General features: G+C 59.4%; 51 protein-coding genes, 4 pseudogenes and 1 riboswitch (2 of these 56 cut by a window edge). Of the genes and pseudogenes, 35 read left to right on the top strand and 20 right to left on the bottom strand.

Annotated elements, in window-relative coordinates; all coding sequences use genetic code 11:
* A protein-coding gene (locus AC0ZZU_RS18870; RefSeq protein ID WP_476342707.1) for a 1-acyl-sn-glycerol-3-phosphate acyltransferase crosses the window boundary here: on the bottom strand, positions 1–151 show its beginning. The gene continues 1,007 nt to the left of window position 1, outside the view; the window shows 151 of its 1,158 coding nt (coding positions 1–151); the start codon lies at positions 149–151; its stop codon lies off the left edge, out of view.
* A 121-nt stretch (positions 152–272) separates the two neighbouring features.
* Between AC0ZZU_RS18870 and AC0ZZU_RS18865 the strand changes: the two genes are divergently transcribed.
* From AC0ZZU_RS18865 to AC0ZZU_RS18850, 4 genes are all read left to right on the top strand, one after another.
* Positions 273–455, top strand: a complete 183-nt coding sequence (locus tag AC0ZZU_RS18865; RefSeq protein WP_158460409.1) for a CPXCG motif-containing cysteine-rich protein — start codon at positions 273–275, stop codon at positions 453–455.
* Positions 455–715, top strand: coding sequence for a putative signal transducing protein (locus AC0ZZU_RS18860; RefSeq protein WP_476342706.1), 261 nt, complete (start codon positions 455–457; stop codon positions 713–715). The genes AC0ZZU_RS18865 and AC0ZZU_RS18860 overlap by 1 nt, the downstream gene beginning before the upstream one ends.
* 27 nt (positions 716–742) lie before the next feature.
* Positions 743–1,363, top strand: a complete 621-nt coding sequence (locus AC0ZZU_RS18855; protein ID WP_476342705.1) for an SOS response-associated peptidase — start codon at positions 743–745, stop codon at positions 1,361–1,363.
* 92 nt (positions 1,364–1,455) lie between these two features.
* Positions 1,456–2,271, top strand: a complete 816-nt coding sequence (locus tag AC0ZZU_RS18850; RefSeq protein ID WP_476342704.1) for a M48 family metallopeptidase — start codon at positions 1,456–1,458, stop codon at positions 2,269–2,271.
* Between the two features lie 50 nt (positions 2,272–2,321).
* On the opposite strand, the gene AC0ZZU_RS18845 is transcribed toward AC0ZZU_RS18850, so the two are convergent.
* The 3 genes from AC0ZZU_RS18845 to AC0ZZU_RS18835 all read right to left on the bottom strand — a co-directional run bounded on the left by AC0ZZU_RS18845 (position 2,322) and on the right by AC0ZZU_RS18835 (position 5,170).
* Positions 2,322–2,909 (bottom strand): TMEM165/GDT1 family protein, encoded by a 588-nt coding sequence (locus AC0ZZU_RS18845; RefSeq protein WP_476342703.1) that lies wholly within the window; start codon positions 2,907–2,909, stop codon positions 2,322–2,324.
* Positions 2,910–2,997: 88 nt separating this feature from the next.
* A riboswitch (yybP-ykoY riboswitch) is annotated at positions 2,998–3,119 on the bottom strand.
* A gap of 38 nt (positions 3,120–3,157) precedes the next feature.
* Entirely contained in the window at positions 3,158–4,156 is a 999-nt protein-coding gene (locus AC0ZZU_RS18840) for a methyltransferase (protein ID WP_476342702.1), read from the bottom strand.
* 48 nt (positions 4,157–4,204) lie between these two features.
* Complete coding sequence (locus AC0ZZU_RS18835) at positions 4,205–5,170, bottom strand: 2-hydroxyacid dehydrogenase (RefSeq protein WP_476342701.1); 966 nt, start codon at positions 5,168–5,170, stop codon at positions 4,205–4,207.
* 212 nt (positions 5,171–5,382) lie between these two features.
* Here AC0ZZU_RS18835 and AC0ZZU_RS18830 point away from each other — a divergent pair, with 212 nt between their 5' ends.
* The 7 genes from AC0ZZU_RS18830 to AC0ZZU_RS18800 all read left to right on the top strand — a co-directional run bounded on the left by AC0ZZU_RS18830 (position 5,383) and on the right by AC0ZZU_RS18800 (position 16,839).
* Positions 5,383–7,065: a fatty acid--CoA ligase gene (locus AC0ZZU_RS18830; protein WP_476342700.1), complete on the top strand. Its 1,683-nt coding sequence runs from the start codon at positions 5,383–5,385 to the stop codon at positions 7,063–7,065.
* 321 nt (positions 7,066–7,386) lie between these two features.
* A complete protein-coding gene (locus tag AC0ZZU_RS18825; RefSeq protein ID WP_476342699.1) occupies positions 7,387–9,273 on the top strand; it encodes a DUF1302 domain-containing protein in 1,887 nt (628 codons plus the stop codon).
* 23 nt (positions 9,274–9,296) lie between these two features.
* Positions 9,297–10,661, top strand: a complete 1,365-nt coding sequence (locus AC0ZZU_RS18820) for a DUF1329 domain-containing protein (RefSeq protein ID WP_476342698.1) — start codon at positions 9,297–9,299, stop codon at positions 10,659–10,661.
* Positions 10,662–10,905: 244 nt separating this feature from the next.
* A complete protein-coding gene (locus AC0ZZU_RS18815) occupies positions 10,906–13,626 on the top strand; it encodes a winged helix-turn-helix domain-containing protein (protein WP_476342697.1) in 2,721 nt (906 codons plus the stop codon).
* A gap of 115 nt (positions 13,627–13,741) precedes the next feature.
* The gene (locus AC0ZZU_RS18810) at positions 13,742–15,349 is read left to right on the top strand and encodes a response regulator (RefSeq protein WP_476342840.1); all 1,608 of its coding nucleotides are present in this window, start codon (positions 13,742–13,744) and stop codon (positions 15,347–15,349) included.
* Positions 15,346–16,038, top strand: a complete 693-nt coding sequence (locus AC0ZZU_RS18805; RefSeq protein ID WP_476342696.1) for a sensor histidine kinase — start codon at positions 15,346–15,348, stop codon at positions 16,036–16,038. Before AC0ZZU_RS18810 ends, AC0ZZU_RS18805 begins: the two co-directional genes overlap by 4 nt.
* 108 nt (positions 16,039–16,146) lie before the next feature.
* Positions 16,147–16,839, top strand: a complete 693-nt coding sequence (locus AC0ZZU_RS18800; protein ID WP_476342694.1) for a YiaD family glycine zipper/OmpA-like lipoprotein — start codon at positions 16,147–16,149, stop codon at positions 16,837–16,839.
* A 58-nt stretch (positions 16,840–16,897) separates the two neighbouring features.
* Here AC0ZZU_RS18800 and pta read toward each other — a convergent pair whose 3' ends face one another.
* Positions 16,898–18,982 carry a phosphate acetyltransferase gene (gene pta, locus AC0ZZU_RS18795; RefSeq protein ID WP_476342693.1) on the bottom strand — a complete coding sequence of 695 codons (2,085 nt, stop codon included), beginning with the start codon at positions 18,980–18,982 and terminating at the stop codon, positions 16,898–16,900.
* 33 nt (positions 18,983–19,015) lie between these two features.
* Complete coding sequence (locus AC0ZZU_RS18790; protein WP_476342691.1) at positions 19,016–19,309, bottom strand: DUF3565 domain-containing protein; 294 nt, start codon at positions 19,307–19,309, stop codon at positions 19,016–19,018.
* On the opposite strand from AC0ZZU_RS18790, the gene AC0ZZU_RS18785 reads away from it, so the two are divergent.
* Positions 19,308–19,793 carry an FKBP-type peptidyl-prolyl cis-trans isomerase gene (locus tag AC0ZZU_RS18785; protein WP_158460394.1) on the top strand — a complete coding sequence of 162 codons (486 nt, stop codon included), beginning with the start codon at positions 19,308–19,310 and terminating at the stop codon, positions 19,791–19,793. The two genes, AC0ZZU_RS18790 and AC0ZZU_RS18785, sit on opposite strands and share 2 nt — an antisense overlap.
* A gap of 146 nt (positions 19,794–19,939) precedes the next feature.
* Positions 19,940–20,422 (top strand): glutathione peroxidase, encoded by a 483-nt coding sequence (locus AC0ZZU_RS18780; protein ID WP_476342690.1) that lies wholly within the window; start codon positions 19,940–19,942, stop codon positions 20,420–20,422.
* Here the strand turns inward: AC0ZZU_RS18780 and AC0ZZU_RS18775 are convergent.
* Positions 20,412–21,569 (bottom strand): annotated as a pseudogene (locus AC0ZZU_RS18775) (glycosyltransferase family 4 protein); the annotation flags it as partial. The gene AC0ZZU_RS18780 and the pseudogene AC0ZZU_RS18775 overlap by 11 nt on opposite strands.
* 164 nt (positions 21,570–21,733) lie before the next feature.
* Between AC0ZZU_RS18775 and AC0ZZU_RS18770 the strand changes: the two are divergent.
* Together AC0ZZU_RS18770 and AC0ZZU_RS18765 are read left to right on the top strand one after the other, a co-directional pair.
* Positions 21,734–22,510 (top strand): annotated as a pseudogene (locus AC0ZZU_RS18770) (PAS domain-containing protein); the annotation flags it as partial.
* A 159-nt stretch (positions 22,511–22,669) separates the two neighbouring features.
* Positions 22,670–23,050: pseudogene (locus AC0ZZU_RS18765) on the top strand (methyl-accepting chemotaxis protein); the annotation flags it as partial.
* Positions 23,051–23,089: 39 nt separating this feature from the next.
* On the opposite strand, the gene AC0ZZU_RS18760 reads toward AC0ZZU_RS18765, so the two are convergent.
* From AC0ZZU_RS18760 to AC0ZZU_RS18750, 3 genes and pseudogenes are all read right to left on the bottom strand, one after another.
* A complete protein-coding gene (locus AC0ZZU_RS18760; protein WP_476342688.1) occupies positions 23,090–23,473 on the bottom strand; it encodes a hypothetical protein in 384 nt (127 codons plus the stop codon).
* A gap of 90 nt (positions 23,474–23,563) precedes the next feature.
* Positions 23,564–23,758: pseudogene (locus AC0ZZU_RS18755) on the bottom strand (EI24 domain-containing protein); the annotation flags it as partial.
* Positions 23,759–24,647: 889 nt separating this feature from the next.
* Positions 24,648–24,869 carry a hypothetical protein gene (locus tag AC0ZZU_RS18750; RefSeq protein ID WP_196126699.1) on the bottom strand — a complete coding sequence of 74 codons (222 nt, stop codon included), beginning with the start codon at positions 24,867–24,869 and terminating at the stop codon, positions 24,648–24,650.
* A 282-nt stretch (positions 24,870–25,151) separates the two neighbouring features.
* On the opposite strand from AC0ZZU_RS18750, the gene AC0ZZU_RS18745 reads away from it, so the two are divergent.
* The 6 genes from AC0ZZU_RS18745 (at position 25,152) to AC0ZZU_RS18720 (ending at position 31,182) form a co-directional block, all read left to right on the top strand.
* The gene (locus AC0ZZU_RS18745; RefSeq protein WP_476342686.1) at positions 25,152–25,961 is read left to right on the top strand and encodes a hypothetical protein; all 810 of its coding nucleotides are present in this window, start codon (positions 25,152–25,154) and stop codon (positions 25,959–25,961) included.
* Positions 25,962–26,566: 605 nt separating this feature from the next.
* Positions 26,567–26,818, top strand: a complete 252-nt coding sequence (locus AC0ZZU_RS18740; RefSeq protein WP_476342685.1) for a hypothetical protein — start codon at positions 26,567–26,569, stop codon at positions 26,816–26,818.
* Positions 26,819–26,941: 123 nt separating this feature from the next.
* Entirely contained in the window at positions 26,942–28,015 is a 1,074-nt protein-coding gene (locus AC0ZZU_RS18735; protein ID WP_476342683.1) for a reverse transcriptase family protein, read from the top strand.
* A gap of 462 nt (positions 28,016–28,477) precedes the next feature.
* A complete protein-coding gene (locus AC0ZZU_RS18730; RefSeq protein ID WP_476342682.1) occupies positions 28,478–29,560 on the top strand; it encodes a type I restriction endonuclease in 1,083 nt (360 codons plus the stop codon).
* 119 nt (positions 29,561–29,679) lie between these two features.
* Positions 29,680–30,327: a DUF2971 domain-containing protein gene (locus tag AC0ZZU_RS18725; protein WP_476342680.1), complete on the top strand. Its 648-nt coding sequence runs from the start codon at positions 29,680–29,682 to the stop codon at positions 30,325–30,327.
* 42 nt (positions 30,328–30,369) lie between these two features.
* Positions 30,370–31,182 (top strand): DUF2971 domain-containing protein, encoded by an 813-nt coding sequence (locus AC0ZZU_RS18720; RefSeq protein ID WP_476342678.1) that lies wholly within the window; start codon positions 30,370–30,372, stop codon positions 31,180–31,182.
* Between the two features lie 733 nt (positions 31,183–31,915).
* Here AC0ZZU_RS18720 and AC0ZZU_RS18715 read toward each other — a convergent pair.
* A complete protein-coding gene (locus tag AC0ZZU_RS18715; protein ID WP_476342677.1) occupies positions 31,916–32,626 on the bottom strand; it encodes a recombinase family protein in 711 nt (236 codons plus the stop codon).
* A 526-nt stretch (positions 32,627–33,152) separates the two neighbouring features.
* The gene (locus AC0ZZU_RS18710) at positions 33,153–33,530 is read right to left on the bottom strand and encodes a GNAT family N-acetyltransferase (RefSeq protein ID WP_476342838.1); all 378 of its coding nucleotides are present in this window, start codon (positions 33,528–33,530) and stop codon (positions 33,153–33,155) included.
* Between the two features lie 231 nt (positions 33,531–33,761).
* On the opposite strand from AC0ZZU_RS18710, the gene AC0ZZU_RS18705 reads away from it, so the two are divergent.
* Genes AC0ZZU_RS18705 through AC0ZZU_RS18675 form a run of 7 tightly spaced genes read left to right on the top strand, consistent with a single transcriptional unit; the run spans position 33,762 to position 38,821 of the window.
* Entirely contained in the window at positions 33,762–34,118 is a 357-nt protein-coding gene (locus tag AC0ZZU_RS18705) for a metalloregulator ArsR/SmtB family transcription factor (protein ID WP_105642017.1), read from the top strand.
* Between the two features lie 29 nt (positions 34,119–34,147).
* Complete coding sequence (locus AC0ZZU_RS18700; RefSeq protein ID WP_476342675.1) at positions 34,148–35,431, top strand: arsenic transporter; 1,284 nt, start codon at positions 34,148–34,150, stop codon at positions 35,429–35,431.
* Between the two features lie 14 nt (positions 35,432–35,445).
* On the top strand, positions 35,446–35,916 hold the full coding sequence (locus tag AC0ZZU_RS18695) for an arsenate reductase ArsC (protein WP_027917259.1): 471 nt from the start codon (positions 35,446–35,448) through the stop codon (positions 35,914–35,916).
* A 23-nt stretch (positions 35,917–35,939) separates the two neighbouring features.
* Positions 35,940–36,653 (top strand): arsenical resistance protein ArsH, encoded by a 714-nt coding sequence (gene arsH / locus AC0ZZU_RS18690; RefSeq protein ID WP_476342673.1) that lies wholly within the window; start codon positions 35,940–35,942, stop codon positions 36,651–36,653.
* A 27-nt stretch (positions 36,654–36,680) separates the two neighbouring features.
* Positions 36,681–37,160, top strand: coding sequence for a cyclin-dependent kinase inhibitor 3 family protein (locus tag AC0ZZU_RS18685; protein ID WP_476342836.1), 480 nt, complete (start codon positions 36,681–36,683; stop codon positions 37,158–37,160).
* A 25-nt stretch (positions 37,161–37,185) separates the two neighbouring features.
* Positions 37,186–38,268 (top strand): ArsO family NAD(P)H-dependent flavin-containing monooxygenase, encoded by a 1,083-nt coding sequence (locus AC0ZZU_RS18680; RefSeq protein ID WP_476342672.1) that lies wholly within the window; start codon positions 37,186–37,188, stop codon positions 38,266–38,268.
* Complete coding sequence (locus AC0ZZU_RS18675) at positions 38,261–38,821, top strand: arsinothricin resistance N-acetyltransferase ArsN1 family B (RefSeq protein WP_476342671.1); 561 nt, start codon at positions 38,261–38,263, stop codon at positions 38,819–38,821. The genes AC0ZZU_RS18680 and AC0ZZU_RS18675 overlap by 8 nt, the downstream gene beginning before the upstream one ends.
* Positions 38,822–38,945: 124 nt before the next feature.
* On the opposite strand, the gene AC0ZZU_RS18670 is transcribed toward AC0ZZU_RS18675, so the two are convergent.
* A complete protein-coding gene (locus AC0ZZU_RS18670; protein WP_084212844.1) occupies positions 38,946–39,176 on the bottom strand; it encodes a helix-turn-helix domain-containing protein in 231 nt (76 codons plus the stop codon).
* 96 nt (positions 39,177–39,272) lie between these two features.
* Between AC0ZZU_RS18670 and AC0ZZU_RS18665 the strand changes: the two genes are divergently transcribed.
* Entirely contained in the window at positions 39,273–39,617 is a 345-nt protein-coding gene (locus AC0ZZU_RS18665) for a hypothetical protein (RefSeq protein ID WP_476342669.1), read from the top strand.
* A gap of 1,658 nt (positions 39,618–41,275) precedes the next feature.
* Here the strand turns inward: AC0ZZU_RS18665 and AC0ZZU_RS18660 are convergent.
* The 4 genes from AC0ZZU_RS18660 to cysZ form a co-directional block, all read right to left on the bottom strand.
* Positions 41,276–41,890 carry an ATP-dependent Clp protease proteolytic subunit gene (locus AC0ZZU_RS18660; protein WP_476342667.1) on the bottom strand — a complete coding sequence of 205 codons (615 nt, stop codon included), beginning with the start codon at positions 41,888–41,890 and terminating at the stop codon, positions 41,276–41,278.
* Between the two features lie 333 nt (positions 41,891–42,223).
* Positions 42,224–42,961, bottom strand: coding sequence for a phage antirepressor KilAC domain-containing protein (locus tag AC0ZZU_RS18655; RefSeq protein ID WP_476342665.1), 738 nt, complete (start codon positions 42,959–42,961; stop codon positions 42,224–42,226).
* Positions 42,962–43,841: 880 nt separating this feature from the next.
* Positions 43,842–45,131, bottom strand: a complete 1,290-nt coding sequence (locus AC0ZZU_RS18650) for a DUF6538 domain-containing protein (protein ID WP_476342663.1) — start codon at positions 45,129–45,131, stop codon at positions 43,842–43,844.
* Positions 45,132–45,182: 51 nt separating this feature from the next.
* On the bottom strand, positions 45,183–45,950 hold the full coding sequence (gene cysZ, locus AC0ZZU_RS18645; RefSeq protein ID WP_476342661.1) for a sulfate transporter CysZ: 768 nt from the start codon (positions 45,948–45,950) through the stop codon (positions 45,183–45,185).
* A 267-nt stretch (positions 45,951–46,217) separates the two neighbouring features.
* Here cysZ and AC0ZZU_RS18640 point away from each other — a divergent pair, with 267 nt between their 5' ends.
* Both AC0ZZU_RS18640 and trxB read left to right on the top strand, forming a co-directional pair.
* Entirely contained in the window at positions 46,218–46,817 is a 600-nt protein-coding gene (locus AC0ZZU_RS18640; protein ID WP_158460390.1) for a peroxiredoxin, read from the top strand.
* An 81-nt stretch (positions 46,818–46,898) separates the two neighbouring features.
* Entirely contained in the window at positions 46,899–47,861 is a 963-nt protein-coding gene (gene trxB / locus AC0ZZU_RS18635; protein ID WP_476342659.1) for a thioredoxin-disulfide reductase, read from the top strand.
* A 63-nt stretch (positions 47,862–47,924) separates the two neighbouring features.
* On the opposite strand, the gene nadC is transcribed toward trxB, so the two are convergent.
* Positions 47,925–48,773: a carboxylating nicotinate-nucleotide diphosphorylase gene (nadC, locus tag AC0ZZU_RS18630; protein WP_476342658.1), complete on the bottom strand. Its 849-nt coding sequence runs from the start codon at positions 48,771–48,773 to the stop codon at positions 47,925–47,927.
* A 242-nt stretch (positions 48,774–49,015) separates the two neighbouring features.
* On the opposite strand from nadC, the gene AC0ZZU_RS18625 reads away from it, so the two are divergent.
* From AC0ZZU_RS18625 to ampE, 3 genes are all read left to right on the top strand, one after another.
* On the top strand, positions 49,016–51,187 hold the full coding sequence (locus AC0ZZU_RS18625) for a DUF1631 domain-containing protein (RefSeq protein WP_476342657.1): 2,172 nt from the start codon (positions 49,016–49,018) through the stop codon (positions 51,185–51,187).
* Between the two features lie 79 nt (positions 51,188–51,266).
* The gene (gene ampD / locus AC0ZZU_RS18620; RefSeq protein WP_476342655.1) at positions 51,267–51,833 is read left to right on the top strand and encodes a 1,6-anhydro-N-acetylmuramyl-L-alanine amidase AmpD; all 567 of its coding nucleotides are present in this window, start codon (positions 51,267–51,269) and stop codon (positions 51,831–51,833) included.
* Positions 51,830–52,660, top strand: a complete 831-nt coding sequence (gene ampE, locus AC0ZZU_RS18615) for a regulatory signaling modulator protein AmpE (protein ID WP_476342654.1) — start codon at positions 51,830–51,832, stop codon at positions 52,658–52,660. Before ampD ends, ampE begins: the two co-directional genes overlap by 4 nt.
* A 21-nt stretch (positions 52,661–52,681) precedes the next feature.
* Here ampE and AC0ZZU_RS18610 read toward each other — a convergent pair whose 3' ends face one another.
* Both AC0ZZU_RS18610 and cra read right to left on the bottom strand, forming a co-directional pair.
* Positions 52,682–53,458 carry a TatD family hydrolase gene (locus tag AC0ZZU_RS18610; protein ID WP_476342652.1) on the bottom strand — a complete coding sequence of 259 codons (777 nt, stop codon included), beginning with the start codon at positions 53,456–53,458 and terminating at the stop codon, positions 52,682–52,684.
* 9 nt (positions 53,459–53,467) lie between these two features.
* Positions 53,468–54,457, bottom strand: coding sequence for a catabolite repressor/activator (cra, locus tag AC0ZZU_RS18605; protein ID WP_476342651.1), 990 nt, complete (start codon positions 54,455–54,457; stop codon positions 53,468–53,470).
* A 284-nt stretch (positions 54,458–54,741) separates the two neighbouring features.
* On the opposite strand from cra, the gene ptsP reads away from it, so the two are divergent.
* On the top strand, positions 54,742–55,250 hold the 5' end (the start) of the coding sequence (gene ptsP / locus AC0ZZU_RS18600) for a phosphoenolpyruvate--protein phosphotransferase (RefSeq protein WP_476342649.1). 2,347 nt of this gene lie beyond the right edge of the window; the window shows 509 of its 2,856 coding nt (coding positions 1–509); its start codon is at positions 54,742–54,744; its stop codon lies beyond the right edge, outside the window.

The raw sequence follows: 55,250 nt of genomic DNA, 5'->3' as shown, positions 1-55,250 counted from the left end.
GCTTGAGCAGCCAGCCGAATGCCCCGGCGGCGCGCGGGAAGCGGAAGTGGGTGAGGATATCGAGGAATGCCGGGTCGCTGAGCAGGCGTGCCAGAACAGCAGGGACCTCAGCGTCGTCGTATGGTCGGATGGCATCGAATTCGCCCATCATGCTCTCTTGTTGGAAACGGCTAGGGTAATAGGTAGGGCCGGGGTTCGGAAAACGGCTCGAACACGCACAGGGCCTGTAAACAGACCGGCGATTATACGCACAAGTCACCGCGGAGGCCGCGATGCTGGAAACTGCTCTCTACGACTGTCCTTACTGTGGCGAACGAGTCGAGACCACCGTCGACCTGTCGGCAGGCGACCAGACCTATACCGAGGACTGCCAGGTCTGCTGCCGGCCGATCGTGTTCGTCCTGCAGGTGCATGGGGATGAATGGATGCTCGATACACGCCGCGAGGATGAGTGATGCGGCGAATCTACGAGCCGCAGAGCCTGCTCGAAGCCGAGCTGCTGATCGGCATGCTCGCCAGCGAAGGGGTCAGGGTGCACCTTCTCGGGCGGGACCTGATGGGTGCTGTCGGCGAGCTGCCGCCCCAGGGACTGCTGGGCCTGGCGGTGGCCGACGAGCAGGCCGATCGCGCACGCCAGCTCATCGCCGCGTACAATGATGCCCAGCCTCTTCCCGGCGACGAACCGGAGATCATTCCCGGAACCCTGATCTGTTAGGGTTCAAGACCCTAGGTTTTACCGCCCATGTGTGGACGCTACGCCCTGTTTCGCTGGACCCCAGCCTTTGCTGCCCTGCCGGGTTTTCCCTCCGGCCAGCAGGCGCAATGGAACATCTCGCCCGGTAACTCGGTGCTGATCCAACGTCAGGTCGACGGCCAGCCACAACTGGCGCGGGCCCGCTGGGGCCTGACCCCGGCCTGGCTCACCGACCTGTCACGCACGCCTGCCCATGCCCGTGCCGAAACCTTGGTGGAACAGCCGATGTTTCGTGAAGCGTTTCGCCAACGGCGCTGCCTGATGCCGGCCAACGGCTTCTACGAATGGCGCGGCACGGCCCGCAAGCGGCCTTACTGGCTGACGCCGGGGGAGGGCTCATCACTCTATTTTGCCGCGATCTGGGAGGCCTACCCGGTGCAGGACCAGGTCTGGCTGAGCTGTGCGGTGGTCACCCAGGCGGCGATGAACCAGCGCCGGCCGCTGATTCTCGATGCCGAGGGGCAGGCAGCCTGGCTCGATACAGACACTCCATTGCCGCGCCTGAACGAACTGCTTGCCAGCAATCAGCACAGCCTGCGCGAGCGAGTACTGGCCAACTTCGTCAATGATCCGAAGCTCGATGCGCCTGAGTGCCTGACGCCAGGATAAGCCTGCCCGCATGTAGAAAACTGCCTGCTGGCTATGGCGGGGTGCACGCGACTCGGCCTAGGATAGCCGGCATGTGCAAACGGAGTGTCTTCATGCGTAGATCATTAGTTGTCAGCGTCCTGGGCGCCAGCATCCTCCTGGCAGGTTGCCAGGCGGTGAACACCACCAGCGGCGGCGCGGTTGGCGTCGAGCGCAAGCAGTACATGTTCAGCATGCTCTCGACCGATGAGGTCAACCAGATGTATGCCCAGTCATACCAGCAGACCCTCGGCGAGGCCACGTCCCAGGGCGTGCTGGACAAGACCAGCGCCAATGCCAAGCGGGTCAAGGCCATCGCCGACCGCCTGATTGCCCAGGCGCCTCAGTTCCGGCCCGATTCGGCGCAGTGGCAATGGGAGGTCAACCTGATCCAGAGCGATGAGCTCAACGCCAACTGCGGTCCTGGTGGCAAGATCATTTTCTATAGCGGCCTGATCGACAAGCTCAAGCTGACCGATGACGAGATCGCCGCTGTCATGGGCCATGAGATTGCCCACGCGTTGCGCGAGCATGGCCGCGAAGCGATGTCCAAGGCTTACGGCGTACAGGTCGCACGACAGGGCGCCGGTGCGCTGCTCGGCCTGGGACAGGACAGCCTGGCTGTCGCCGACACCGTGGTCCAGTACGCCATGACCCTGCCCAACAGCCGCTCCAACGAGAACGAGGCCGACCTCATCGGCCTTGAACTGTCGGCCCGCGCAGGCTTCGACCCGAACGCCGCGATCACCCTGTGGAACAAGATGACCCAGGCGTCGGGTGGCTCGCAGCCGGAATTCATGAGCACTCACCCGGCGTCGAGCAGCCGCATCGCATCGCTCGAGGCGGCGATTCCGAAGGTCATGCCGCTGTACCAGGCCGCGAAAAAGTAGAGGGTCGAAAGGTTGGGGCCGCGATGTGGCCCCTGTCACGTCCGGCAAGGTCAGCCAACCCAGCCGCTGGCCTTCATCGCCGTGTACACCGCCACCGCCGCCAGTACGAAGAAGGCGGCCGAGGCCAGGCGCCTGATCAGCGTCAATGGCAGTTTGTCCGCGGCGAAGTTGCCTGCCAGCACCACCGGCACGTTGGCGATCAGCATGCCCAGGGTCGTCCCGATGATCACCATGATCAGGTGCGGGTACTGCGCGGCGAGCATCACCGTGGCCACCTGCGTCTTGTCGCCGATCTCGGCGAGGAAGAACGCGATCAGCGTCGTGACGAACGGGCCGAAGCGGCGGGCGGCACCCCCTTCGTCGTCATCCATCTTGTCCGGAATCAACGTCCACAGCGCAGTGGCGGCAAAGCTGGCGGCGAGGATCCAGTGCAGGACAGTCGCGCTGAAGAACCCCCCCACCCACGCGCCCACCGCACCTGCCGCGGCATGGTTGGCCAGGGTCGCGGCGACGATGCCAGCGATGATCGGCCAGGGCTTGCGAAAGCGGGCGGCGAGAATGAGCGCGAGCAGTTGCGTCTTGTCGCCGATTTCGGCGAGCGCGACTACTGCAGTGGGGATGAGCAGTGATTCCAGCATCAGGTTTTCCTACGGGGGCGGGTCGACACGGCTATGACACGTACGACCTCCCCGCCCCGGGTAAGGTGTTCGTGTCATAGGTCTTGTCAAACCCTGGGTCCGTCTGCGCGGACCAGGGGTCGCACGCGCCATGGTCTGTGGACCAAGTATGTTGACGCGTGCCGGGCGAGCTGGGTGCTCGCGGGAGACTACTCCCCTAGGACGGAGCGGATTCTGCCTAGGACGGGCGGTTTCGGCAAGTGCAGATTTTAAGCGCGTGTTGCCTGGTAGATCTTGAACCCCTGCGCTTCGACCCGTGTTTCGCAATTCCCGAGGGCCGCCTCGATCAACGGCTTGTACCGCAGGAAACTATTCGCCACCAGTCGCATTTCCCCACCTTTTCGCAGATGATCGCGCGATTTACTCAGCAAGGACTCCGACGTCGCATAGTGCGTGTGCACCCCGGTATGGAACGGCGGATTACTCAGGATCAGCACCAGATCCATGGGCGCCGCGTCGATTCCGTCCCCGCTGATGACCTCACCTTCCAGCCCGTTGGCCTCAAGCGTCAACCGGCTACTGGCAACCGCAAACGCATCCACATCCAGCAAGGTCACACGGCTTTCAGGGTATCGCCGCTTGACCGTCGCACCGAGAACCCCGGCACCGCAGCCAAAGTCCAGCACATCACCCACAGGCAAGTTGTCCAGATGCTCCAGCAACAGCGCGGTCCCTTTGTCCAGGCGGCCATGACTGAACACCCCGGGCAAGGTCACTACCTGCAGCGGCCCATCGGCCAATGGCAATTCGAAGCGTTCGGCCAGGCTCTCCAGCGGGCGGGCATCCGGGACATTCTCGACTGTAACCTGCCAGAGCTGGCAGTGGCGCGCGCTGTCGAGCTTGCGCGGCTTGCCGTAGGCCTGCAGCAGCTTGGCGCCGCCTTCGATGCCGCCACGCTTTTCGCCGACCAGGTACAGCTCGCGGCCGGCCAGCCGAGCGGCAAGCGCGTCGAGCAGGTAGGCCGCCAGGTCACGCGACTTGGGCATGAACAGCACCGCTGCGTCGAAGGCCACCTCTGGCACGGCCACGCCATAGTGACTGCGCCCGGCAAAGCGGCTGTCGAGCATCGCCTGGTCCCCGGCATGCCAGCTCCAGCCACTTGCCTGCGGCAGCTGTCCAAACAGATCGTCCGAGGGCAGGCCGGTCAGCAGCACCGGCCCTTGGAAAAGTTCGGCCTGACGGAGCAATACTTCACTGCGCGGGTCCATGGACGCCTCCTGAAAAAAGGGGCGCAGTCTAACAGAGCGGGGGTGCGCTTAGCTGACCACCCGCCGCGCCTGCCCAGCGAAGAAGCCGTGCGCATTGTCGGCAAGCTGGCCGACGATGCGCTGGCGCGCCTCGACCGCGCCCCAGGCGCTGTGCGGGGTCACGATCAGGCGGGGAATGTCGGCCGCCAGCAAGGGATTGCCGTTGACCGGCGGTTCGACGCTCAGTACATCGGTCGCCGCCCCGCCCAGGTGCCCGGCACGCAGCGCATCGGCCAACGCCTGCTCGTCGATCAGGCCGCCACGAGCCGTATTGACCACCAGGGCGCCGGGCTTGAGCAGGCCCAGTTCGCGGGCGCCGATCATGTGGCGGGTCTGCTCGTTGAGCGGGCAGTGCAAGGTCAGCGCGTCGACCTGTGGCAGCAGCTCGTGCAGCGGCAGGCGGCCTTCACGAGGAGGGCGGCCCGGGATCTGTCCGAGCAGCACGCGCATGCCGAACGCCTCTGCCAGCCGCGCCACTGCACCGCCCAACTCACCATGGCCTAGCAAGCCCAAGGTCTTGCCTTCGAGCTCGACAATGGGATAGTCCAGCAGGCAGAACTGGCTGGCCTTGGCCCATTGGCCGTCGACCACCGCCTGGCGGTAGTCGCAGAGCCGCGTGGCCAGCGCCAGCAGCAGTGCCAGGGTGTGCTGGGCCACTGATGGCGTGCCGTAGCCTTGGCAATTGCACACCGTAATACCCTGGGCGCGAGCGGCCGCCAGGTCGACATTGTTGGTGCCGGTAGCCGCCACCAGAATCAGCTTCAGCTGCGGGTTGGCGGCGAGGCTTGCGGCATCGAGCATGACTTTGTTGCTGACGACCGCGGTTGCGCCTTGCAGGCGCTCGGCGACCTGCTCAGGTGTGGTGGCCGGGTACAGCCGAAGGCTGTCGAACTCTTGTTCCAGGGGGCTCAGGTCGAGGTCACCCAGGTCCAGTGACTGATGATCGAGAAACACGGCGCGACGCGGGCTTGGCATGGAAACTCCGGTGGCAACGAGGCGCGTGGCCTCAGGACGGGAGCTTGGGACGTTAACGCCTTTTACCTGTGGATGCCACTGAGGCTGAGGGCACTCGGCTAGTCATCCTTGCACCGGCCAAATCATTCCTTTGGCTGATTTGACCGGCCGGTCGCCGTTTTAGAGTAACGGCCTGACTTGCCCGGCCTGTGTACTCCAGATAAGGACTCCCCATGTTGCAGACTCGTGTCATTCCTCCCGCCGAAGGGGCCTATTCGTACCCGCTGCTCATCAAACGCCTGCTGATGTCGGGCTGTCGCTACGAGAAAACCCGCGAAATCGTCTACCGCGACCTGCATCGCTTCACCTATCCGCAGCTCAACGAACGCATCGCGCGGTTGGCAAACGTGCTGACCGAGGCGGGTGTGAAGGCCGGCGATACCGTGGCAGTGATGGACTGGGACAGCCACCGGTACCTGGAGTGCATGTTCGCCATTCCGATGATTGGCGCGGTGGTGCACACAATCAACGTGCGCCTCTCGCCGGAGCAGATTCTCTACACCATGAACCACGCCGAAGACCGTTTCGTGCTGGTCAACAGCGACTTCATCGGCCTCTACCAGGCCATTGCCGGGCAATTGACCACGGTAGAGAAAACCCTGCTGCTCACCGACGGCGAGTCTCGCACCGCCGAGCTGCCCAACCTGGTCGGCGAATACGAGCAACTGCTCGACGCGGCAAGCCCACGGTACGACTTCCCGGACTTCGACGAAAATTCCGTCGCCACCACCTTCTACACCACCGGCACCACCGGCAACCCCAAGGGCGTGTACTTCACCCACCGCCAACTGGTGCTGCATACCCTCGCTGAAACCTCGGTCACCGGGAGCCTGGACAGCGTGCGCCTGATCGGCAGCAACGACGTCTACATGCCCATCACGCCGATGTTCCATGTGCACGCCTGGGGCATTCCCTATGCCGCGACCATGCTTGGCCTCAAGCAGGTCTACCCAGGCCGCTACGAGCCTGAGATGCTCTGCGAGCTGTGGCGCAAGGAAAAGGTCACGTTCTCCCACTGCGTACCAACCATCCTGCAGATGTTGCTCAACGCCAAGGGCTCGCAACAGGAGGACTTCGGCGGCTGGAAGATCATCATCGGCGGCAGCGCGCTCAACCGCGCCCTCTATGAGGCGGCCAAAGCCCGCGGCATCCAGCTGACGGCGGCCTACGGCATGTCCGAGACCTGCCCCCTGATCTCCTGCGCGCACCTCAACGAAGAACTGCTGGCTGGCAGCGAGGACGAGCGTGTCACCTACCGCATCAAGGCCGGCGTGCCGGTGCCGCTGGTCGAGGCGGCGATTGTCGACAGCGAGGGCAAGTTTCTTCCGGCGGACGGCGAAAGCCTGGGCGAGCTCGTGCTTCGCGCACCCTGGCTGACCATGGGCTATTACCAGGAGCCTGAAAAGAGCCGGGAGCTGTGGGAGGGCGGCTGGCTGCACACCGGCGATGTGGCGACCCTCGACAGCATGGGCTTCATCGACATTCGCGACCGTATCAAGGATGTGATCAAGACCGGTGGCGAATGGATCTCCTCCCTTGAGCTCGAGGACCTCATCAGCCGCCATCCGGCAATCCGCGAGGTGGCGGTGGTGGGCATCGCCGATCCGCAGTGGGGCGAGCGCCCGTTCGCCCTGCTGGTATTGCACGAGGAGCAGAGCATCGACGCCCGCGCGCTCAAGGATCACCTCAAGCCGTTCGTCGAGCTGGGGCACATCAACAAGTGGGCCATCCCGAGCCAGATTGCCATTGTTACTGAAATTCCCAAGACCAGCGTCGGCAAGCTCGACAAGAAGCGCATCCGCCTGGATATCAGCCAGTGGCAGGCCAGTAACAGCACATTCCTCTCAACTTTGTAACCTGGCATGCGGGGCGCGCGTCCCAGGTGCGACCCGCGGACCAGAGAGCCCCGCGCCTTGTCAAAGCAGGAATATGAGCCATGCTTGCTTCTGGCCATCACCCCGGTCAGTGGCTCGGGGCTGGGCCGGTAGGAGAACGCAAATCACACTTTAGAGGGATCTGGCACCTGTGTGTGCTGGCTATAGTCAGGCCAGGGGATTTTCAGGAACGGGGGAAAAGCGTCGACACTGGCGCGGCCTCCAGGTGCGAGCTCACCAGTCGAATCGGCCGTCTCTGAAAGGACTCACTGCCATAACAAAAAAGTACATGGAGTAGCGTCGATGACATCAGCAAACCTGTTCTGGCGCCGGGCCAAATTGCCCCTGGCCGTCAGCCTCGCTTCCACGCTCGCCGGTCCCGCTTTCGGCGTCAGTTTCAACATTGGGGAAATCGAAGGCCAGTTCGACTCGTCGCTCTCCGTGGGTGCCAGCTGGTCGACAGCCAAGCGCAACGAGAACCTGATCGGCGTCAACAACGGCGGCAAGGGCCTGTCGCAGACCTCCGACGACGGCCATCTCAACTTCAAGCGTGGCGAAACCTTCTCGAAGATCTTCAAGGGCATCCATGACCTGGAGCTCAAGTACGGCGACACCGGTGTGTTTGTCCGGGGCAAGTACTGGTACGACTTCGAGCTCAAGGATGAACACCGCGACTTCAAGGACATCAGCGACACGAACCGCAAGGAAGGTGCCCAGTCGTCCGGCGCCGAACTGCTCGATGCCTTCGTGTACCACAACTACTCCATCGCCGATCAGCCGGGCTCGGTGCGCTTGGGCAAGCAGGTGGTGAGCTGGGGCGAAAGTACCTTCATCGGCGGCGGTATCAACTCGATCAACCCGATCGACGTCGCCGCTTTCCGCCGGCCCGGCGCCGAGGTGAAGGAAGGCCTGATCCCGGTCAACATGTTCTACATCTCCCAGAGCCTGACCGACAACCTTTCGGCCGAGGCCTTCTACCAGATCGAATGGGACCAGACGGTCGTCGACAACTGCGGCACCTTCTTCTCGCAGCCTGACATCATCGCCGACGGCTGCACCGACAACCTGCGTGTGCTCAACAGCAGCCGCACCTTGCCTGCGGCTGCCCAGGGCTTCCTGGCCACCCAAGGTGTCGACGTCAACGCCGAAGGCGTGATGGTGCGCCGTGGCGCCGACCGTGACGCCCGCGACAGCGGCCAGTTCGGTGTCGCGTTGCGCTACATGTTCGACCCGCTGGACACCGAATTCGGTGCCTACTTCATGAACTACCACAGCCGTGCGCCGATTTTCAGCGCGACCGGCGCCGCACCTTCGGTATTCGGCAGCCTCGCTGCGTTACCGCCGGCACTGCGTGCTCTGGCGCCACTGCTGGTAGCGGGCAATTCCGAATACTTCGTCGAATACCCGGAAGACATCCGCCTGTACGGCCTCAGCTTCTCCACCACCTTGCCAACCGGCACGGCGTGGAGCGGTGAACTCAGCTACCGGCCCAATGCGCCGGTGCAGCTCAATACCACCGACATTCTGTTCGCCGGGGTCCGCCCGATCGGTGGCGCGCTGAGCAACGCATCGCTGCTGACCGGCGTGCCCGGCCAGGATCTCCACGGCTACCGCCGCAAGGAAATAACCCAGTTCCAGACCACTCTCACGCACTTCTTCGACCAGGTGATGGGCGCCAGCCGCATGACCGTGGTAGGCGAGCTTGGCGTGACCCATGTCGGCGGCCTGGAAAACTCCCGCGAGACCCGCTACGGCCGTGACCCGGTCTACGGCCCTGGCCCGCTGCCCGCCACCGGCGGTGCCGACACCTGCCAGGCTCTGAACGCCAGCACCATCGCCGGTGCCGGCGCGGGCGCCTCCACCGCCAACCTGAACCGCAAGTGCGAAAACGACGGCTACACCACCAGCACGTCCTGGGGCTACCGCGCACGTGTCATCTGGGACTACAACGACGTCTTCGCCGGGGTGAACCTGCGGCCCAACGTGGCATGGTCCCATGACGTTTCCGGCTATTCGCCAGGCCCTGGCGGCAACTTCGAGGAGGGCCGCAAGGCGGTCAGCCTGGGCGTCGATGCCGAATACCAGAACACCTATACCGCGAGCCTGTCGTACACCAACTTCTTCGACGGCAAGTACACCACCGTGGATGACCGCGACTTCGTCGCCCTCAGCTTTGGTGTGAACTTCTAAGAACATTGATCCAGGACACCAGAATGAATACAACCAAGAGTCTGCTGAAGGCCGGTGTGCTGGGCCTGTCCCTGCTGGCGACCAGCGTCATGGCTGCGGTTTCCGCCGACGAGGCGGCCAAGCTCGGGTCTACCCTGACGCCGATGGGGGCCGAGAAAGCCGGCAACGCCGACGGTTCGATCAGCGCGTGGCAGCCGTTGGCGAAGACCGCTGGCAGCGCTGACGCCAAGGGGTTCCTGTCCGATCCGTACGGCAACGAGAAGCCCAGGTTCACCATCACCGCGCAGAACGTCGAGCAGTACAAGGACAAGCTCTCGCCCGGACAGCTGGCGATGTTCAAGCGCTACCCCGAGACCTTCAAGATCCCGGTGTACCCGACCCACCGCGGCTCCACCGTGCCGGACGATGTGTTCGCCGCCATCAAGGAAAACGCGACCAAGACCACCCTGGTCGAAGGTGGCAACGGACTGAACAACTTCAAGACCGCCGTGCCGTTCCCGATTCCCAAGGCGGGCCTCGAGGTGATCTGGAACCACATCACCCGCTATCGCGGGGGAAGCGTGACCCGTCTGGTGACCCAGGCCACGCCGCAGCCCAATGGCTCCTACAGCCTGGTGTATTTCCAGGACCAGTTCGTGTTTCGCGACAAGGTGAAGGACTACGACCCCAACAACCCAGGGAACGTACTCTTCTACTTCAAGCAGAAGGTCAACGCGCCCGCGCGCCTGGCCGGCACCGTGCTGCTGGTCCACGAGACCCTCGACCAGGTCAAGGAACCCCGCAAGGCCTGGATCTACAACGCCGGCCAGCGCCGTGTCCGCCAGGCGCCACAGGTTTCCTACGACGGCCCGGGTACTGCGGCCGACGGCTTGCGCACTTCCGACAACCTGGACATGTACAACGGCGCGCCAGACCGCTACGACTGGAAGCTCGAGGGCAAGAAAGAGCTGTTCATCGCCACCAACAGCTACAAGCTGGATTCGACCAGCCTCAAATACGCCGACATCCTCAAGCCAGGGCACATCAACCAGGACCTTGCCCGTTACGAGCTGCGCCGTGTATGGCATGTGGTCGCGACGCTCAAGCCGGGCCAGCGGCATATCTATGCCAAGCGTGACTTCTATATCGACGAAGACACCTGGCAAGCAGCGGTAATCGACCAGTATGACGGCCGGGGGCAACTGTGGCGCGTGTCCGAGGCGCATGCCCAGGACTACTACAACGCCCAGGTGCCGTGGTACACGCTCGAGACCATCTACGACCTGCAGTCGGGCCGTTATCTGGCGCTGGGCATGAAGAACGAAGAGAAGCGCGCCTACGATTTCGGCTTCACCGCGAGCAAGGCAGACTTCCAGCCTGCCGCGCTGCGCCAGGAGGGTGTGCGCTAGGCCAGCGACACTTCGAACGCCCTGGCCGTCCGGGGCGTTCGCATGACCTTTGTGGGGCAGGCTATTGCCACAGGTATCCTGTGTCGTCCATGTGCATTCCTACGGGTTTTCAGTCAGCCGTGTTGCTTTTTGTCGTAGTCTTTTTCCTCCCAAACCTCTGCAATCATCTTCAAATACCCCGCTCAACCCGCTAGTCTCGCTCAGGTCCCTACCGCCGAAGTTTTCCCAACCGAACGAGCCGGCCATGACCGAAGTGTCCCCTGTCCAAGGTTTCAGCAGCCAGGCCCTCGGCCTGCTGGACGGGCGTTTCTATCGGCCGCCGCTGCCGGAGGGGCACGTTGCGCGTCCGAGGTTGTGCCAGCGCTTGCAGGCGGGCGTGGAAGGCCGCCTGTTGCTGGTCAACGCGCCGGCCGGTTTTGGCAAAAGCTCATTGGCCATCGAGTTCAGTCAAGGCCTGCCCGGGCATTGGCGCAGCCTGTGGCTCGGGTTGAGCCAGCGCGACAGCGACCCCGGACGGTTCCTCGAGCGCTTGCTCGAAGGCCTGCAACAGTACTGTCCGGCGCTGGGTGGCCAGGCCATGGGGCTGCTGAAAATGCGCCAGCGACACCAGCCATTCGCGTTCGAGGAATGGCTGGACGGACTGCTCGATGAGCTGGCGCTCTACCTGCAACCCAGTGCCCCCTTGCTGCTGGTGCTCGACGATTACCACCTGGCCCAGGGCCCGGTGCTCGACCGTTGCCTGCAGTTTTTCATCAATCACCTGCCGGTGGGGCTGGTGCTGCTGGTCACCAGCCGCCAGCGGCCGGACTGGCACCTGGCGCGGTTGCGCCTGTCACGCCATCTTGTCGAGCTCAACGAACAAGACCTGCGCCTGACGGCCGATGAGTCTTTGGCGGTGATCGGACGTCAGCCCACCGGCCTGCGCGGCCAGGCGCTGGACAACCTGATCCAGCGCAGCGATGGCTGGGTCGCCGGTTTGCGCTTCTGGCAACTGGCGGCCGGCGAGTCGGGCGTCGACACAGCGATGCCCCAGGCGCTTCACGGCGGCGAGGGGCTGATCCGGGACTACCTGCTCGAAGAAGTCATCGATATCCTGCCGCCCGACGTGCACAGCTTCCTGTATGACACCGCCTGCCAGGAGCGCTTCTGCGCCGAGTTGTGCGATGCGCTGCGGGGCGGTTGCGACAGCGCAGCGATCCTGCAGTACCTGCAGGCTCACCAAGTGTTCCTGGTGCCGCTGGACGAGCACGGCCAGTGGTTCCGCTATCACCACCTGTTTTCCGACTTGCTGCGCAGCCGCCAGGCCAGCCAGTCGCTGGCCAGCCTGCACCTGCGTGCCTGCCGCTGGTTCGAGGCCCAGGGCCTGCTTGACGAAGCCGTCGAGCAGGCGTTGCGTGCGGGGCATCTGGATGTGGCGGCCGACCTGGTGCAGAGCCTGTCCGAAGAGCAACTGCTGGCCGAGCAGAACGTCGGCATGCTGCTGCGCTGGAAGATGGACCTGCCCGACAGCCTGCTGGTCAGCACGCCGCGGCTGATCGTGCTGTACAGCTGGGCGCTGGGACTCGCCTGCCAGCTCGACGCCGCCGAAGAACTGGCCAGCCACCTGAGCCGCTTTCTGCCGGCGCCGTCGGCCACCGCGCAGAAATCCATGCTGGCCCAGTGGCTGGCGCTCAGCGGCGTGATCGCCCGGGGACGGGGCGAACGCGAGCGCACCCTGGCCTGCTGCGGTGAAGCGCTGGAGAGCTTGCCCTTCAAACGTTATGGACAGCGTCTGGTATGCCTTTCGACCTTGTCCAACCTGGCGATTGCCGATGGCGATTTCTGGCGCGCGCGGGGCTGGAACCGGGAGGCGCTGGAACTTGCGCAGCGGGTCGACAATCCGCTTTTCGAAGCCATGGCGCACTATGACCGCGCCCGCGTACTGCACGCCCGGGGCGAGGTATTGCGCGCGCTGGATGAAGTGCGCCAGGGCCTGCAGCGCTTGCAAGGGCTGTCGGCGCAGCGTCTGTACGCGGTCCGGGCGCGGCTGACCTTGTACGAGGGGTTTCTGCTCGCCACGCGCCTGCAGCCTGACCAGGGACGCAGCCGCCTGCGCGCCGGCCTGAGCGAAGCGAGAGCCTGCCGCGATATCAGCGTGCTGATCGGGCACTGCGTGATCGCCTCCCTCGAAGGGAGGGAGGGGCGCTTTGCCGACGCTTTCGCCGAGCTGGCCGAGGCAGAGCGGCTGATGCACATCTGGGATGTACCGCCGATCTTCTACCTCGCGATGATCACGCTGGTGAAATGCGAGCTCTGGCTGGCCCAGGGCCGAACTGACCTCGCCGAATCCTGGCTGCTGCGCCTTGGGCAGACCTACGGTGGCGACCAGGCCGCGGCCGCGCCCGAATTCCATCCCTTGCTTCCCTTGCACATCGAACTGCAGCAAGCCTTGCTCGAGCGTACCCAGGGCCATTTGGCCGAGTCGGGCCGGCGCCTGCAGGCGCTGGTCGAACGCGGCCAGGCGGGTGGTGGGTTGATGCTCAGTGTCAGCGCGCTTTGCCAGTGGATCGGCATGCTGCTGGCCAATGACCGCGAGGTACAGGCGCGCGGCTTGCTGACGCTGGCCCTGGAAGCGGGGCGGGGCGGCGCGTTGCAACCGTTCCAGCGGTTGATCGAGGAGCAGCCGCAGTGGCTGCGCGAGCAGTTGGGCGGGCATACGGCAGGCCCGCTCCAGGCCAGCCTGCTGGCGCTGTTGCCCCACGTGCGGCCGCCTCCTGCTGGGGGAACCGGCGAGAGCCTGAGCAGCCGCGAAATGGCCGTGCTTGAACTGATCGCCCAAGGCTGCTCCAACCAGCAGATCAGCGAGCGGTTGTTCATTTCCCTGCATACCGTCAAGACCCACGCCAGTCATATCAACAGCAAGCTCGGCGTCGAGCGGCGAACCCAGGCCGTCGCGCGGGCAAAGGCGTTGGGTCTGCTGGCCTAGGCCTTTTTTAAAAACTGCAGGTACTCATCTTTGCCAGCGCCCGGCCGATAACCTGCCCAGCGTGTGCCGGCGTGCGCGCGCCACTTACCCAATTTATTCATGGCAGGTCATGTTGATGCTGCAGTACGGGCAAAAAAGTTTTCTGATCGTCGATGACTATTCCGACTTTCGCACCGCGACCCGCTCCATGCTGCGTGAGCTCGGGGTGCGTGACGTGGACACTGCCGACAGCGGCGAGCAGGCCCTGCGCCTGTGCGCGCAGAAGCGCTATGACTTCATTCTCCAGGACTTCCACCTGGGCGATGGCAAGAAAAACGGCCAGCAAGTGCTCGAGGACCTGATCCTCGACAAGCTGATCAGCCACGAGTGCGTGTTCGTCATGGTCACCGCCGAGACCAGCCAGGCCATCGTGCTCAGCGCGTTGGAGCACGAGCCGGATGCCTACCTGACGAAGCCCTTCAACCGCATGGGCCTGGCCCAGCGCCTGGAAAAACTGGTACAGCGCAAGACCCTGCTCAAGCCGATTCTCCAGGCCCTGGACCGGGGGCGTCCCGCCGAAGTGCTGGCCGCCTGCGCCGAGTTGTGCAAGCAGGATCCGCGCTTTGCGCCACTGTGCTTGCGCTACCGGGCCGATGCCCTGCGAGATCTCGGCAGGGTCGACGAGCTGGAAAAGTTTCTCACCAGCATCCTCGCCAGCCGCGCCACGCCCTGGGCCTACGCCGCGCTGGGCAACCTGAAGCACAAGCGGGGACAGTACGAGCAGGCGCAGGGCGTATTCGAGCAAGCGCTCAAGGCGTTCCCGATCATGCCTGGCCTGTATGACGGCATGGCCGAGGCCCTGGTTGCCCAAGGCGATCCCAAACGCGCGCAGGCCATGCTCGAGGAGGCCGTGCGCCTCTCGCCCCTGGCCGTCCGGCGTCAGGCAGCGCTAGGCAAGCTGGCGCTCGACAACGAGGATTTCGAAGGCGCTTCGAAGGCCTTCCGGCATGCGGTCAGCCAAGGCCAGAGTTCACGCTACAAGGACCCCGAGAGCAACCTGGGCCTGGTCCAGGCACTGATGAACAAGAACAACGGCAATGGTCTCGATGCCCGCACCCGGGTCGAGATCAACACGGTGCTCGGCGAGGTTGCCAAGAACAATGGCGAGGACCAGGGCCTGCAAGTACGTGCGCGGCTGATGAAGGCCGCGAGCCTGAAGCAGGGCGGCGACCCTGATACCGCCGCCAAGCTCACCGAGCAAGCCATTCAGCGTATCGACAAGATGGACCAGTTCTTCTCGGTCGATGCCGCCTTGACCGTGGCCAGGCAGCTGCAGCAATTGGGGCAGGAGTCGGCGGGGACGTCGATCCTCAAAGGGTGCGTCGAGACCTACGGCGACGATCCCAAGGTCATGCAAAACGTTGCCAAGCTGACCGACGACCCCGCCATACTGGGCGCTGTCACCGAGGCGCTCGACCTCAACCGCCAAGGCGTGCGCAGCTACCAGGGCGGCCAGCTCGGCGAGGCGCTGGAAATGTTCCGCCGCGCCCTGGTACTGCAACCCAGGAACATCAGTATCGCCCTCAATACCGCTCAGGCGCTGCTGCGCATGGCCGCCGATGGCGCCTCGGCCGCACTGCTGCAAGAGTGCCGCCAGTGCCTGTCCAGCGTTGCCGGCATACCCGCCAGTGACAGCCGCTTCGAGCGATTCCGCAAACTGCATATCCGGGCTTTTGGCGCATGAACCAAGATAACCAGGGGCTGGATTTCTCCACGGTCATCGCCTCTACCGTGCACGACATGAAAAACTCCCTCGCCGCCCTGACCCAGGCCCACGGCCAGTGGCTGGCGCGCCTGCCCGAAGCGATGCGCGAGGGCAACGAGCAAGGGGTGATCGAACACGAGTTCACCCACCTCAACGGCATGCTCGTGCAGTTGCTCGGGCTGTACAAGCTCGGCGTCAATCAGTTGCCCATGTGCCCCGATTACCACGAGCTCGACGACTTCATCGAAGCCCAGCTCGCCGCGCACCAGGAAGTGCTGAAGCACCGCGACCTGCTTGCCACGTGGCGCATCGCCACGCCCAACCCGCTGGGTTTCTTCGACCGCGAGCTGGTCGCCTCCGTCGTCTCCAACATGCTCGACAACGCCATCCGCCACGCCGGGCACACTGTGCTGATCGGCATCGAAGAGCTGGGCGAGCAACTGATCATCAGCATCAATGACGACGGCCCAGGTTATCCACAGGTCATGCTGGACCGCCAGCAGGACTACGTCCAAGGCATTGATTACCGCAGCGGCAGCACCGGGCTGGGGTTGTACTTCGCTGCCCGCATCGCAGGGCTGCACGAGCGCAATGGCGTCAAGGGGCGGATCGAGATTGTCAACGGCGGCGCGTTGGGTGGGGGGTTGTTCAGGTTGTACCTGCCCTGAGCCGAAGTCTGGTCTCTACCGACAGGTTCAAGGGAATTTTTCCCCGCTTTTACCCTCCAAGGCTGACACAGATCCGTATTAGATCCGCTTTCAGCCAGGAGCTTGCCAATGTTCACCATGCGTCGTCTGATTCTCGTCGCTACCGCCGCCGCCGTGATGTCCGGTTGCGCCAGTAATAACCCCTACGATAACCAAGGCCAGGCGCAAGGCTCTACCGGCATCAGCAAGACCGCCAAGTATGGCGGCCTGGGTGCCTTGGCCGGTGCCGTCGCCGGCGCCGCGATCGATCACAACAACCGCGGCAAGGGTGCGCTGATCGGCGCCGCTGCCGTCGGCGCGGCCGCTGCGGGTTATGGCTACTACGCCGACCGCCAGGAAGCCGCGCTGCGCGAGAGCATGGCCAACACGGGCGTCGAAGTGCAGCGTGAAGGCGATCAGATCAAGCTGATCATGCCGGGCAACATCACCTTCGCCACCGATTCGGCCAACATTGCCTCGAGCTTCTACTCGCCGTTGAACAACCTGGCGGGCTCCTTCAAGCAGTTCAACCAGAACACCATCGAGGTGGTGGGCTTCACCGACAGCACCGGCAGCCGCCAGCACAACATGGACCTGTCGCAGCGCCGTGCGCAGGCGGTCAGTACCTACCTGACCTCCCAGGGCGTCGATGCTTCGAGGGTTTCGGTACGCGGACTGGGTCCTGACCAGCCGGTTGCCAGCAATGCCGATGCCAACGGCCGTGCACAGAACCGCCGCGTCGAGGTCAACCTGAAGCCGATTCCAGGCCAGCAGTACCAGTAAGCGACACGCTGCAAGTCTGAAGACGGGGCAGGCCAGCGATGGCTTGCCCCGTTGTCGTTTAGCGGTTGGCCTGGATCGCGGTGAGGGCGATGGTGTAGACGATGTCGTCGACCTGGGCCCCGCGTGGCAGGTCGTTGACCGGTTTGCGCAGGCCTTGCAGCATCGGGCCGAGGCTTACGCAATCAGCGCTGCGCTGCACGGCCTTGTGAGTGGTATTGCCGGTGTTCAGGTCGGGGAACACGAAGACCGTGGCGCGCCCGGCCACCGGGCTGTTGGGCGCGAGCTGCCTGGCAATCTCGGGGTTGGCCGCGGCGTCGTACTGCAGCGGGCCGTCGATCTGCAGGCTGCGCACGGCCTCCTGCGCGAGCAGGGTCGCTTCGCGGACCTTCTCGACTTCCTCTCCGTTGGACGCCGAATCGCTCGAATAGCTGATCATCGCCACCCGCGGCGCGATACCGAAGGCTTCGGCGGAATCGGCGCTCTGACGGGCGATCTCGGCAAGGTCGGCGGCGCTCGGGTGCGGGTTCATCACGCAGTCGCCGTAGACCAGCACCTGCTCGGGAAACAGCATGAAGAACACCGATGACACCAGGCTGCAGCCCGGGGCCGTCTTGATCAGCTGCAAGGCTGGGCGGATGGTGTTGGCGGTCGAATGCACAAGGCCCGAGACCAGGCCGTCGACCTCATCGAGCGCCAGCATCATGGTGCCGATCACCACCGGGTCTTCGAGCTGCTGTTCCGCCATGGGCGCATTCAGGCTCTTGCTCTTGCGCAGGCTGACCATGGGCTCGACATAGCGCCCGCGAATCAGGTCCGGGTCGAGGATCTCAAGGTCCGGGGGCAGGCTGATGCCCTGGGCGCTGGCCACGGCCTGCACTTCCTCGGGCTTGGCCAGCAGCACGCAGCGGGCAATACCGCGCGCCTGGCAGATAGCGGCTGCCTGCACGGTCATCGGCTCGGCGCCTTCAGGCAGGACAATGCGCTTGTTGGCTTGCTGGGCACGCTGAATCAGTTGATAGCGGAATACCGCTGGCGACAGGCGCAGCTCGCGCGGGGTGCCACAGCGCCGGTGCAGCCAATCGGCATCGAGGTGGCTGGCGACAAAGTCAGTGATGAATTCGGCGCGCTCGCGGTCGTCTACCGGGATTTCCCGATTGAGCTGGTTCAACTGGGTAGCGGTATCGTATGAGCCAGTGCTCACCGAGAGAATCGGCAAGCCGGCCTGCAGCGCACCCCGGCATAACTCGAGGATGCGCGGGTCAGGCTTGCTGTCGCTGGTCAGCAGCAGTCCAGCCAGGGGAACTCCGTTGATCGCGGCCAGGCTCACAGCGAGGATGATGTCGTCGCGATCGCCTGGGGTCACCACCAGCGTGCCGGGCTTGAGCAGGGGGACCGTGTTGGCCACGGTACGGGCGCAGATGATGATGGTGTTCATGCGCCGCTGCTCGAAGTCGCCGGCATTGAGTACCTGGGCGCCCAGCAGGTCGGCCACATCGCGGGTACGCGGGGCGTTGAGCTCTGATTGGAAGGGGATGCAGCCTAGCAAGCGGAAGTCGTTGCCGCGCAGCAGGGGCGAATGCTCGCGCAGCCGTGCGGCGAATTCGGCCATGCTTTCGTGGGTACGCACCTTGTTGAGGATCACGCCAAGCACTTTCGGATCGCGAGGTCCACCGAACATCTGGGCCTGCAGCTCGACCCGTCCGGAAAGCTCGCTGAGCACCTCGTTTTCGGGCGCCGAGACCAGGATCACCTCGGCGTCCAGGCTCTTGGCCAGGTGCAGGTTGACCCGCGCCGCGTAGCTGGCATGGCGGGTCGGCACCATGCCCTCGACCACCACCACGTCCTTGCCGATGCAGGCCTGGTGGTAGAGGGTGATGATCTCCTCGAGCAGCTCATCGAGCTGACCTTCGCCGAGCATGCGCTCTACATGGGCCAGCCTCAGCGGGGTGGGTGGCTGGATGCCGTGGGTGCGTGCGATCAGTTCGCTGGAACGTTCAGGGCCGGTGTCCCCGGGATGCGGCTGTGCGATCGGCTTGAAAAAGCCCACCTTGAGGCCGGCGCGCTCAAGTGTGCGGACCAGGCCGAGGCTGATCGACGTCAGGCCGACTCCGAAGTCGGTTGGCGCGATGAAAAATGTCTGCATGCGTGCTTCTCGAGATAAGCGGTGCAAAAGATCCTAGCGTATCGCTATCGGATCGCGGGCGCACCAGCCGCAGGGGAATACCTGGCCAATGCGCTGACGCCGTTGTTCGGCATCGAGCACCCAGGGCCGGGCCTGCCATGGCGGCTGATGGCGAAGGTGCTGCGTATGCCCGCACGACAACTCGACCACCCAATGGCCGTCCTCGTCCTGGTGGAAGCCCAGCACCCGACTGACGGGTGCGGCATTGTCTGGCTTGCGTTCGCAATCGGACGATGCCTTGGTTACACTTGTTCGTTCTACATTCTTCTGCAAAAGGTCTCGCCCCATGCTGATCGCCGCCAACAAGGCTGTCTCCATCGACTATACCCTGACCAACGACGCCGGGGAGGTCATCGACAGCTCCTCCGGTGGTGCGCCGCTGGTGTACCTGCACGGTGCCGGCAACATCATCCCAGGCCTGGAAAAAGCCCTGGTAGGCAAGCAGGCCGGTGACGAGCTGGAAGTCGCCATCGAGCCGGAAGACGCCTACGGCGAATACCTGGCCGAGCTGGTCAGCACCCTGAACCGCAGCATGTTCGAGGGCGTCGACCAGCTCGAGGTCGGCATGCAGTTCCACGCTTCGGCACCGGATGGCCAGATGCAGATCGTCACCATCCGTGACCTCGACGGCGACGACGTCACTGTCGACGGCAACCACCCACTGGCCGGCCAGCGCCTGAACTTCAAGGTCAAGGTCGTCGAAGTGCGTGACGCCAGCGAAGAAGAAATCGCTCACCGTCACATCCATGGTGAAGGTGGCCATCACCACTGATTTTCTGCGCTAAGCTCAGAACGTCGCCAGGCGCGCGAGCAAGCCGGCTTCCCCTGCAAAGAGGGCAGACGGCTTGAACGGGCGCCTTTTTAGTGGGCGGGATTTGCCTGCAGCGGCATTTGGGGAACCTGTATGGGGAGTTCATCATGAGTGCATTTCACGACCTGAAGTTACAGGCGCTGGACGGTCAGGAGCTACCTCTGGCACCGTTCAAGGGCAAGGTGGTGCTGGTGGTCAACGTCGCTTCCAAGTGCGGGCTCACGCCGCAATACAAGGCGCTCGAAAACCTCTACCAGAACTACAAGGAAAAGGGCTTCAACGTGCTGGGCCTGCCGTGCAACCAGTTTGCGGGACAGGAACCAGGCAGCGAGAAGGATATCCAGAATTTCTGCAGCCTCAATTATGGGGTCAGTTTCCCGCTGGCAGGCAAGCTTGAGGTCAACGGGCCGCAGCGCCATTCCCTCTATCGGTTACTGGCGGGAGAGGGCGCGGAGTTTCCAGGTGACATTACCTGGAATTTCGAGAAGTTTCTGGTAGGCAAGGATGGTCGGGTGTTGGCCCGATTCGCCCCGCGGACCGCGCCGGATGATCCGAGCGTGGTGCAGGCGATAGAGAAAGCGTTGCGTTGACCGCCTGCCTGGACGCAGTTTGCAAGTGCCCCTCGAACTGCTCGATGATCGCCTGCCAGCCCTGGCGGCTGGCGTGCTGTCTGGCGTTGAGCCGCACCCGGCGCAGGGTTTCCTCCTCTTCCAGCAGCCAGCTGGCGGCATCTATGAATGCGGCCTGGTCACCGGGCATGGCCAGCGCTCCGCTGTGCCCGTGACGGATATGCTGGCCTGCGGCGGCCTCGTCGTAGGCGACCACGCCAAGGCCTGAAGCCTGGGCTTCGAGCACTACGTTGCCAAAAGTCTCGGTAAGGCTGGGGAACAGGAACAGGTCGCCGCTGGCATAGTGCGCAGCCAGGGCGTCGCCGCTCTGGAAGCCACGGAACACCGCTCCTGGCAATTGCTGTTCGAGGAAAGCCCGTTGTGGCCCGTCGCCCACTACGATCAAGCGGATACGCCGTTGTGGATACTTCTGTTCCAGGGCCTCCAGGCAGGGGCGCAGCAGGCCGAGGTTTTTTTCCGCGGCCAGGCGGCCGACATGCAGCACGGCGATGTCCTCAGGCCCCAGTCCCCAGCTGTCGCGCAGGGACTGGCAGCGCCGCGCCGGGTTGAAAAGACTGGCGTCGACACCCCGCGCCATCACGCTCAGGCGCTCGAAGCCACGCCGTTCCAGCTCCAGGCGCTGGGTGTGGCTCGGCACCAGGGTGACTGCCGTACGCCGATGGAACCAGCGCAGGTAGTGAGTCAGCCACCTGGCGAGCAAACCCAGGCCATATAGTCCCGAATACTGCGGGAAATTGGTGTGGTATCCGCTCACCACCGCGATCCCCAGGCGTCTCGCTGCGCGCAGGGCGTTCAGGCCTAGTGGTCCCTCGGTGGCGATGTACACCACATCGGGGCGCTGCCGGCGCCAGCGGCGGAGCAGCTTGTGCATCGATACCTGGCCCCATTGCAACCCTGGATAGCCGGGCAATCCCCAGCCGCGGCACAACAGCAGCGCCGCGCTTTCGCTGACAAGGCTGTCGCCGGCCTGTCGTGGGCGCACCAGCTCAACCTGGTGACCCCTCAGGCGCAGGCCTTCGCCGAGCCGGCCAAGGGTGTTGGCCACGCCGTTTATTTCGGGTGGAAAGGTTTCGCTGACCAGGGTAACGCGCAGGGAGGGTGTGCTCATGAAAGCAAGTCTGGGCCGACTGGGTTGCGTTGATGTGACGTCAATATGACTGACTCGTGATCAACGCTGTGTGGCGGGCGACGAAGGGAGGAATGCTTTCCCGGTAAATTACTCAAGAAGCAGCCACCCTCAGCCGATGAAGACTTATTCGAATAGGGGCGGTCATGTTCAACAGCAAACTGAAGAAAGAAGTCCAGCGACTACGCGAAGCGTTGACATGCGTCAAGCAGGTCAATGACAGCCTGGACAAGGCGATGCTGGTGATGCAGCTTGATCCGCAGAGACGGATCGAGAAGGTCAACACCAATTTCGAGAAAGAGATGCTTTACCGGGCCGAGGAATTGCTTGGACGCAATATCGAGGAAATCGTCCCGGCCCAGGTGAAGAGCATGGACTTCCACCGGCGCATGAGAGATGCAATCACGCGTGGCCAGCACTTCATCGGCGCGTTTCGACTGTTGCGAGGCAACGGCCAGGAAGCCTGGTTGCGCTCCATCCTGCAGCCGGTCCGCTGCGCCGATGGCGTGCTCAAGTACTTCACCCTGCATTCCAGTGACCTGACCCGAACCATCGAGACCTCACGCGAACACGAAAGCCTGATCAACGCCTTGATGCGTTCAACCGCCGTGATCGAATTCAACCTCGAAGGCGAAGTGCTGACCGCCAACGACCGCTTCCTGCAGACCATGGGCTACCGGCTTGAGCAGGTACGCGGCAAGCATCACCGGCTATTCTGCACGTCCGAGGAAATCAACAGCGCGGCCTATGAAGCGTTCTGGGAAAAGCTTCGTCGAGGCGAATTCGTCGCCGACCGCTTCAAGCGCATCGACGCTCACGGCCGAGAGGTGTGGCTCGAGGCCTCGTATAACCCGATCATCGATGCACACGACCGGCTCCACAAGGTGGTCAAGTTTGCCACCGTGATCACCGACCAGGTCGATCAGGAGGCAGCTGTGGCCAAGGCGGCCGACATCGCCTACACCACCTCCCTTGAAACCGATGCCGGCGCGCGCAAGGCCACTGCGGTCGTGACTCAGACCGTGGATGTCATGCGCGAGCTGGAAGGCTTCATGCGCGAAGCGGCCGAAGGGATAGAGGCGCTGGACAAGCAGTCGCGTGTCATCGGTGCGATCATCAAGACCATCAGCGACATTGCCGGCCAGACCAACCTGCTGGCCCTCAATGCGGCCATCGAGGCGGCCCGGGCAGGCGAGCAGGGCCGCGGCTTCGCCGTGGTGGCCGATGAAGTGCGCCAACTTGCATCGCGTACCAGCATCGCTACCGAGGAAATCGCCCGGGTGGTGCAGCAGAATGAGCAGCTTGCCCAGGCTGCGGTGGACATCATCGATAACAGCAAGCGCCAGGCCGAGCAGGGCCTGAGCCTGGCCGGCGAGACCGGCATGGTCATCCACGAAATTCAGGAGGGGGCGAGAAAAGTGGTCAACGCCGTGGGCCAGTTCTCCAGCCAGCTCAACCAGTAAGGTCCCTTCGCGCGTCCGCCGGACACGCGAAGGGAGGTGTCACGCAAGCTGCTGGTAGACGTCGCCGACGATGTGCACAAAGCCCTGGAGGTCCATGTCCCCCTCATCCGCACGATGTTCCTTCGCGAAGGACGCCCGCACGGTGAAAACGCCGCAATGGCTCTCCGGGTAGACCGGCAGGTCCGAGTTCTGCACCGCGTCGGTCACCGCTTCGACCAGCGAGGCATGGTGGATCACCAAGCCTTCATCCGGGTCGTTGACACTATTGATGAACAGGTCGTCTGGCGAGGTATGCACGCCCTTTCCCTGCAATGCCTCGGCAAGCCTCCAGCGCGACTTGTGCTGCAGGATGTGAAGGCCCTGCAGGTGTTCGGGCACGTCAGCGAGGTCAACGTAGTCACGATCATCTTTCTGATAGGTCATGGTCATGTTCCTTGGGTGCGACTGACCGCTTCATTGCGGCCAGGCCCCTAGAAAACACCGAAACCTCATTTCCCGACCCATGCACAGTTATTACTTTCGCTCGCGTACCCAGAACAGCGTCGCACCCGCCACGGCGGCGGGCATCATCAGGATATTGACGAAAGGTACCATCAGCGCCAGGTAGGTGATCCCGCCAAAGCCCAGGCTCTGCCAGCGTTTCTGGCGCAGCCAGGCAAGCATGTCCTGCCATGTCATCTTGTTGTTGTCGGCTGGATAGTCGATGTACAGAAAAAGCTGGATACATCGTCTGCAAACCACGTAAATCAAGGCCCTTTCCCAAGGGGTTGAACGGGAAATGTATCAGTTAAGTGGATGTCCTGAGAAGGCCGAGCGGGGGGCTTTGTTCGTTCATATGCCTCGTTTAATTGATAAACTGATCCGTGTCCAAAACCCATGCTCAAGCCGACATGGGCATGCTTTGGGCAATCAGCTCTACTGAGCAAGCGGCTATCAGCTTTGCTCGCGAGTGTGTGGACAAACTGCTGTAGCTGCTGGCATTACATCGTACGCAGCGTTGGTCACCTTCAGTGACGAAGCGCTCACTACATGGGTCAAGTCTTCGGCCCTTGCAGATGCGGTGCGGAGCCTCAGCTAACCAAGAGGTCAAGCCTTGCTAAGTAGTGCTTTAACTCAGCATACCGTTTCTAACAAGCAGTACCTGGCAACTCCCTAGATCCATGGCTAAATTAGTAGCTTGGAGTACTAGGAGGTGAAAATGGGTGTCAGGGACAAAATCAAACGCAAGTTCAGGCATGATCGTCTAGCTAAATCGACAGTTGCAGTGGCTGGTCTTACGAGTGCTGCCTCTACGGTAGTGGGAGTTGCAGCATCAGCAGCAGCCCCAACCGGTCTGTCAGCCATCTCGGTAGCCTTGGGAATCACCAGTGCACCGCTGATTGTCACAGCGGCCCCCATCATCGGTGGTGTGGCTGTAGCGGCAGCAGCTGTAGCTGGTAGTGTTCGCTTCTATTCGTGGTTGAAGGAGTCCGAGCCAAACGAAGAAGATGGTGCAGACAGCATCAGCGAGAGGTAACGGGTCCTGCCGCCGAGCAAGTGGGGCTATCTTTGCAAGACGGTGCCCCAACCGTATTGCCGGGGCATCCAGTGGCGCTAGTCACTTGATCTTGCGAATTTTACCGTGTTCTTCCATGAGTCCTGCGAACTGAGCCCAGCTTAAATGGTGCTTGTTGACGTGATTACCCGACGGCACCCATTCGATGTTTCCCTTGCTGATGAGAATTGTTCCTAGTTTCCCGCCATCTTTCTTCACCTCAATCTCCACGTCCTGATGCTGCACCAGCTTAGACTGCAGATTGATTTTTACTTCGTGCGCCATTACACCTTTCCTTGGGTTGATAGTCTCTCGATGCTACATCGCATGATGGCGTTTTGGAATCCCTGATCAATGATATCGTCACGGTGTGCCGAGTATCGAGCTATCGGTTCAACTTGGCGTAGTCGATGGCGCTGATCCGTTTCTCATGGTTCAGGATGCTGTGATAGCGGCTGCTGGTGGTGGACATTCATGCTCCAAGGTCCGTTAGCCGCTTGGTTGCGGTTGTTGATTAGTTACCCATCTCGCGAGCAAGATGGGGACTCATTACAAGGAGCGGCAACCATGAAAGTCTTGATCACTTGTGCAGGGTGTTTCCATGAAGACGGCCATCCACTAAATGCCCATACTACGTGGCAAGAGGTGAGCGACCGAGGGGCTTATCTAACAGAGTGCCCCAGAGGTCATAAGACGGTATCTGTTACACAGCAGCACAAGTTTGAGGTCTTATTTGAGCTTGGTGCTCGGGCGCTGTTGGATGGCTATCCAGGGGAGGCAATTACTCGATTCGCTTCCTCGCAGGAGAGGTTTCTAGAGTTCTTTATTAGAGTAGTCGCCCAGAAGAATACGATAGCGAAGGATGCACTAAAACTGACTTGGCAGGATTTGGCAAACTCATCTGAGCGGCAATATGGTGCCTACTTGATGCTTCACCTCCTCCATTACGGAGTAGCAGTATCACCGAACCCTGAGAAGATGAAGCCCGCCGGAGCGACAGGGAGTACTAAGGATTGGAAGGCATTCCGCAATAGCGTCGTTCATAAGGGGTACATTCCGTCTACTGAAGAGGCGACCAAGTACGGAGCTCTGATTTATGACTTCATTACATCCCAGGTTGCATCCCTAATGGCCTCCGCAGAGGAGGCCATCCAGCTTGCAACTTTCGATTTACTTAGAGAGGCTGGAGAGTTGTTCAATGATATTGATGGTCCCCGTTACAACCAGACCATGGCAATACCGGGACTTGTGAGCGTTCTTGCTGGAGCTGAAGCAAAGACCTTCGCACAGGCACTTGAGCAGGTTCAAGCCACGAGGACGACAATGGAAATCTATGCCGCTAATCTAGAGGTCATGAGGAAGATTGGAACTTCATAGTCTCGAAGCTTCCGTATTCATATACCACCGTAAATTTCTCGTTAGCGAAATTTTTCGCCCCATGCGCCTAAACCGACCGTTCTGAAAGGCGTAATCGGTAATGGCAAAAAGACACAATTTTTGTTGCCATGAGCCCCGATGGGGTGTATAAGAAGACTTGCTGGGCGTACCGTCCAGGTGCTCTTTAAACATGGTTAATTCTTTGGGCTTGCAGTTGGTGGTTGGGAAACCAGCCAGCTTTGATGTTCGTCAAAGCTACCTCTCCGCAACGACCCGTTCCTCGCGCCGTAGCTGTGCGCTGACGTGAAGTCCTGCTGTCCTAAGGTTTCGCCTATCGTTCGCACTGAGCGGTATTGCGGCCTTAAGCGTTGGCTGGGTGCTTCGCTATTCGCCAGCAGATGCAATTAGCGTTGGCTTTATGCTTCGCTATTCGTTGACGGCTGCAATGTGAGGTGACGTGGAGCAATACGTGGCGGCGGCGGCTTATCGATCTTGATAAATCAATATCGACAAGCAGAACTGTGGTTTGTAGTGGTGTCTTGGTAGTTCCATTCGGCCCGGAATGCTTTGGCGGCGGCAATTTCGCCGGTCAAGGAGCTACAACCATGTTGCGATTGAAGAAGGCGGCTGGTCCTCGGACTAAGCTGCAAAAGCACGATAACCAAGACACCCGCGTTACAGTCGATGGCAAGGAATCAAAGAAGGAAAGGGGGAAAGGCAATCGTATAAAGCGCCTTCGTGACGTAGTGAAGGAGCTTGTGATTCGCCAAGCACTTCTGGATCTCTGGGAAAACAAGCTTGAGTACTGGGAGTATGTCTGTGATGCTATGGACAAGCTCATTGGGTTGATCTCATGACGCAACAAATCACATCATTCGAATTCTGAAGGGCCGATCTACGTATCGGCCCTTCTTCATTTCAGGGTTTGGAATATGGACGCTCCTACGTACCCCTTCAGGCCAATTCATAGTGTAAAGGCATTGGCCCTAGCGCTTGGCGAGAGCGAGCAACTGCTTGAAAGGCTTGCCGCCAGAGCTGATCGAATGTACCGCCATGTGCCCCAAGAGAAGAAAGTTAAGCCAGGTAAGCCGCGCGAGACGCGAGACACCTACGATGCCCACGAACCTCTCAAGAGGGTGCAACGTAAACTCGTAGACAGATTGTTGTCAAAAGCGATTTTCCCTGCCTACCTCCATGGTGGGATTAAGGATCATCAGTCTCCGAGAAGCATTCATAGTAATGCCGCTGTGCATGCAGGATCAAAGTACCTCGTTCTTCAGGACATCCAGGACTTCTACCCGTCTATATCGATACAGCAGGTTGATGCCTTATTTCGTCAGCTGTTCGGATTCGGCAGGGCTGTAGCAACCTTGCTGTCGTCTATATGCACCCGTGAGGGTAGTACTCCGCAAGGCGCTAGCACCAGCGGCTACATTGCCAATTTGTTGTTCTGGGACGTGGAGCCCAAGATAGTAAAAGACCTCATGGGACGCGGCTTTCAGTACTCCCGATTTGCTGACGACATCACTGTTTCTTGTCGCCATGAGCCGTCATCGAACGAGCTATCCGACATCGTTTCAACCATCACTGGGATGCTAGCTTCCAAAGGATGTCGGCAGAAGCGTGCGAAGCTTCATATGCGTGTTCGTGGTCAGGGCATAAAAACTGATGACGCAACCTTCCAGCCGGTTACGGTGACCGGGTTGAGTGTGTTTAACTCCAAGCCAGGGCTGACTAAGTCGGAGCGTAAGCGTATACGCTCAGCAGTGCGGGAGCTTGAGCTAATGAGCGAGGCCGGTAGTCGTTGGCTCGATCTTGAGCCCGTCTACAACCGTGCGATGGGGCGAGTAGGAAGACTCATAGCTTGCGGTCATCCTAATGGCGAAGCATTCAAGACGCGTCTCAATGCTGTGAAGCTGTCGCATCAAACGCCATTGCTTGATCGTTACACGCTAACTACGACAGGCGTGCCCGAAGCCGCTACTCCATCAATCGGAGAGAGGGTACTCGAAATTTATTCAGCGGAGCGAGATGGTCCTCTGCCTTGGGAATGATGTCGTTGTCTATTGGGGGCATTCCATGTAGGAAATATGCTTCACTTGCTGGCAACGACACCGCAACTCCCCAGCCCTATTGGTGCCAGTGTCAAAGCAGGGCAGTCCTGAGGGCTTGTAGCTGTGCCACTTCGTTGGACATCGCTAGGGTATCCGACACAAGCCCCTCAGTGGTGTGGCTGGCGGGACTGCCTACATTACGTAAGTACTTAATTTTAAGAAACTTTTATCTCTCAAGATTTAGAAGTTTGACGGCGTTTAGGTGCACCTGAGTCGTGCATCATGACGAGCTTTCAAGCCTTGGCTAGCCTTCTCTCCAACGACCTTTGCTTGTCATGCCGCCTTCAGGATCGACGTACCTATACGTTTCTGTTGATCTGAGCTATTAACCTCGTAATGATTGGTAATTGCCAGCATGGCAGCAGTACTACTAGGATGTGGCATCTGACCGAGGAGCTAGAGATGGAATTCGTAGAGCGACTGAACGCGTTATCAGCCAAAATCCGCCAACAGGGTCCTGCTATCCAAACGGAAGAGGCGACCAAGATCGCCTTTGTCATGCCCTTCATTAACTCGGTCCTGGGCTACGATGTCTTCGATCCCTCTGAGGTAACGCCAGAGTACATTTGCGACGTTGGCACAAAAAAGGGCGAGAAGATCGACTACGCCATCATGAAGAATGGCGAAATCCAGATCCTGATTGAGTGCAAGAAGATTGGTGAGCCGCTGCACATCAACCATGCTAGCCAGCTCTTCAGGTACTTCCACGTCACCACTGCACGTATCTCGATTCTTACCAACGGGCAGGTTTACAGGTTCTTCACGGACCTTGATGCCCCGAACAAGATGGATGAAAAGCCGTTCCTGGAGCTGGACCTGCTTGATCTGGATGAGCATGCACTGCCTGAGCTTCAGAAGCTGACCAAGTCCGCGTTCGATGTTGATTCCATCATCAGTGCTGCTGGTGAGCTGAAGTACGTAGGACAAATCAAGAAAGAGATGGCCTCGCAGTTCAGCCAACCAAGCGATGACTTCGTCAAGTTTTTCGCTACTCGGGTTTACGATGGAATCATCACTCAGAAGGTCCGTGAGCAGTTCACGACCTTGACTAGGAAGGCGGCAATCCAGTTCCTAGGTGATCAGATAAACGATCGGTTGAAGTCAGCGATGAGTGGGGCTGTAGAGCCTTCTTATGCAATGATGGCCGTTCAGGATAAATCAACAAGCGCGCCGGTTGGTGATGATGCTGAAGATCGAATCCAGACAACTCTTGAAGAGTTAGAAGGTTTCCATATAGTAAAGGCAATCGTGCGGGCAGTTGTAGATGCTAAGCGAATAGTACAGCGAGATACCCAAAGCTACTTTGGCATATTGCTTGATGACAATAATCGTAAGCCGATTTGCCGACTTCACTTTAATCGTAGTCAAAAGTATATAGGTATTTTTGATGGTGAGAAGAATGAGACGCGCCATCCAATTGCGTCGGTGGATGATATCTATGGGTTTGCAGAGCAGCTGAAGGCGACTATATCTCTGTACGAGTAGAGTGTCTGTCGCTTCGATGGCTTGATTGATATCGAGGAAGTTACCTTGCAAGTTGTCGTCGTCAAGATGTAAGTAGAGGTGTCGAGTTGGAGAGTCGCAATCGCTATCTGTATAGGATCATGAAGTTTGATCATGCTGTAGCGGCTTTGAAAGGGAAGCTTTATTTCTCTCATCCTTCTCGATGGGATGACCCCTATGAGACACACATAAAGCATAGCTATGATCATGCAGTATTTGCTCAGTGTTGGTCTACAGCCAGTCGGTCAGATGCTATGTGGAGAATTTATTCTCCCGATTATCTTGGAGTTCGACTCAGAACGACGGAGCGGAAGTTAGAAAGTGCCATGAAGGGGCATACGTCAAAGGGCGGCGGGTTTAAGCGTAGGCTCCAGAAAGTTAGATATCTTGGTCCTGTTGCTTATAAAAAAGAAGTTTCTGATATTGAAGCTATGATGGCTGATACTGATTTTGCCAGTCCTGCCCAGGCTGCTGACCTACTGTGCGTAAAACGATCCGCGTTCAAGCATGAGGAAGAGGTGAGAGCGATCTTCTTTAGCGCTAAGGCAATGCGCGATCAGCACCCGGCAGTGACCGGAATCGAGGTGCCTGTAGATGGGTTTAAGCTCATAGAAACTGTAATGCTCGATCCTAGGGCGCCTGATGAGCTCTGCTTGGCGATGAAGCACTATATAAAGGATGTGCTGAAGTTCCCCCGTACTGTAGGTAAATCTCAGCTATATACCGTGCCGTCTAGGAAGGCGCCGTGAATGGCTCGTGGGTGATCATGTTGAGGTCGGGTTGGACAGTCTATGATTTTTGATGTTACTGATCATAATAAATATCTGTATCACTATACTTCAGCTCAGAAAGCTATCGATTATATACTCAAGGAGCGAACGCTCAGGCTTAGCTCTTATGTCACAACTAATGACCCTAAAGAGCGGAAGGGTTGGCTGTTCGATTTCGGCACCAATGAAGGTCGGGATCTTGTTAAATATAATCGGGATGAGTACTCCAGCTGGTTATCTGGAGAATTCAAGAGTAAAACGTTGATGGCGTGTCTGTCGAGAGATTCTGGGCGGCTATCTGGTAACCATATAAACGATATTTTCAAGAGGGGTTTTTGCAAGCCTCGAATGTGGGCTCAGTACGGGGATAATCATCGAGGAGTGTGCTTGGTTTTTGATCGTGAAAGGCTCCAGCGTCAGATTGCCTCACAGCTTGCTAGTAAGTACGCGGTCTTGTTTGGTCCGGTTAATTACATTGATCGAAGCATTGCTCGTGATCTATTCATAGAACAGCAGTATACGATTAGCGTGGATGTTCTTGAGTTTGTAGGGCGTGAGGATTACTTCCTTCGCCACTTACATACCCACTATCAGAAATTATTTTTTGAGAAGATGTTGGATTGGAAGGATGAGAATGAGTGGCGTCTGGTTGCCTTCTCTGAAGCTGCTGACCCGTTATACTTAAGCTATGAAGATTCGTTGGTAGGGCTAGTTTTTGGTGACGAAACCTCCGAGGATGATAAGGGAAGAATATTTTCTGAGAACCATAATCGCGGGGTGCATCACATCGGCATCAAGTTGAAAAATTGTTCTCCTTGGTATGATTGGAAATGACATCTCTCGCTGAGGTAGATGCTATTAATTCCTCGTCAGTCTTGTGATATTTCTGTGTGAATCTGGGGGTAGGCTTCAAATAAACGCCAGCTGATAAGATTGCTCACCTGAACCACCAACAAGGTTAATATGGGTGTTAGCCATCTCTGATGGTCGCTATGCACGTAGACGTTCTATCGCTGAAGTGATCGCAGCGGAGTTTACGTCAAGTGCCTGAAGAGCAATCATTGCATTATCGTGAACGTTCACAGAGCCTCGTTGCCGAATCCAGGTACTGACTTCCTCGATTGCGGCTCTCAGGGCTGTCTGGTTCATCAACAGCGTCTCGATAGCATCAGCAGTTACAGCGGCCTTGTTATCCATGTCACGGGTTCCCTTACGTGGTCGGTGGCGCTCTGTATAGACAGCTTACAGGACCATTGCTAGTTGGCAGCAACATCAGTCTCTAACGGGCGTAATCAGTGAAGAGGGTTGCACAGGAATTTTCCAAGGCCGGGTGCCAGATTTTTACTTTCTGCACCTTGCTCAGGGTAGAAGACTAGTAGCTTTCGTGAGGCGGAATATCGGCGAGGCCATAGGGCGATAGGCCAAATCCGGTCAAATGTAAGGCGGTGCTTAATGCCCTGTGCTCTTGACCTGCCTCTCTGCGAGCCACATAACAGAATATCGTGGGGTAGGGGCCACCGTCCCTCTTATTGGCGCTGTAATCGCTTCGTAGGGCCTGGAAGCGCTATCAGCCGGTGGTACTGAAGGACAGTTCCAGGCGGGTCATCAGGCGAGAGACAGTCATCGGCTGGAAAGCACTTCCACGAGCCGTTGTCACGCCCTTGGCGTTAAGGCACTGAGCGATAGCGGCAAACGACATGCAGCCATCGTACAAGCACGCCTTGATATGGTGAGCGATGGCGTCAGCCCTGTTGTCTGCATTCGCCTTCTTGGCCCTTACAGCGGCATCATTCCCCACAGCCCAAGCCTTCGCACGACCTGCATCACGGCGGGCGATCTTCTCCAGGGCTTCGGTATCACCATCGGTAGCGAGTTTCTTCAATTCGGCCAATCCGGCCTTCGTGCGGGCACGGATCTTCAGCAGTTCTTCCTCGGCCAGTAGCGACTTAATGTTTCGCAGCAGGCCGCTGCTATGTACATCCTCTGCCTCAATGAACGTGTATTTCTTCTGCAAGGTTACGAAGTGGGCGTGATCCCGAGTGAGACGGTCGATGCGATGCACGACAACTGGACAGTTCAGTCCTTTAGCCATGGCGAGGGCGAGACGACACTGGGAGCGATCTTGAGGGTCGATGGAGCCCGATACACCTTCATCAGTGAAGTGGGCAACAATCTCCCATCCGTGCGTCTCCGCTGCGATCTTGATGGCAGCGAACTGGCCACCTACTGATAAACACTGGTCGTCTGTACTCATCCTTGCGTAGGCCACTACTTTCATCGCTTCCTCGCTCCGTCATCCAGAATGAGCTCATCTTAACATATTGCTGACGACCGTCTATGAAATGTTAAGTCGATGTTTGCGTTTTCATTGATGGTGGTGTCAGCACGGCGACTACCTAGTCTCTTTGCCTAGCGCGCTCTCCATGGTTATCGCACCGGCGAACGCTCGCATTTTGCTAATGACTTAATATTTGAGTGGTTAATGTGCTGGGAAGGGACTCTAGCTTAGTCCTGCGTTGGTCAATCCCAGTATTTCTGGGCTACCGATTGAGTTAGCTGGTGACAGGGTCGCTAGCAGGGGCAGGCGAAGATTAGATACGCATTAGTTAAACCAAGGGCGAACAGCGGGTAGCCGCAATCGACCCTTTGCAGCCGTTCGAGGTGTCTACGAAAACGAGGTCGATTCAGTTCGACATCTTTCGGGGGGCGCAGGACTCGTTCCTGGGACCCCTGAGAATGAACTCACTGGCGTCCGTGGAGGCGAGTTACCTGTGGTGACACCGAGTTGATGTCGCCAAGCTCCTTCACCATGTAGACCGCAGACGTCGGGCAGAGGCTGTTGAACTCCTCCGAATTGGAATTGCCTTTGGGGCTTGGGATCGGTCTCTGTGCTCATATCCCCGAGCCTCGAAGAAGTCGGGTGCTGTAGTGGTCAGCAGATGAAGGCTCTGGGCTCCGTCAGCTTCCGCTATTCGTTCAAGTGCTCTGAGCAGCAGGGTACCGATCCCTGACTTTCGCTGGGCCGGTACGACAACCAGTGAGCGAATCAGACGAGTCCGGCCACTTCCTTCAATGCCCCCGTATCCCAGCTCCGTTTCTCCCCGGTGAAAGGAATAGAACATTCGGTCGGGCTGCAAAAGGTCTTGGGTCGGCAAGCCCGCTGCAGTCAGATGCGCAGCCATGCCTTGGATTTGATCGGTACCAAGCAATCGGACAGAGATATCAGACTGGTTCATTGGGGACTCTGGGGATGGTATCGACGGCCAGTATAGGTCCCATAGCGCGGACTTTTTCCAGTTTTATGACGTCCCGTAAGGCGAGGCGGTTATAAATATCTGCTTTACCGCATATCTGAATCGGCATATATTCGGATTTCCAGATATTGGCCCTACACGCATTCCCCAGGAGGTCACATGCGGGAAACACTGACTCCCCCCATCGTTTTCAAATGCCTGGCTGATGACACCCGGGCCCGGATGACCCTGCTGATCGCCCGTGAAGGCGAACTCTGTGTCTGCGAACTTACCCACGCGCTGGAGCTGAGCCAGCCAAAGATATCCCGGCATCTTGCCCAGTTGCGCGAGGCTGGAATCCTGATGGATCGCCGCAAGGGTCAATGGGTGTACTACCGACTGCACCCCGAACTGCCGCAGTGGGTGGACGCGATGCTGAAGGGTGTGGTCGATGCCAACCAGGAATGGTTGAGCTCTGATGCATTGCGCCTTGCCGAAATGGGCGAGCGGCCGCAGAGCCCTGTTGCTTGTGCTTGAGACTTCCCTTCGCTGATTGAGTTGTAGTCATGCTGATCGCATTTTTGATTTTCCTGGTGACGATCGTTCTCGTCATCTGGCAGCCCAAAGGCCTGGGCGTGGGCTGGAGCGCCGCACTGGGGGCCGTCGTGGCGCTGCTGGCGGGCGTCGTGAGCGTGTCCGATATCCCCGTGGTCTGGCAGATCGTCTGGAACGCTACCGCCACTTTCATCGCCGTCATCATCATCAGCCTGCTGCTGGATGAGGCGGGGTTCTTCGAGTGGGCGGCATTGCACGTGGCCCGCTGGGGCAATGGCAGCAGCCGCAAGCTGTTCGCCTTCATCATCCTGTTGGGCGCCGCCGTCTCGGCTCTATTCGCTAACGACGGTGCGGCACTGATCCTGACCCCGATCGTCATCGCCATGCTGCTGGCCCTGCGCTTCTCCCCGGCGGCGACGCTGGCATTCGTCATGGCGGCTGGCTTCATCGCCGATACCGCGAGCTTGCCGCTGGTGGTTTCCAACCTGGTGAACATCGTTTCCGCCGACTACTTCGGCATCGGTTTCAGCGAGTACGCCTCGGTCATGGTGCCGGTGAACCTGGTTAGCATCGCCGCCACCCTGGGAATGCTGCTGTGGTTCTTCCGCAAGGACCTGCCGCGTACCTATGAACTCGACCAACTGAAGGCTCCCGAGGCCGCTATCCGCGACAAGGCGACGTTCGTTGCCGGCTGGTGGGTGCTTGCGCTGTTGCTGGTCGGCTTCTTCGCCATCGAGCCGCTGGGCGTTCCGATCAGCGCCATCGCTGCTGCCTGTGCGCTGATCCTCTACCTGATCGCCGCGCGTGGGCACGTGATTTCAACCCGCAAGGTGCTCAAGGACGCGCCTTGGCAGGTCGTGGTGTTCTCGCTTGGCATGTACCTCGTGGTCTATGGCCTGCGTAACGCCGGCCTCACCGACTACCTGACGCAGATCCTAAATGTCTTCGCCGGCTACGGGATCTGGGGCGCCTCCCTCGGGACGGGGCTGCTCGCCGCTGGCCTGTCGTCGGTCATGAACAACATGCCCACTGTGCTGGTAGGGGCCTTGTCGATCCATTCCGCCGAGGCCAACGGCATCGTGCGCGAGGCCATGGTCTACGCCAACGTCATCGGTTGTGACCTCGGTCCGAAAATCACCCCCATCGGCAGCCTGGCCACTTTGCTGTGGCTGCACGTGCTGGCCCGCAAGAACATCGTCATCACTTGGGGTTACTACTTCCGCACCGGCATCGTCCTGACGCTGCCGATCCTGCTTGCCACCTTGGCCGCATTGGCCATCCGCCTGAGCTTTTGAACCGGAGATACCTGATGAAAGTCTTGTTCATGTGCACCCACAACAGCTGCCGTAGCATCCTGTCCGAGGCGCTGTTCAATCACCTGGCCCCCGAGGGTATGGAAGCTGTGAGTTCTGGCAGCTTCCCAAGCGGCAAGGTCAATGAGCGGGCACTAAAAACATTGGAAGCCGCCGGTATCCCCACCGCTGGTCTTTCAAGCAAAGCCTCGGATGCCTTCGAGAGTTCTCCTCCCGACATCGTTGTCACCGTGTGCGACCGCGCTGCCGGCGAAGCCTGCCCGATCTTCTTCGGTCCATCGCTCAAAGCCCACTGGGGCCTGGCCGATCCTTCAGCGGTCACCGGGAGTGAGACAGAAATCGAAGAAGCCTTCCAGACCACACTTGCGAAGATCGATGAGCGCGTGCGCGCCTTCATTGCGCTGCCTTTCTCGCAACTGAGCCAGGACGAACTGAAAGCCGAACTTGCCCGAATCGGCGCGCTGTAGGCCCTGGATCAATGGAGACAGAAATGAACGACCACCTGCCAAATGTCCAACCAGAACTGATTGATCTGCCGTCGCTGGAGCGGCTGGCGCCGAAGGATCTTTCCACACACAAACCGCGCATCCTGTTGCTGTACGGATCGACCCGCGAACGCTCATTCAGCCGCTTGATGGTCCAGGAAGCTGCGCGCCTGCTGGAAGAGTTCGGCGCTGAAACCCGTATCTTCGACCCTTCCGGCCTGCCGCTGCCGGATGACGCTCCGGACTCCCACGAGAAGGTGCTGGAACTCCGCGAGCTGATGCAATGGTCCGAGGGCCAAGTGTGGTGCTCCCCCGAGCGTCACGGCTCAATGAGTGCTGTCTTCAAAGCGCAGATCGATTGGGTACCGCTGGCCATAGGCGCCGTTCGCCCAACCCAGGGCAAGACCCTCGCGGTGATGCAGGTGTGTGGAGGCTCGCAGTCTTTTAACGTGGTGAACCAACTGCGCGTGCTTGGCCGCTGGATGCGTATGTTTACCATCCCGAACCAGTCGTCGGTGCCAAAAGCCTTCCTGGAGTTCGATGAAGCCGGACGCATGAAACCGTCGTCTTTCTACGATCGACTGGTCGACGTAATGGAGGAACTGACCAAGTTCACGCTGCTGCTGCGTGATCGCCAGGATTACTTGGTAGACCGCTACTCCGAACGCAAAGAGTCGGCGGAAGAACTATCCAAGAGAGTCAATATTCGGTCTATTTGAGGTCATGAGCATGTCGCATCCTTACTCATTGAAATCCTTGCCCCATGCTCCGGGTGTACGGGTTTTACGCCTTGTCCGGGCACCCAGACCAGCGCTCTCGCTGAAAGCCTGGATACGCTCAAGCAGGCCGGTGCCGTAGCGCTTGTTACGCTGATGTCGGACGCAGAGCTTCAGGAAAACGGAGTTGCCCAGCTTGGCATCGCGGCCAAGCAGCATGGGTTGGAGTGGTTCCAGCTGCCGATCGAGGATGATCAGGCTCCTGATCAAAACTTCGAGGCTCGGCTGGGAGAGATTCGCCACCAGTTGGACGCTTTGCTCGCTTCCAACAAGGCCCTGGCAATCCACTGCAAGGGCGGCTCCGGCCGCACCGGGCTGTTCGCTGCCCGTCTGCTGATCGAATCCGGAATGCCGCGCCGCGAGGCGATCGCCTGGGTGCAGGAGCTTCGCCCTCGGGCGATTCAGAAGCCTGCGCACATCAACTACATCAACCAGTTCGGCGAAGACTGAGCGCTCCAGCCAGACAGGAGAAACCATGGCCACCGAAGGCGAACTACTCGATGTCATCGTAATTGGCGGCGGGCAGTCCGCGCTGACGGTGGCTTATTTTATCAAACGGGCCAAGCTGTCGTGCCTGCTGCTCGACGCCGAAGAGGCAGCGGGCGGGGCCTGGCGCCATGGCTGGGACTCGCTGACGCTGTTCTCGCCCTCCGCTTGGGGCTCGATCGCGGGCTGGCCGATGCCGCCAGTCACCGAAGGTAATCCCGATAGGGATCACGTGGTCAGCTATCTGGAGCAGTACGAGGCACGCTATGGGTTTCCTATCGTTCGCCCCGTCAGCGTCACGGCGGTGGAGCGAACCGGGCGTGGCCTTCGTGTGCGCTCTAAGGACCGCGACTGGGAAGCCCGTGCCGTCATCAGCGCGACGGGGACCTGGAGCAAGCCCTATGTTCCGGCCTATCCGGGAATAGAGCTGTTCCAGGGGCAGCAGATTCACTCTGCCCATTACCAGTCACCAGAGGCTTTCCAAGGAAAGCGCGTGCTGGTCGTTGGTGGTGGCAACTCGGGGGCGCAAATCTATGCGGAGCTGTCCGAGGTCGCCGACGCAACGTGGGTAACCTCGGAGGAGCCGGCGTTTCTGCCTGATGACGTCGATGGCCGGGTGCTGTTCGAACGGGCTACCGAGCGCCTCAAGGCTCAACAGGAGGGCCGTGTTATCAACGCACCGGTCGGCGGGCTTGGCGATATCGTCATGGTGCCCCCGGTGGTCCGGGCCCGCGAGCGAGGAGCCCTGCGGTCTGTAAGGCCTTTTGTCTCATTCACGCCTGACGGGGTCGTCTGGCCCAATGGTGAGAAAACCCAGGTCGATGCGGTGATCTGGTGTACCGGTTTCCGGCCGGCTCTGGATCACTTGCGGGACTTGGACGTGCTGGATGACAGCGGTAAGGTCGAGGTTGACGGGTCGCGCTCTATTCGCGAGCCGCGCCTCTGGCTGGTCGGATATGGCGACTGGACCGGCCTGGCCTCGGCGACGCTGATCGGCGTCACCCGTACCGCGCGCAGCACCGTAAACGAAGTAGTGGAATACATGAACAGCTTGGAGCAGCCGGATGCATAGCGGAATCGAGATTCGTGTCGCCAGACCAGAGGATGCAGAAGAGATCCAGATCATCTACGCGCCCATCGTGCTCAACACGGCTATCTCATTCGAAGAGGCAGTGCCGAGCGTGGAGCAAATGCGTGAGCGGATCTCCACGACGCTGCAAACCTACCCGTATCTGGTGGCTGTGCGAGAAGGACGAGTAGTCGGCTATGCCTACGCCAGTCAGCACCGCGCGCGTGCGGCGTACCGGTGGGCGGTGGATGTGACGGTGTATGTCGCTGAAGGGCAACGCCGCAGCGGGATTGCTCGCCAACTCTATGACGTGCTGCTGCCGGTTCTGAGGCGTCTGGGATATCGCTCGGCGTATGCCCGCATTGCCTTGCCGAATGAAGGCAGTGTCGGGCTGCACGAGCGATTCGGCTTCCAGCACATCGGTACGTTTCCGCAGGTCGGATTCAAGCTCGGTGCTTGGCATGATGTGGGGTATTGGCGGTTTGATTTCGGTGACGAAGGCCTTCGCCCCGAGTCTCCAATAAGCTTCCTATCCCAAATACCAATGCCACGTTAGAGCGTCCCAGTGAGTTTAGCTGTCTTCCGCGAAAGGCAGCTATGGGTCGTACCCGGACGCTCACTGATGTGGATAGAAATCGCGGCAAGTCGCACGAGGGGCGGTTCTTGGTGAATCGGACAGTTCACATCCCTTCAAACAGAGCGGCAATGCTGACGCCTAAAGCGTCGGCCAGCACCTTGATGGCGTTGATTGATGGGTTGGCCCCGCCCGTCTCGATCCTTGACATGTAGGTCCTGGCAAAGCCGCAACGATCAGCAAAGGCTTCTTGGCTCATGCCCATAGCCACACGCAGCTCCCTAACACGGGTGCCGAACTGGTGTTGAAGCGCAGGGGAAGGTGGGGGTGCAGGCATTCCCCAATGGTCCGGGGATGTGATCTAATCGTGAACACACTAATCGTGACATCCGTCGAAGGAACTACCTTCCTAGGGTGCCCAAGGATCCCATCGATGACCGAGCTAGCCTCAAATTCCTCTGCTCCCCAAGGCGCGGTGTACTTCAAGCCTGAAGCAATGACGCACATGCTCAGGCTGGTGCTTTCTGATCGCTCTGCTGGGGCAGTCATGCTTGCCCTGTGGTCGAACGTGGGCGAAGGCGGAACAGTACGGGTTACACAGGCAGCCATCGCCCATGAGTGCGACATAACCCTACGTAAGCTCTCTAAGGAGCTCACTTACCTTGTCGATGGCAGCTGGATCGAATTGGTAGATGTGAGCATCGAACCGGGCGGTCCACTTGTATGCACCATTAACCCTGTCGTTCTTCAGATGATGAAGCCCGAAGAACGGGTATGAGCGTGAGCTGACTGGATGATCCTTGCGGGCCTTCTTGCAGCGTTCACGAGGTTCACCAGAACGGCGTCCTGTGTATCTGCTCATCTGTGCACTGACCGCCATCCAGCAGTGCTCGCCACATTGATTAAAGCGAGGCGGAGCAACAGTGCTATGAGCCTTAACTGTCCAAGTAATGTGCTAACGCTTCGTCACGGAGTGATACTCCTTCTATTTTCAGTCAGGTAGGGGGTGGTAATGCACCACACCGCCCTGCATATTTAGTATTTTTTAGAATGCCTTGCGGCATGGTAGCTATAGAAGCGGGGGTAGAGGCGAAAGCCCCCGACCTGCTTAGGCTGAGCTGTAGGTTTAGATGTAACGTACCGTTACTGCGTTATGCTGCACTGATGCCTGTGAAGTTAAAAGCAAGACCAAGAGTGGGGAAGGGGTTGTGCCCCCCTCTTCCCCTGCTTAATAGAGATTGTTTATTCTGATACGTGTGTGCGTGGTAGGTAGCCACTTTCTTATATTATCTGTCGTTAATTGGTGCTGGTTGACCCCCTATGCCAGGCTCAAGGTCAACCTCGCCATACCATTTTTTGACCGTGTTTTTGGATATTCCCAGCTGCTTCGCAATGGTCTTTTTTGGAGTCTTGGATCTGATCATTATTAACGCCGCTTGTTTCATAGGGTGCTCTGTGTTATTAGCCGGTTCGGAATGCTCATCATTCGCTCCCCATAGCTTGTTGAATTCCACAGACATATCCAAGGATTGAATGATCGCTGGATGCCGCTCAAGATATAGAGCAATACCTCGTAACGCTATTCTACTTGCTTCGACAACTCGCTCTATTTGTCGGGTGCACATAGGATTCCGGTCGTGGTTTAGCAATTTCTCTGCTGCAGCTGCTGTTGAGATTATAGGTAGTCGAAGCACTCGCATTACGTCTTCGAGAGAGACGCTTAGCTTCCCGTTAATCACGCCTGGCCCTGTGTGTATTGCCCCGAATGCGATGTCATCTAGCCAAGGTGTTGGGTGTTGTTCTATTTTCAAAGTGTATAGCACTGCCGCCAAAGGATTGCATGTGACTTGCGGTTTTCGTCCGAGAGTTGGCTGCTTGTTTGATTTGCTAACTTGACCCGCTGGAGGTAACTCGATGAACCTGGGTGGGTGCTTCGATTGAGGTGGCGTTACGTCAATGGGTGCTATAGATCCATCATCTTCGATGTTGCAGCGCTCTCGTGAACTTTTTTGGATTGCCTTTGTGTACACGATAGGTTCGGGGGTGTAGGCAGAAGTTGTATATTCACCGTAATGTTCCCCTGTGATCTTGTCGTAGACATGACATCCCTCTAGTGCTGTACGTGCTTCTGCTACTCTTTTTCGTGCTGTTTCGCGGTGTGACAAATTCAGTGCTCTATCGGTAATGCCTGTTTGCAGTTTTTGTATCTTGGCGCTGTTATATATGTTAAGTCTCTAGGTGTCATAGGAGTCTTCGTCGTATTTGGTGGGGCTGATAACCCCCGAATTTCTCAGTGGACTTAAAAGTTTTCAAGTTAAAATTCTGAAGCGTGGGCCGGTCGTTGATCTTTCTTATCGATCTATGCTTATTATGCTTTGTTATCCGGCGATCTATAGGGCTAGGTATCTTTAACTTGTTTATAGTGTCGCTGGATGTCTATGGGGTGGGTCGCTCGTTGAGTTTGCGTTTATTACGCTGCTCATGGTAGACATCCAAGCATGCTTGCAAGTCATCGGCGTAGAAATCCAAGTGTTTCCCATTTTCTAGCAAATCATATTTTTCATCTTCTGAGAGAACCCCTTCGAAGGTTCTTTCAACCCATTTCTCATGCACATTCTTCATGTACTTTGCATGCTCACGAACATCAGACTCTTTACCGTACCCAGGGCTGTATGAGAGTGGGCTAATGATCATAGTGCTGCTATCACGTATCACCCAGTCATCGGCATGGAACGGGATGGCGCAAGCGACTCCAACACAAGTCAGGCCGATCTCCACAACAATGTGCGCGGTACATTCATCCATGCGGCGGCAGAGATAGTCACAGGCCTCAAGGCTGCCGCCTGATGAAGATAGCTGAATGTAGACTTCATCGTTTTCTGTGGCGTTAGCGAGAATTTGGGTTAGCTCGTCGTATTCGTCGATTTCTCCAATCGGTCCGGTTATTGGAACAACGTATTGAGCGTATGTTAGTTTCTTGATGAGAACGTTCTTCGAAGGGTAAATGGTTAGAAGTTTTTGCGGTTGGGTAATCATGTTTTCAGTGTTCATTTTGGTTTCTTAAAGTGATGAGTGTCCGTGGCTCGGTTTAAATATTTACTGGGCTTGGTCGGTGTCACATCGATTTATTGTGGCTTCAGCGTGGTTGCTGCAGTGATGCTGTTCAGGTGCTAGTAATCAGATTGCTACCTAAGGGACTGCTATACAGTGCGCGAGTTAAAGTGCTAAGGGTGGCTTGTTCAGATACGAGTCACCCCTGAAGCGTATGTCTTCCAGGTCGGTTCATGAAGTCGCCCAGGCAGAATGTCACTTCTATTCTAGCGCTCAGTTGAGTCAAAGCTATCTGTGCAGCAAAGGACGGCTGTGAGTTCAGTGCTTGGTTATTTATAGTCCAATACGACCATGCTTATCGATAAACTTTTTAAGCCAGATCAGTCCCTTTCCAGTTACAAGTGGAATTGGCTTGGGGTTACGATTGCCATCGGAATCCTCATAAAAACCCCACTCTACTTTAAAGCGCCCGCGGTCCAAGTGTTCCTGATATGGGAGGTTCTGCTTGTAACCACCTGCTGTCAGCACTCCGTGCTTGCGAAGGTAACGAAGAAGCCGTGTTTTCCCAGTATCCAGCGTCTTGGCAATGACGCCAAGGTTGAATACGTCGTTTGTATCCTGGATGGTGTCATAAAATTCAACCTTGTCAGCGTTCTCGTTGAGCTTTTCGTAAAGCTCACGTAACTGCTCTTGGTGGTCGAATACAAACTGCTCAAGGATGGATTGCACCATATTGGACCCCGAGATCATGATGTCAGGGTCGCAGTGACGCAGTTTAAAACAAGGTACTACCGTACCCGTGCTGTCGGTAGATTCAGTCAGGAATTTACTTGGGCAGAGATTAAGGCTTTTTAGTGCTGCGTAAATTTCCGACATGACCTGAGAGTGCGTTTTACCAGCTAGCAGTGCTACTTCCGTGCTATACACGGTCGTTGAAATCACTTGGTTGAACTCAGTATTCACGGTTACCGGTGGCACATATGCGCTATCGCTCTGGCGTTGTGGTGTGGCCCGGCGATGATGGCGAGTGGTGAAGTGACTGTTCTGTTGTATGCTATATTTCTGAGTCATAATGTAACCTTATTTGGGGTAAAGCTCTCCCGTGCTCTATATGTGAGCATATGTTCTGGGAGAATATATTTAATGTTCCTTGCGGGTGTGATGCTTGTTTGGCTGGCTAATGCATTGTGCTTTTCCTTCAATAGGGTATATGGGGTGTAAGTGTTGGTTGTTTAATTGTTTATGTCATCATATTTCTCTTGCTGTCGATGTGTGGAAAGCGTATTGGCTTTCAAGGTTGGCATAATAAAGTTGGTTGCTTGTTATGCTGGGTATAACAGTGCGTGGTACAGCGTTCTTGCTGATAGTCCGTCGTCGCTCTGTGTGGCGCCATCCTACCGAAGTTGGATTCTAATGCAATGCTTATTTGAATTTAGTTTTGGCGCTACATGTGGTATGTCCCGTATTTTTTGGCTTATCTCGGTGTTGTTAATTTAAGTTTGCCATATTCGATCTTGAAATTTGCTGGTTAATACCCCGGTATGGCGAAAATGTTAATTAATCTATCTCAGCTGGTAGGCGCATATGGTGCAAGTGAATGAGTGCAGCATTAGAGGGTTGACCGAGAGTGAGATGTATGTGCTTCAGAGCATCTGCCATTGCGCGTATGGGGCTTCGGCTGCCGTGGATCCTGAAGGTCACCGCCGCGTCCTCGTGGCCGGCTATACGCTTGATCAGTGAGTCTCGAACCCCGCCATCACGTAGGAAGACAATGAGCGTATGGGTGGAAGGCTCGGCAGGTGTCTTGGCATCAGTGCCGCCCTGATACATTACGTAGCGGCCGAAGCGCCTTGAGTGAGTATGGCTCTGCTTCCACAGCGGCTATCAGTTCGCGGAGCAGGAGATGAGGTCTAACCCATCCCCGCTTTTGAGTTCTGAATACCACTAGGTTTCAGGTGCTAGGCAGTAGTCCGGCGGCTTTCGCAAGGCTAGGGATCTTTTGTATTTCTTGCGCCATTCGGGACAGGGGGTTAATGCCGTAGCTGTCCCCAACGTGCCCTGACGCATGGCCAGTGATCCAGTCGCTTACTTCCTTGGGTATGCCGTGTTCCCTGGCAAGAGTTTTGAAGCTGTGCCGGAAAGCATGCAGTGGGTTGCGGCCTGGTTGGTAGACCCCGCACCGCTGAGTAATTGGACGCCACGACTTGGAGACGATCCCTGCAAAGCCGTCGCTCACTTTTACTAATTGAGGGAAGACCCTTGTCCCTGGCAAACGGCCTTGTACGAGGGTCAGTAAGCCTAGGGCGATCAGGTCGGGATGAACAGGGATCTCCCTGCGGCTGCTGTCAGTCTTAACTGACTTGTCAGGTCGGTCGTCGATAATCCGAATGAACCACGAGCCCCCTGCGTGCTGGTGGATGTCTTCGACGTACAATTGAGCTAGTTCCTCACGTCTCCCACCGGTGTAGGCAGCGATCAACGGAATCCAGAACACTGCACTTCCTGGTCTACCTTCAGCAGTTCGCAGCCGCTGAAATTCAGGATGGCTGAACAGCGTAACCAGTTCGTTCCAGTTGTAGCCCCGGTTGTCGTCTAAACGTCGTTTCGCTTTTCCCGACCCGAGGCGCTTGTGAATGCGTGAAGCAGTTATGGGGTTGGTTTCGAGCAGACCGGAATCGACGGTGAACGCCATCACCGATGATAGTCGTGCCAGCAGTAAGCGAGTGGACGAGGTAGCCAGCGGCTTTACGTTGGGATCTGAGGGCTGGATCAAGTTGGCAGCGAACGCATGGATATGGGAGGGCTGAATCGAGGCGATTGGTTTGTCACCCATGTCAGAGATGAACCGGTTAACTGCACGGCTGTAGTCCACTACGTGGCGCCTCGAAACGTACTCTGACCTACCAGACATGGAGATGGACTGGACGTAGCGGGTGAGGGCTTCTGACAGCCTTATGGAGCTTTCTTTGAGAGCGGGCAATAAAGATGTGGGTAGGGGCTTACTTACCGTCTTTGGCTTACAGGGCTCAACGTAGAGGCCCTGGCGGGCATCATTGAACACCCGCTCCGACTCCGCATACGCAACGGCGAATGCAGCCTTCGCTTGCTGGTGGTTTCGAGTGTGCAGCGAACGGCGAATCTCGGTCTTGCCGATGATGTGCCTGAGGTCATCCGGCACCCTGCGACGTAGGTAATAGATGCCAGAGTCGGGGTGCCTGAATGGTTGAGCTATGAGTGCCATGTGTACCAGCCTTGTGTATCAGTGGGCTGGGAAAGGGCACTGCTTACGTGGTTAACGAGCGCTCGAAATGGACTGCTTCGCGATGGATGAGTCGCCCTTCTCGCGTACCCAGAACAGCGTCGCACCTGCCACGGCGGCAGGCATCATCAGGATGTTCACGAAAGGCACCATCAGCGCCAGGTAGGTGATCCCGCCAAAGCCCAGGCTCTGCCAGCGTTTCTGGCGCAGCCAGGCAAGCATGTCCTGCCATGTCATCTTGTTGTTGTCGGCTGGATAGTCGATGTACTGGATGGCCATCATCCAGACGCCGAACAGCAGCCACAACGGCGCCGCGACGATATTCACCACAGGGATCAGCGAGAGCACGAACAGGCCGATGGCCCGGGGCAGGAAGTAACCCAGCTTGCGCATTTCGCGGCTCAACGTCCTCGGTACCATGGCCATCAGCTCACCCCAGCTGAAGGCGGGGAAGTTGTCCTGCCCGCGCACCACCACCTCGACCTTTTCGGCCAGGAATCCGTTGAACGGCGCGGCAATGATATTGGCCACCAGCGTAAAGGTGAAAAACACCATCAGCAGCACAAGCACGACAAACAGCGGCCACAGGATGTAGGTCAGGAAACTCAGCCACTGCGGGAGGGCGGGCATCAAGGTGTCCACCCACAGGCTGAACTGATGGCCGGCAAAGTAGACAAGGCCTCCGAAGAGCACCAGGTTGATCACCAGCGGGAGCAGCACGAACAGGCGCAGGCCTGGGCTCAGGACCAGCTTCAACCCTTCGCGCAGGTACTGTGGGCCAGAGAGGACGGGGGCTTGCATCATGGAGCTCCGGAAAGATGGAAAACGCGCCGACCTTACCGAGTTTGACGGCGCGGCGAAAGCTGGGCAGGGCACGAGAAACGGCCTGTAACAAAAGCTCGAGGTGCTTTCACCGTCCATCCAATAGTCGACGGGTGAAGTCGGAGTGCATGGAATAGAGCCTGTCTATAAGGTGGATTGTAGAAGGATATTTCCTTAATCTCTGCCACCTCGCTAAAGTGCGCACAACTTTTCAACGCCTTCGGATCCTGTCTTTAAGGAGATTCCATGAGCATTCTGGTCAACAAGCAAGCCCCTGATTTCGACGCAGCCGCTGTACTGGGCGACGGTTCGATCGTCGACAGCTTCAAGCTTTCGTCCCTGCGCGGCAAATACGTCGTCCTGTTTTTCTGGCCGCTGGACTTCACCTTTGTGTGTCCGTCTGAAATCATTGCCCACAACAACCGCATGGACAAGTTCCGCGAGTTGGGTGTCGAAGTAGTGGGTGTATCCATCGACTCGCAGTTCACTCACCATGCCTGGCGCAGCACGCCGGTCGAGAAGGGTGGCATCGGCGAAGTCGAGTTCACCATGGTCGCCGACGTCAAGCACGAGATCACCCGGGCCTACGGCATCGAGCACGAAGCGGGCGTGGCCCTGCGTGCCTCGTTCCTGATCGACCAGCAAGGCGTGGTCCAGCACCAGGTGGTCAACAACCTGCCGCTTGGCCGTGAAGTCGATGAGATGGTCCGCCTGGTCGAAGCCCTGCAGTTCACCGAGCAGCACGGTGAAGTCTGCCCGGCCGGCTGGCGCAAGGGTCAGAAAGGCATGAAGGCCGACGCCAAGGGCGTGGCCGACTACCTGGCGGAAAACGCCAGCAGCCTGTAACGCACTTTCGCCTTTCAGGACCTGCGGCCAACGGCCTTCCCCAAGCGTCGCGCAGGTTCTTTTTTATTACAGGAGCCCGTCATGTCCGAAGCACGTCATTCGCGAGTCATCATCCTCGGTTCCGGCCCTGCCGGTTACAGCGCCGCGGTCTATGCCGCCCGCGCAAACCTCAAGCCGCTGCTGATCACCGGCATGCAGGCCGGCGGCCAGCTGACCACCACCACCGAAGTCGACAACTGGCCGGGCGACCCCCATGGCCTGACCGGCCCGGCGCTGATGCAGCGCATGCAGGAACACGCCGAGCGTTTCGAGACCGAAATCGTCTTCGACCACATCAACGCCGTCGACCTGGCAAGCAAGCCCTACACCCTCAAGGGTGACAGCGGCACCTACACCTGCGACGCGCTGATCATCGCCACCGGCGCCAGTGCCCGTTACCTGGGCCTGCCATCGGAAGAGACCTTCATGGGCAAGGGCGTTTCGGCCTGCGCTACCTGCGACGGTTTCTTCTACCGCAACAAGCCAGTGGCAGTGGTCGGTGGCGGCAACACCGCTGTGGAAGAAGCCCTGTACCTGGCCAACATCGCCAGCAAGGTCACCCTGGTGCACCGCCGCGAGACCTTCCGCGCCGAGAAGATCCTGATCGACAAGCTGCAAGCCCGTGTAGCCGAAGGCAAGATCGAGCTCAAGCTCAATGCCACTCTGGACGAAGTGCTCGGTGACAACATGGGCGTCACCGGTGCTCGCCTGAAGAACAATGACGGCAGCAGCGACGAGATCAAGGTAGACGGCGTGTTCATCGCCATCGGCCATACCCCGAACACTTCGCTGTTCGAAGGCCAGCTGACGCTCAAGGACGGCTATCTGGTCGTGCAGGGCGGCCGTGAAGGCAACGCCACCGCGACCAACGTCGACGGCGTGTTCGCTGCCGGCGACGTGGCCGACCATGTCTACCGTCAGGCCATCACCTCCGCAGGTGCCGGCTGCATGGCGGCTCTGGATGTGGAGCGGTACCTGGATGGGCTGCAGAACGTGTCGTTCTAAGACGCGTTTGCAGACATGAAAAAACCGGCCAGTTGGCCGGTTTTTTCATGTCTGGCAGAAGCCTCAGAGACTCAAGCGCATCGACAGATCCACTGCCTTCACATCCTTGGTCATCGCACCAATGGAGATGTAATCCACACCCGTTTCGGCGATGACCCGCAACGTGCTCTCATTGACTCCCCCACTGGCCTCGAGCTTTGCCTTGCCGGCAGTGATGCGCACCGCTTCGCGCATCTCGTCGAGGTCGAGCTCGTCGAGCATGATGATGTCGGCGCCTGCGTCCAGCGCTTCGCGCAGCTCATCGAGGCTCTCGACCTCGACCTCCACGGGCTTGCCGGGAGCGATGCGCCTGGCGGCCGTGATCGCCTGGGCGATCCCGCCACTGGCGGCGATGTGGTTTTCCTTGATCAGAAAGGCGTCGTACAGCCCGATACGATGATTGTCACAACCGCCACAGGCCACTGCATACTTTTGCCCAAGTCGCAGCCCAGGCAAGGTCTTGCGGGTGTCGAGCAAGCGCACCCCGGTATCGGCGACCAGTTCGGCCAATGTGTGCGCACGCGTAGCGACGCCCGAAAGCAGCTGCAGGAAGTTGAGCGCCGTGCGTTCGCCGCTGAGCAGTGAGCGGGCGGGCCCTTCGAGATGAAACAGCGCCTGGTTGGCCTTGGCCCGGTCACCATCGATCACCTGCCAGTGCACTGCCACGCGGGGGTCGAGCTGACGGAATACCGCATCGACCCAGGCCGTTCCGCTGATCACACAGTCTTCGCGGGTGATGATGGTGGCCTTGGCCAGGCGTTCGGCCGGGATCAGTTGGGCGGTAATGTCGCCACTGCCGATATCCTCGAGCAGCGCGCGGCGCACGTTGGCTTCGATTTCGGCAGTCAGGTCGGCGAGGCGTAGGTTCGGCATGGTGGACTCCACAAGCTAGGTGCGGGCGATTATAGGGCAGGGGTGGGCGCTGTACAGCAGCTGCAGAAACGACCTTTGGTCAGACGCACTGAGCATTTTGCTCAAATGACTGTCTATGAGCCCAGACGAACGGCGCGCTTGGCGGCAGACCCGCTTTGCCTGATAATCGCGCCTCTTATTTGGCGTCATAGCTTTGACGACACGTTGTCCACTTTGGCAACTACCCCAGCAAGGAGTTTGGGATGCGTAACGATGGCAAGGTAGTGAGCCTGGCGGCGGCTAATCTAAGAGGGCTGCGTGCGCCATTGCCTTGCTTGCCTGTACTTTTGCTGCAGGTGCGTGACAAAGCCGCGCTGCAACTTCGACAGTGCCTGCAGGCGCTGTTCGACAATGCCGACGATACGCTCTTCGAGATGGCCGACAAGGCCATGGGACCTCTCGAGCAACATCTGTTTTTCGAAGCGATGCGTGACCTTCGTCTCAAGCGCAAGAACATCGAGCGTGAGTTCATCGATACGCTGCACGACGCGTTCTCTGCCATCGGCCGTCTCGACCCGTTGATGCGGTTGCCCGATGCCCCCGGCCACGGCAAGGAAGAGCAGGAGCGTAAGATCGCCATTCAGGGCATGGTCGAGCGTGTGCTGGCGCGTGACAGGTTTGTGCTCCAGCAGTTGTGCCTGCGGTTCCAGACCCTGCTCGGGCAGCCGGTCGACGAGCACTGCCATCCGCTGGCGCCCGCGAGGCTGTGCAGATTCTTCCTGCAGGCAGGGCGCAACCTTGGAGTCGGATTCAAGGTCAAGCTGATCCTTCTCAAACTGTTCGAGCGCTATGTGTTGCGCGATATCGAGCTGGTCTATGGCGAAGCCAACCAGCTGCTGGCGGTGGCCGGCGTGCTGCCGGAGCTCAAGCCCGCGCCGCGCCGCCGCGCCGAGGATCGCCAGCGAGTGGCCCCGCGAGACCCGGCCAACCAGTCCGAGGAAGAAGAGCTGCACGAAAGCAGCGCGGGGCGGGCCTTTCTCGCGTCACTGCAGCCTTTGCTTGCCCCAGCGCGTGGGCGAGTCGCCCCGCGTTTGCACAGCAACCAGCCAGCCTCGCCCATCGCCACCGGCGACCTGTTGCGCCTGCTCTCGCACCTGCAGCACTTTGTGCCCCCAGTATGCGAGGGCGAAGAATTTTTCCCTGGGCAGCAGCTGGAGCAACTGCTGCTGAGGATCAGCGTGCGAAGCGGCAACCGCCGGCAGATTGCCGTTGCCGATGAAGACCTGATCAACCTGGTCGGCATGTTGTTCAACTTCATCCTCGACGACAGCAATCTGCCAGCCATGCTGCGGCGGATGATCGCCCGTTTGCAGATCCCGTACATCAAGGTGGCCCTGCTGGATGCGACCTTGTTTACCCGTGCCAGTCATCCGGCGCGCCGGCTGCTCAACGAGATCGCCCTGGCGGCGATGGGCTGGGAGGGCAATGGCGAGCTGCAGCGAGACAGCCTGTACCTGCGCATCGAGCGGATCGTGCTGCGCCTGCTCAACGATTTCAATGAAGATACGCGTCTGTTCAGCGACCTGCTCGCCGAGTTTCTCACCTACAGCAGCGAGGAGCGTCGGCGCAACGATCTGCTTGAACAACGCACCCGCGATGCCGAGGAGGGCCGCGCGCGGACCTTGCTGGCACGCCAGCGGGTCCAGCAGGTGCTCAACCAGCGCCTGCATGGGCGGGTGTTGCCGGAAGTGGTGGTGCAGATCCTGGTTCAGGCCTGGAGCCAGGTACTGATGCTGGCCTGCCTCAAGCATGGCGAGCGGTCGCGGGCCTGGGCCCAGGGGCTGCTGACCATGGACGCGTTGCTGGACAGTGTGGCGCCTCACCGAGAGCCCCTGGCGCGTCAGCAGTTGCTTGAACAGGTGCCCAGTCTGCTCAAGGCGCTGCGCGAGGGACTGGCGGCGATTGCCCTGGACTCGAACGCGACTCGCGAATTCTTTGCCCAGCTTGCACAGTTGCACCTGCGTGCCTGCTCAACCCATGACCTTGGGTTGTCTGCGCAAGACAACGCGCTGAAGGAGATCCTGGTTCGGGACGAAATCGTCCTGGTCGTTGGCGAAGAACCCGCCTGCGCGCCTTTGCTGCAGCTGGACGAGCATCACCCGCAACTGCGCCAGTTGCAGCGGCTGCGCGTGGGTTCCTGGGTCGAGGTGCGCGATGATGGCGCGCCGATGCGCTGCAAGCTGATTGCCTGGATCGCCAGCAGCGATCGCTTCGTCTTTGCCAACCGCCACGGCGTCAAGGTCCGCGACTGGAACCGCAGCGGGCTGTTGATGGCGCTGCGCCGCGAGGATGTGCGGCCGCTTGACGACGGACTGCTGTTCGACCGCGCGCTTCACGCGGTGGTCGAGCGGTTGCGGGGCCAGCCTGGATTGTGAGTCGGCGCGCAATCTCGCATGCAACCGTCACAGCGTCGGGGCATACTGAGACAACGTCCATGTGTGCCAGGATCCGCCCATGCATTTGAACCGCGAAACAGGCTGGTTCACCGGTGTCACCCACTGCCCCTCACCCAACTTCAACGCCCGCGCCGACGGCGAGCACATCTCCCTGCTGGTGATCCACAACATCAGCCTGCCGCCTGCCTGCTTTGGCACCGGCAAAGTGCAGGCGTTTTTCCAGAACGCCCTGAACCCGGACGAGCACCCCTACTTCCAAGGCATCCAGCACCTGACGGTGTCGGCGCATCTGTTTGTCGAGCGCGATGGGGCGGTCACCCAGTTTGTCTCGTGCCTGGACCGTGCCTGGCATGCGGGGGTGTCGCGATTCGACGGGCGCGAGGGCTGCAACGATTTTTCCATCGGCATCGAGCTCGAAGGCACTGACGAGCTACCGTATACCGATGCCCAGTATACGGCGCTGGAGCATCTGACCCGGCTGATACAAGCGGCGTGGCCGGCGATCGACACCCAGCGGATCCAGGGTCACAGCGATATCGCACCTGGGCGCAAGACTGATCCGGGGCCTGCTTTCGACTGGCTACGCTATCGAGCGGCCCTGCAAGATTTCGAGGACAATGCATGAGTTTTCTGGTGTTGGTGCTGGTGCTATGGGTCGAGAAGTTCTCTTCCTTGCGCCACCGGCTGCAGCGGGACGGTTTTTTCTTTAGCGAGCTTGTGCGCCTGGAGCGCAGTGGCAAGGTTCATCCCTGGTGGACCCTGATCATTCTGGTGCTGGCGCCGGTGGCTGTGCTGGTGCTGCTGCTGCATGTGCTGGAACCGGTGGCCTACGGCTTGCTGGCCTTGCCCGTGCACCTGCTGGTGCTCATCTACAGCCTTGGCCGGGGTGATACCAAGGCTGCGCTTGGCCCCTTCCGCGACGCCTGGCGGCGCGGCGACCAGCAAGCCGCGCTGCATGTCGCCGAGCGCGACCTTGGCCTGGCCGCCGATGATGCCGAGGGCTTGCTCGAGCGCGTGCAGGGCCACCTGCTGTGGCAGGCCTACCAAAGCTTCTTCGCGGTGATTTTCTGGTATTTCCTGCTCGGCCCTGCCGCGGCGCTGGCCTACCGGCTTCTCGACCTGATTGCCGCCCATAGCCATCAACCGGCGCTCAAGGCCCGCGCCGGGCAGCTGCGCCATGTCATGGACTGGTTGCCGGTACGGGTATTGGCGTCGAGCTTCGCCTTGGTCGGCAACTTCATGTCGGTTATCCGGTTGATGTTGAGCGAGCTGCTGAACTGGCACATTCGCGCCGCCCAGTTGGTGGCCCGGGCCGGGCGTGTGGCCGACGATGCGCCACCGGCGCAGGCGGGGCCCCAAGGCCTGGAGACGCTCGACAGCCTGTGGGAATTGCTGCTGCGCTGCGCGGTGCTGTGGTATGCGGCTTTTGCCCTATGGACAGTGCTGGCCTGAAACGGTCGCGCGACAGGCCGGCTACCAGCCGAACAGTTCGCAGGCATTTCGGCTGGTCGCCTCGGCCAGCGTCTCGGGCGTGACCCCGATCAGTTCGGCCAGGGCGCTGGCGATCTCGGGCAGGTGCTCGGGGCTGTTGCGCTGGCCCGGAAACATCGCCGGGGCCATGTCCGGGGCATCGGTTTCCAGCACCAGGCTCTCCAGCGGCAGCCGTGCCACGGTCTTGCGCAGGCGTAGTGCCTGGGGCCAGGTGGCGGCGCCTCCCAGGCCAAGCCTGAAGCCCAGCTTGATGTACTCGCGCGCTTCTTCATAGCTGCCGGCAAAGGCGTGGATAACGCCACCACGCTCAAGCTTGTAGCGCTTGAGCGTGGCAATCACTTGGGCATGGCTGCGGCGAACGTGCAGCAACGCGGGCAGCTCGAAGTCCACTGCCAGTTGCAGTTGCGCCTCGAACAATGCCTGCTGGCGCTGCTTGTCCAGCTCGGTCAGGTAGTAGTCCAGGCCGAATTCGCCTACCGCGCACAGCTGGGGATCGCCCTGCAGGTGTTCCAGCCACTGGCGCAACTGCGGCAGATGCTCGGGGCGATGCTGGTCGAGGTATACCGGGTGCAGGCCATAGGCAGCATGCAGGCGGGCGTCGCCGCGCAGCAGGTCGTGGATGCGTTGCCAGTTGTCCTGGTACACCCCCAGCACCACCAGGCGCTCGACTCCGCGCGCGCTGGCGTTGTCCAGCAGGCGCGTGCGGTCGGCGTCGAAATCTTCGAAATCGAGGTGGGTGTGGGTGTCGATCAGACGCATGCCCAACGCCTAGCCGATACGCTGCTTGAACGTGCGGGCAATCGCGTGCACACCGGGCTCGTAGCGCTTGTCTTCGATGGCGGCCAGGGCCAGCTCCAATGCGGTCGCTGCAATCAGCCCATGCTGCTGGGCCATGGCGTTGACAGGCAGGGGCAGGAAGTCGAGCAACTGATTGTCGCCAAACGTGCCCAGTTGCAAGCTGCGCGAGCCGGCCGGACGGCCTTGCAGCGCATCGAACACCCCTTGCAGCAACACGTAGGACGTGGTCACCAGGGCATCGGGCAGCCCGTCCAGTTCATCGATCAGCTGCTGCATCAGATGCTGGCCGCAGTCGCGGCTGAAGGCGTCGCCCTGGTAGCGGCTTACCTGGCCGTCGAAGCCTTGCAGCGCCTCGTCGAAGCCCCCCGCGCGGGCCTGGCTGACACCCAGCTCGGGCCGTGCGCCGATCAGGGCGATCCGTCCGGGGGCGGTGGCGAGCAGGCTCCTGGCCAATTGCAGGCTCGCAGCGTGATCGTCGCTGATCACCGAGCAGAAGTGCCGCGGGTCGAGTTCACGGTCGATAGCGATCACCGGCAAGCCTTTATCCTGCATCTCGCGATAACTGTCATCGCCCGCGGGCAGGCAACTGGCGACGAACAGCGCGTCGCAGCGTCTGGCCCTGAACAGCTGTTGCAGCTGCCGCTCGCTGTCGGGCTGGTCATCGCTGCTGGCGATCAGCAGCTGATAGCCGCGCGCCCGCGCACCCTGCTCCAGCTGCTTGGCGATGCGCGCGTAGCTCGGGTTTTCGAGGTCGGGGAGGATGAAGCCCAGCGTGCGGGTGTAGCGGCTGCGCAATCCAGCGGCCTGTGGGTTGGGCGTGAAGCCATGGGCCTCGACCACCGCGCGCACACGCTCGACAGTGCTATTACTGATGCGTTGCTGTTCGGCCTTGCCATTGATGACATAGCTGGCGGTGGTAACTGACACACCAGCCAGACGGGCGATATCGCTGAGTTTCACCGAGTTTTCCTTGTTATTACCGGGGCTGCTCTGAGGCTGACCTGCATGTGTCTCCGATCCAGCCATTACAACGCAGGCGACTATTGTCTCAATTGTCCGACAGGATGGGGCTTTTTCAGAGGAAGATTATCGAGTACCGTGCCCGCTGATCTTGATTAATCGTTTCAGCAGGCGTTTTTTTACTGCCATGTCTGACGCCTGCGGCAAGGGTTTGCATAAAGCCCCCTTGTGGAATGTCCACAACAATACCTCAGTATCGTATACGTACTGTAAAGGAGAAGGTCATGCTAGAGCTCGCGAAGGAGCAGATAGCCATGGGCCAGGTCGCCGCAGGCAAGGCCGAAGCGCTGCGCCTGCTTGCCGATCGTCTGGTCGCTGATGGACTGGTCGCCGAGGGATATCTCGAAGGCCTGCAGGCGCGCGAGGCGCAAGGTTCGACCTTCCTCGGCCAGGGTATCGCCATTCCCCACGGCACACCTCAGACCCGCGATCTGGTATTCGCCACCGGCGTGCGCCTGCTGCAGTTTCCGCAGGGCGTGGACTGGGGAGATGGGCAGATCGTCTATCTGGCCATCGGTATTGCCGCGCGTTCCGACGAACACTTGCGCCTGCTGCAACTGCTGACCCGCGCCCTGGGCGAGACCGATCTCGCTGAAGCGCTGCGCCGGGCCACGTCGGCCGAAACGCTGCTCAAGCTGTTGCAAGGTGCGCCCCAGGCGTTGGCGCTGGATGCCCAACTGGTCGGCCTGGGCGTCGCGGCCGATGACTTCGACGAGCTGGCCTGGCGCGGAGC

Source organism: Pseudomonas sp. JE3303, from assembly GCF_056312565.1.
Note: the sequence above shows the minus strand (reverse complement) of the source record. Positions and strands in the feature narration are given on the sequence as shown.

Excerpts from the sequence above, each read along its gene's own strand:
- AC0ZZU_RS18865 (WP_158460409.1), top strand. The coding sequence starts at position 273 with ATGCTGGAAACTGCTCTCTACGACTGTCCTTACTGTGGCGAACGAGTC.
- AC0ZZU_RS18860 (WP_476342706.1), top strand. The coding sequence starts at position 455 with ATGCGGCGAATCTACGAGCCGCAGAGCCTGCTCGAAGCCGAGCTGCTG.
- AC0ZZU_RS18855 (WP_476342705.1), top strand. The coding sequence starts at position 743 with ATGTGTGGACGCTACGCCCTGTTTCGCTGGACCCCAGCCTTTGCTGCC.
- AC0ZZU_RS18850 (WP_476342704.1), top strand. The coding sequence starts at position 1,456 with ATGCGTAGATCATTAGTTGTCAGCGTCCTGGGCGCCAGCATCCTCCTG.
- AC0ZZU_RS18845 (WP_476342703.1), bottom strand. The coding sequence starts at position 2,909 with ATGCTGGAATCACTGCTCATCCCCACTGCAGTAGTCGCGCTCGCCGAA.
- AC0ZZU_RS18840 (WP_476342702.1), bottom strand. The coding sequence starts at position 4,156 with ATGGACCCGCGCAGTGAAGTATTGCTCCGTCAGGCCGAACTTTTCCAA.
- AC0ZZU_RS18835 (WP_476342701.1), bottom strand. The coding sequence starts at position 5,170 with ATGCCAAGCCCGCGTCGCGCCGTGTTTCTCGATCATCAGTCACTGGAC.
- AC0ZZU_RS18830 (WP_476342700.1), top strand. The coding sequence starts at position 5,383 with ATGTTGCAGACTCGTGTCATTCCTCCCGCCGAAGGGGCCTATTCGTAC.
- AC0ZZU_RS18825 (WP_476342699.1), top strand. The coding sequence starts at position 7,387 with ATGACATCAGCAAACCTGTTCTGGCGCCGGGCCAAATTGCCCCTGGCC.
- AC0ZZU_RS18820 (WP_476342698.1), top strand. The coding sequence starts at position 9,297 with ATGAATACAACCAAGAGTCTGCTGAAGGCCGGTGTGCTGGGCCTGTCC.
- AC0ZZU_RS18815 (WP_476342697.1), top strand. The coding sequence starts at position 10,906 with ATGACCGAAGTGTCCCCTGTCCAAGGTTTCAGCAGCCAGGCCCTCGGC.
- AC0ZZU_RS18810 (WP_476342840.1), top strand. The coding sequence starts at position 13,742 with ATGCTGCAGTACGGGCAAAAAAGTTTTCTGATCGTCGATGACTATTCC.
- AC0ZZU_RS18805 (WP_476342696.1), top strand. The coding sequence starts at position 15,346 with ATGAACCAAGATAACCAGGGGCTGGATTTCTCCACGGTCATCGCCTCT.
- AC0ZZU_RS18800 (WP_476342694.1), top strand. The coding sequence starts at position 16,147 with ATGTTCACCATGCGTCGTCTGATTCTCGTCGCTACCGCCGCCGCCGTG.
- pta (WP_476342693.1), bottom strand. The coding sequence starts at position 18,982 with ATGCAGACATTTTTCATCGCGCCAACCGACTTCGGAGTCGGCCTGACG.
- AC0ZZU_RS18785 (WP_158460394.1), top strand. The coding sequence starts at position 19,308 with ATGCTGATCGCCGCCAACAAGGCTGTCTCCATCGACTATACCCTGACC.
- AC0ZZU_RS18790 (WP_476342691.1), bottom strand. The coding sequence starts at position 19,309 with ATGGGGCGAGACCTTTTGCAGAAGAATGTAGAACGAACAAGTGTAACC.
- AC0ZZU_RS18780 (WP_476342690.1), top strand. The coding sequence starts at position 19,940 with ATGAGTGCATTTCACGACCTGAAGTTACAGGCGCTGGACGGTCAGGAG.
- AC0ZZU_RS18760 (WP_476342688.1), bottom strand. The coding sequence starts at position 23,473 with ATGACCTATCAGAAAGATGATCGTGACTACGTTGACCTCGCTGACGTG.
- AC0ZZU_RS18750 (WP_196126699.1), bottom strand. The coding sequence starts at position 24,869 with ATGGCGCACGAAGTAAAAATCAATCTGCAGTCTAAGCTGGTGCAGCAT.
- AC0ZZU_RS18745 (WP_476342686.1), top strand. The coding sequence starts at position 25,152 with ATGAAAGTCTTGATCACTTGTGCAGGGTGTTTCCATGAAGACGGCCAT.
- AC0ZZU_RS18740 (WP_476342685.1), top strand. The coding sequence starts at position 26,567 with ATGTTGCGATTGAAGAAGGCGGCTGGTCCTCGGACTAAGCTGCAAAAG.
- AC0ZZU_RS18730 (WP_476342682.1), top strand. The coding sequence starts at position 28,478 with ATGGAATTCGTAGAGCGACTGAACGCGTTATCAGCCAAAATCCGCCAA.
- AC0ZZU_RS18725 (WP_476342680.1), top strand. The coding sequence starts at position 29,680 with ATGAAGTTTGATCATGCTGTAGCGGCTTTGAAAGGGAAGCTTTATTTC.
- AC0ZZU_RS18720 (WP_476342678.1), top strand. The coding sequence starts at position 30,370 with ATGATTTTTGATGTTACTGATCATAATAAATATCTGTATCACTATACT.
- AC0ZZU_RS18715 (WP_476342677.1), bottom strand. The coding sequence starts at position 32,626 with ATGAAAGTAGTGGCCTACGCAAGGATGAGTACAGACGACCAGTGTTTA.
- AC0ZZU_RS18710 (WP_476342838.1), bottom strand. The coding sequence starts at position 33,530 with ATGGCTGCGCATCTGACTGCAGCGGGCTTGCCGACCCAAGACCTTTTG.
- AC0ZZU_RS18705 (WP_105642017.1), top strand. The coding sequence starts at position 33,762 with ATGCGGGAAACACTGACTCCCCCCATCGTTTTCAAATGCCTGGCTGAT.
- AC0ZZU_RS18700 (WP_476342675.1), top strand. The coding sequence starts at position 34,148 with ATGCTGATCGCATTTTTGATTTTCCTGGTGACGATCGTTCTCGTCATC.
- AC0ZZU_RS18695 (WP_027917259.1), top strand. The coding sequence starts at position 35,446 with ATGAAAGTCTTGTTCATGTGCACCCACAACAGCTGCCGTAGCATCCTG.
- arsH (WP_476342673.1), top strand. The coding sequence starts at position 35,940 with ATGAACGACCACCTGCCAAATGTCCAACCAGAACTGATTGATCTGCCG.
- AC0ZZU_RS18680 (WP_476342672.1), top strand. The coding sequence starts at position 37,186 with ATGGCCACCGAAGGCGAACTACTCGATGTCATCGTAATTGGCGGCGGG.
- AC0ZZU_RS18675 (WP_476342671.1), top strand. The coding sequence starts at position 38,261 with ATGCATAGCGGAATCGAGATTCGTGTCGCCAGACCAGAGGATGCAGAA.
- AC0ZZU_RS18670 (WP_084212844.1), bottom strand. The coding sequence starts at position 39,176 with ATGCCTGCACCCCCACCTTCCCCTGCGCTTCAACACCAGTTCGGCACC.
- AC0ZZU_RS18665 (WP_476342669.1), top strand. The coding sequence starts at position 39,273 with ATGACCGAGCTAGCCTCAAATTCCTCTGCTCCCCAAGGCGCGGTGTAC.
- AC0ZZU_RS18660 (WP_476342667.1), bottom strand. The coding sequence starts at position 41,890 with ATGAACACTGAAAACATGATTACCCAACCGCAAAAACTTCTAACCATT.
- AC0ZZU_RS18655 (WP_476342665.1), bottom strand. The coding sequence starts at position 42,961 with ATGACTCAGAAATATAGCATACAACAGAACAGTCACTTCACCACTCGC.
- AC0ZZU_RS18650 (WP_476342663.1), bottom strand. The coding sequence starts at position 45,131 with ATGGCACTCATAGCTCAACCATTCAGGCACCCCGACTCTGGCATCTAT.
- cysZ (WP_476342661.1), bottom strand. The coding sequence starts at position 45,950 with ATGCAAGCCCCCGTCCTCTCTGGCCCACAGTACCTGCGCGAAGGGTTG.
- AC0ZZU_RS18640 (WP_158460390.1), top strand. The coding sequence starts at position 46,218 with ATGAGCATTCTGGTCAACAAGCAAGCCCCTGATTTCGACGCAGCCGCT.
- trxB (WP_476342659.1), top strand. The coding sequence starts at position 46,899 with ATGTCCGAAGCACGTCATTCGCGAGTCATCATCCTCGGTTCCGGCCCT.
- nadC (WP_476342658.1), bottom strand. The coding sequence starts at position 48,773 with ATGCCGAACCTACGCCTCGCCGACCTGACTGCCGAAATCGAAGCCAAC.
- AC0ZZU_RS18625 (WP_476342657.1), top strand. The coding sequence starts at position 49,016 with ATGCGTAACGATGGCAAGGTAGTGAGCCTGGCGGCGGCTAATCTAAGA.
- ampD (WP_476342655.1), top strand. The coding sequence starts at position 51,267 with ATGCATTTGAACCGCGAAACAGGCTGGTTCACCGGTGTCACCCACTGC.
- ampE (WP_476342654.1), top strand. The coding sequence starts at position 51,830 with ATGAGTTTTCTGGTGTTGGTGCTGGTGCTATGGGTCGAGAAGTTCTCT.
- AC0ZZU_RS18610 (WP_476342652.1), bottom strand. The coding sequence starts at position 53,458 with ATGCGTCTGATCGACACCCACACCCACCTCGATTTCGAAGATTTCGAC.